Genomic DNA, 57663 nt, shown 5'->3' with positions numbered 1-57663 from the left:
CTTATTTTCATCAGATTTGTTAGAATCATTTTTCTCATTATCAGGTTTATAAAGCAAAAATTTTAATGTGCTTAAGGAAGTGTAGTGGATAAAACTATTAACGGCTGTAATCTGAGAGTATCTTAATGTATCCTTAATTTTCTTAACGCTAGTTGATATTATTTCTAAATATTCATTTTTAATAGTTTCTAGTTCTGACTTTAATTGATCAAAATTAGTCTGTTCAAGCAACTTAGACAGAATATTATAGCATTTCTTATCATCGGTATCCTCCATTGAATTCTTAATATATGATTCAACCAAACTTTTTAATAGACTATAGTTAAAACGACTTATCTTGACTACTTTTACAATATCTCGTTCAATTTCGGTAAATCTTTTACTCTTTAATAAATCCACAAAGTATTTTGGAATAATATCAGAGAAAAGGTAATTCCCAACATTTAAATTCGAATCTAGTTTTTTTAGAGCTTTATTAAATTTAATTATATCTTTACTATTTGTTACCCCATCATTTCTTAAAAGAGCAAACTTAACTCCTTCATTTTCTTTTATTTCTTCTGGTAAATCATTAAGTGTTAAATCATTATGTATTGTAAGAAATTCATCATAATTTTTTGAACATAGTTCATATAAGTTTCGATAAAATTCTAGATTACAAGCCAAAGAATATTTTTGATTCTTATCAAAATCAGCTTTAGTCAATTTAAAAATAGATTTAATTCCGTTAATATCCTTTTGTTCTTCTAGCTCTGCTTCATAAATTCTATAACTACCTATGTAGCTTTCACCACAATCCTTGTCATAGTAATAAACATGAAAAGTAATGTAATAATTATAGTCATTCCAATCATCTTTAAAAAGAACAATACTGTCTGAAAACTTTTTGTTAGCTACTTTCTTATACACATTGTTAAAATATTTATATTCTGTCATCTATTACTCCTTCTACACCTGCTCCGATAATTCCTCCCACTCAAGCATAGCCTCTTCTTGACGATGGCTGATTTTGTCCAGTTCAGCCTGCAATTCCATGAGTTTTTCAGCATCATTGGTTTCCAGCATTTTTTCAGAAATGGCTTGGCTTTGAGTTTCTAACTCTTCGATTTCAACTTCCAAACTCTCGATTTGACGCATGAGCTTGCGGGCTTCTTTTTGACTTTCTTTTTGTGCCTGGTAGTCATTAGCTGGACTTGCTTCTTTTGCTTGATTACTCATTGAAGCTTCCTCTGTCTGGCTCGCTTCTACTTCTGCTTTCTTCTCAACATAGTAGTCATAATCTCCTAGATAGAGGGTCGAACCATTCTCGGACAATTCCAAAACATGAGTGGCTACACGGTTGATGAAATAACGGTCGTGACTGACGAAAAGAAGGGTTCCATCAAAGTCAATCAGGGCATTTTCCAAAACTTCCTTGCTATCAATGTCCAAGTGGTTGGTCGGCTCGTCAAGAATCAGGAAGTTATTGTTTTCCATTGAAAGTTTTGCAAGAAGCAAACGAGCTTTCTCGCCACCAGACAGCATTCCAACTGATTTTTTAACATCATCCCCTGAGAAGAGGAAAGCGCCAAGACGGTTACGTATTTCAACTTCTGGTGTCAGTTTAAAATCATTCCAAAGTTCATCCAGAACAGTATTACTTGGTGTCAACTTGCTTTGAGTCTGGTCATAGTAGCCGACCTCAACATTGGCACCAAAACGCTTCTCTCCTTTGATAAAAGGGATCTGGTCTACTATTGACTTGATAAAGGTTGACTTCCCAATGCCATTTGGTCCTACTATGGCAACAGCATTCATTTTACGAAGGTCAAGATTGATAGGTTCTGACAATATTTCCCCATCATAGCCAATAGCAGCATTTTCAACTGTCAAAACGACATTTCCTGATGTTTTTTCAGACTGGAAAGTCATATTGGCTGATTTCTTGCCAGCTTCAGGCTTGTCCAAACGCTCCATTTTTTCCAGTTGTTTCCGGCGAGATTGGGCACGTTTGGTTGTCGAAGCTCGTACTAGATTACGATTGACAAAGTCTTCCAGAGCAGCGATTTCCTTCTGCTGCTTTTCATAGTTCTTAGCTTCCGTTGCTAGCTTTTGCTCTTTTTGTTCAACGAAACGAGAGTAATTTCCCACATAGCGATCCAAAGAATGTTTGGTCAAATCCAGCGTAATCGTCGCAACCTTGTCTAAGAAGTAACGGTCGTGGCTGACAATAATGAGGGCACCGCTATAGTTTATCAAGTAATTTTCCAACCAGGCTATGGTTTCAATATCCAAGTGGTTGGTTGGCTCGTCCAAGACCAAGAGATTGGGCTTTTCAAGGAGCATTTTAGCCAGTGCCAGACGAGTATTTTGACCGCCAGAAAGCTCAGCAATTTTCATCTGCCACATAGATTCATCAAACTTGAAACCATTCAAGATAGCACGGATATCAGCTTCATAGGTAAAGCCGCCTGCTTGACGGAAATTCTCTGACAAACGGTCATAATCCGCCATCAGTTTATCCAAATCCTCACCAGACTTTTCACCCATCTCCAACTCCATCTGACGAAGTTGCTTCTCAGTCCGACGTAGATCATCAAAAACATGGAGCATTTCATCGTAGATGGTATTTTCAGACTCAAAACGGCTATCTTGGGCTAGGTAAGATAGAGAAATATCTTTTTTCTTATTGATTTCTCCACTGGTTGGCTCCTCTTCTCCAACCAAAATCTTCAAAAGAGTAGACTTACCTGCACCATTTTTCCCAACGAGGGCAATCCGATCTCGTTCATCTACTTGCAGATTGATATTATCAAAAAGAACCTCTCCTGCAAATGAACGTTCAATTTTATTAGCTTGTAAAATAATCATATAGGTAGTATAGCATGTTTCCCTAAGGGGTTCAAGACTATAGGATCCATTTCATTTCAAGCTTTTTCAGAAAGTTATGCTAACGTTTTACTAAAATGATAAATCGTGATATAATGAAAGCGATTAAAAGAATTTACAAAAAAGGAGACACTTTATGACTTACCAAGAAAATTATCAAAAATGGGTCGATTTTGCTGAACTTCCTGACTACCTTCGTCAAGATTTGGAAAATATGGATGAAAAAACAAAGGAAGATGCCTTCTATGCAAATCTTGAATTTGGTACTGCTGGTATGCGTGGCTTAATCGGTGCTGGTACAAATCGTATCAATATCTATGTTGTCCGTCAAGCAACTGAAGGATTGGCTCGTTTGATTGAATCAAAAGGTGGAAATGAAAAAGAACGTGGTGTGGCAATTGCCTATGATAGTCGTCACTTCTCACCTGAGTTTGCCTTTGAATCTGCTGCAGTTCTTGCTAAACATGGTATCAAATCTTATGTATTTGAAAGCCTTCGTCCAACTCCAGAACTTTCATTCGCTGTTCGTCACCTCAACTGTTTCGCAGGTATCATGATTACTGCCAGCCACAACCCTGCTCCATTTAACGGTTACAAGGTTTATGGTGAAGATGGCGGTCAAATGCCTCCACACGATGCGAACGCTTTGACTACTTATATTCGTGCAATCGAAAATCCATTCGCTGTCGAAGTTGCTGATGTCGAAGCTGAAAAAGCTTCTGGCTTGATTGAAGTGATCGGCGAAGCTGTCGATGTTGAATACCTCAAAGAAGTCAAAGATGTTAACATCAACCCAGCCTTGATTGAAGAATTCGGTAAAGACATGAAGATTATCTACACACCACTTCATGGTACTGGAGAAATGTTGGCTCGTCGTGCCCTTGCTCAAGCAGGATTTGACTCTGTCCAAGTCGTTGAAGCGCAAGCAACTCCAGACCCTGATTTCTCTACTGTGAAATCTCCAAACCCAGAAAGCCAAGCAGCTTTCGCCCTTGCTGAAGAGCTTGGTCGTCAAGTTGGTGCGGATGTTCTTGTTGCAACTGACCCTGACGCTGACCGTGTTGGTGTTGAAGTCCTTCAAAAAGATGGTAGCTACCTTAACCTTTCAGGTAACCAAATCGGCGCTATCATGGCTAAATACATCTTGGAAGCCCACAAAAATGCTGGAACTCTTCCTGAAAATGCAGCCCTCTGCAAATCCATCGTATCAACTGACTTGGTAACGAAGATTGCTGAAAGCTACGGCGCAACCATGTTCAACGTTTTGACTGGTTTCAAATTCATCGCTGAAAAAATCCAGGAATTCGAAGAAAAACACAATCACACTTACATGATGGGATTTGAAGAAAGCTTCGGTTACTTGATCAAACCATTCGTACGTGATAAAGACGCGATCCAAGCCGTTCTTGTCGTTGCTGAACTTGCTGCCTACTATCGTTCACGTGGTTTGACACTCGCTGACGGTATTGAAGAAATTTACAAAGAGTATGGCTACTATGCTGAAAAGACCATCTCTGTTACTCTTTCAGGTGTCGATGGAGCTGAGCAAATCAAAGCAATCATGGCTAAGTTCCGTGACAATGGTCCGAAAGAATTTAACGCTACTGCTATCTCAATCACAGAAGACTTCAAGGCACAAACTTCTACTACTGCTGATGGTATTGTAACTGCCTTAACAACTCCTCCAAGTGATGTTTTGAAATACACTCTTGCGGATGGTTCTTGGATCGCTGTTCGCCCTTCAGGTACAGAACCAAAAATCAAGTTCTACATTGCCGTGGTGGGTCAAAGCAACGAAGATTCTCAAGCTAAGATCGCCAACATCGAAGCAGAAATCAATGCCTTTGTAAAATAAGCAAGATGAAAGATGAGATAAAACGATCTCATCTTTTTTTCGTATCAAATCCGAGCAATTTTATAAACTTTGTGGCATACTAGTTTTATCAAAAAAAGAGAGGTATTCTTATGAATCAGTTTTTAGAAGATATTAAAGACCTTGAAGTGACTACTGTTGCCCGTGCCCAAGAAGCACTCAATAATAAAGAAACAGCAACCTTCTTCATCGGTCGCAAAACTTGTCCTTACTGTCGTAAATTTGCTGGCACATTGGCAGGTGTCCTATCTGAAACTAAAGCACACATCTACTTCATCAACAGTGAAGAACCAAGTCAACTCAATGAGTTGCAAGAATTCCGTTCACGTTATGGAATTCCAACTGTTCCAGGCTTTGTCCACGTTGCAGATGGTCAAATCAATGTCCGTTGCGACTCTTCAATGTCAGCACAAGAAATCAAAGAATTTGCAGGATTGTAAAAGATAATAAAAGAAGGCACTCGCCTTCTTTTTTATATATCTGTCAGTGGTGTTGCGGTATCGGGAGAGGTGTCGTAAACCTTAAAGTCTACTCCTACATCCAAATCAGCTTGTGCTAGCTGATTGACCATGGTCATATGAGCCAGTTCTTTGATATTGTTCTCCTTAGACAAATGTCCAAGGTAGATTTTCTTAGTCCGATTTCCCATTGCACGAATCATGGCCTCAGCACCGTCTTCGTTAGAGAGGTGACCAAGATCAGATAGGATTCGCTGTTTGAGTCGCCAAGCGTAAGAACCTGCTCGCAAAATCTCCACATCGTGGTTGGACTCGATGAGGTAACCGTCAGCATTCTCGACAATTCCTGCCATACGGTCACTTACATAACCTGTATCGGTCAACATGACAAAACTCTTGTCATCTTTCATAAAGCGGTAAAACTGTGGCGCTGCGGCATCGTGGCTGACCCCAAAACTCTCGATGTCGATATCGCCAAAGGTTTTGGTTTTTCCCATCTCAAAAATGTGCTTCTGGGATGAATCAACCTTACCGAGGTACTTGCTATTTTCCATAGCTTGCCAAGTTTTCTCATTAGCGTAAAGATCCATACCATACTTACGAGCCAATACACCGACTCCATGGATATGGTCGGAATGCTCATGCGTAATCAAAATCGCATCCAGATCCTCAGGTTTGCGGTTGATTTCACTCAAGAGACTGGTAATTTTCTTACCAGACAAGCCTGCATCCACTAAGATTTTCTTTTTGGGGTTTCCAGATAAAAGGAATTTCCACTGGAACCTGATGCTAAAATACTGTATTTAAAGCCTATTTCACTCATTCTAATCTTCTATTTCGTCCTCCCATATTTCTTCTTTTACGGCATCCTTATCATAAGGGAGCACGATGGTAAAGGTTGATCCCTTACCGTATTCACTTTTGGCCCAAATAAAGCCATTGTGTTGTTTGATGATTTCCTTTGCAATAGCCAGACCTAGACCAGTTCCACCTTGAGCACGACTTCTTGCACGATCCACACGGTAAAAGCGGTCAAAAATCTTCGGCAAATCTTGCTTTGGAATACCTAGACCTTGGTCTTTTATGGATAAAATCATCTGGTCATCAGTAGTTTTCATGCTGACAGTGATTTTCCCACCATCTGGTGAGTACTTGATGGCATTGTTGAGAATATTATCAATCACCTGGGTCATTTTATCGGTATCAATCTCGATCCAAACTGAATTGATTGGGTAATCTCTAACCAGCTCATATTTTTTCTCTTCATCCTGGCTCCTCATCTTATCGAAACGATTGAGGATAAAGGTGATGAAGGCTGTAAAATTAATCAATTCCACATCCAATTGAGTGGTCGCATTATCAATACGAGAGAGATGCAAGAGATCTGTCACCATCCGCATCATACGGTTGGTTTCATCAAGCGAAACCTTGATAAAATCAGGAGCAACAGAATCATATAAGGCTCCCTCGTCTAAGGCTTCAAGATAAGATTTAACACTCGTCAAAGGAGTCCTCAACTCATGGCTAACATTGGACACGAAGAGTCTCCGTTCACGCTCTTCCTTCTCCTGTTCAGTCGTATCGTGCAAAACGGCAACCAAACCAGAGATGAATCCAGACTCACGACGAATGAGTGCAAAACGCACACGAAGGCTAAGATATTCTCCATTAGCATTTTGGGAATCAATCATCAATTCGGGAATCTGTGTAATGAGGTCACGCAGTTCATACTCTTCCTCTATCTTAAGCAATTCTAGAATGCTTTTGTTCAATGCTTCTTCTTTTACGATACCCAGCTGTTTCTTAGCCATATCGTTAATCATAGTAATCTGACCACGACGATTGGTTGCAAGAACTCCATCTGTCATATAAGAAAGAATACTGTTAAGCCTTTTTGTTTCTTGCTCCAGATTTTCCTGCGTTAAACGAATAACCTCAGACAAATCATTGAGGTTATTGGTAATGTTGGTAATTTCAGAACTTCCCTGCATATCCAAAACTCGAGAATAATCCCCTGCAATCAAATCCTTGACCTTTTGATTAATCTGCTTTAGTCGAATATTATCACGGCGATTTTCTAGCAATAGCAAGGTGACCACCAAGATAAAGCCCAGCAAAATCAAAATAAAGATAAAATCACTGGTCAGAATCGTTTGTCTAATATCTTCAATCATTATTTCTCATATAGTACCCCACACCACGACGTGTTAGGATGTATTCTGGACGGCTTGGAGTGTCTTCAATTTTTTCACGCAAACGTCGGATGGTCACGTCTACTGTACGAACATCACCAAAATAGTCATAACCCCAAACAGTCTCAAGTAAGTGTTCACGCGTAATGACTTGTCCAATATGGGAAGCCAAGTGGTACAAGAGCTCAAACTCACGATGAGTCAGCTCTAATTCCTCACCGTATTTCTTAGCCACATAAGCATCTGGGACAATTTCCAAATCGCCAATCTGCAGGGGTTGGGATTTCTTTTCATCAGACTCTTGACTATCAGCTGAAGCGAGATCTGTACGACGGAGCAAGGCCTTCACACGCGCTTGCAACTCACGATTTGAGAAGGGTTTGGTCACATAATCATCTGCCCCAAGTTCTAAACCGATAACCTTGTCAAACTCGCTATCCTTGGCCGATAGCATAATGATTGGAACACTGCTAGTCTTACGAATGGTCTTAGCAACTTCTAAACCATCGATTTCAGGAAGCATCAAATCCAGGATAATAATATCTGGTTGCTCCACCTCAAATAGCTCGATAGCTTCTCTACCGTTAAAGGCTGTTACAACCTCATAGCCTTCCTTGGTCATATTAAACTTAATAATATCTGAGATTGGTTTCTCATCATCTACAACTAATATTTTTTTCATATGTTCACCTTTTCTTTATCTATTATAACAAAAAAATGTAAAGAAGGCACAAATGGCTAATTCCAGCCCTCATCCTCAAGAACTGTTTTATAAGCCTGCCAAATCTTTTGTTGAGGTTTAGCAAATGGATAATCAGAAAATTCATGAGGAGAAACCCAGCGAATTTCTCTGTCATCAAATTGTTTCGGATCTGTCACCTGACCCGCTAGGATTTGAATATGCCATTTCCGATGACTAAATACATGCTTGACTTGATCAAATACTTGATGGGACCAATCAACTTCTAAATCATAATCTTGCTCAAAACTTTCTTGGGGTGTTGGACCGAAAGTAACGCTTTTTTCAGCGACCTGAGCAAACAGATTCAGCTGTTCCTCTTCCTGTGAAAACTTCTCTACTTCTATCAAGGGGAAATGCCAAAAACCGGCTAGCAGTTTCTCACTTTCATTTTTCTCAAGAAGATATTGACCACGGTCATTGCGCACAACCAAAGCCTTGAGATAGATTGGGAGAGGCTTTTTCTTGGGTTCTTTAATCGGATATACATCCATAGTTCCATTCTGATACGCTGCGCTAAATTCCTTAACAGGACTTTCTTCTGGTCGAGGATTAACTGGAGCCTCTATATCAGAACCCAAATCCATCAAAGCTTGGTTAAAGTCACCTGGCCGTTCTGGATCAATCAAGATTTCCATCATAGCTTGGAAAATCTTCCGATTGCTGGGAACTCCGATATCATGATTAACCTCAAACAAACGTGCCAAAACTCGCATGACATTGCCATCGACCGCTGGCTCAGGCAAGTTAAAAGCGATACTGGAAATAGCTCCCGCAGTATAGGGACCAATCCCTTTCAAACTAGAAATTCCTTCATAGGTGTTTGGAAATTCCCCTCCAAAGTCAGCCATAATCTGCTGGGCTGCAGTCTGCATATTACGAACTCTGGAGTAATAGCCCAATCCCTCCCAAGCCTTCAACAAACGTTCTTCAGGCGCATTCGCCAAACTTTCTACAGTTGGAAACCAGTCCAAGAATCGTTCATAGTAGGGAATGACTGTATCCACTCTGGTCTGCTGAAGCATGATTTCAGATACCCAAATGTGATAAGGATTTTTACTTCTCCGCCAAGGTAGATCTCGCTTGTTTTCATCATACCAGTCAAGGAGTTTCTCACGAAAAGAAATGATTTTCTCCTCTGGCCACATCTCAACGCCGTATTCTTTCAAATCTAACATACATCTAGTATAACATAGAAGCTTCTAACTGTCCTTTTCTCAGTACTAAAAAGCCTCTCCCTCTAGTGGAAGAGACTCCATTTCTTATTGATTGATCGCCTGAGCTGCTGTGATGAGAGTTAATTTGTAAACATCATCTGGGTTACATCCACGTGATAGATCGTTGACTGGTTTATTCAATCCTTGTAGAACAGGACCGATAGCTGCGAAACCACCTAGGCGTTCAGCTATTTTGTAGCCGATATTTCCTGCTTCAATTCCTGGGAAGATGAAGACATTTGCTTGACCTGCTACACTGCTTCCTGGAGCTTTTAGGGCTGCTGTTTCTGGAACAAAGGCCGCATCAAATTGCAACTCACCATCGATTTCAAGATCAGGACGCAAGTCGTGAGCAATTTTAGTAGCTTCTACAACCTTATCAACGCTTTCACCAAATCCTGAACCTTTTGTAGAATAACTCAACATAGCGATTTTTGGTTCAATTCCAAACATTTTGGCAGTAATCGCTGAGTTGATAGCAATTTCAGCCAAAGCTTCCGCATCAGGATTGATATTAAGGGCACAGTCACCAAACAAGTAGCGTTCTGTACCACGCACCATAAGAAAAGCACCTGAAGTACGAGTAACATTTGGACGCGTTTTGATGATTTGAAGGGCTGGACGAACTGTTGAGGCAGTTGAGTGAATAGCACCTGATACCATTCCATCTACCAAGCCCAAGTATACCAACATAACACCAAAGTAGTTGACGTCTTCAACCAAAACTTTGCGTGCTTCTTCTTCAGTCATTTTGCCCTTACGACGCTCTACCAAGGCAGCAACCATTTCTTCGAATTGAGGATAATGTTGGGGATCAATCACTTCATATCCATCCATGATCCCTTCGATTTCAAGATAAATTTTAATTTTTTCAGGGTTTCCAAGCAAAACAGGAATCACTTCTGTTTCTTTTACCAAGCGTTTTGTTGCTTGAAGGATACGTGGTTCTTCCCCTTCAGGGAGAACGATACGAGCATTTTTGCCAACCAGGTTGGCTTTGAGACTTTCAAAAACTTCCATGAGTTTTCTCCTTTAAGAAAATAAATTATACTCCAAATAGATTTTAAAGAGTATTAGTTGATAACTGATTAATAAGATTATTAAAATCATCCGGTAAAGGGCTCTCGAGTTGCAAATCTTGCTCTAGAAAAGGATGATAAAAAGATAAATAATGACAATGCAAAGCTTGGCGTTGAATCCCATCGTCTAAGCTTCCTCCATAGAGATCGTCTCCCAACAAAGGAAAGCCGATGTGAGAAAAATGCACTCGGATCTGATGAGTTCGCCCGGTATGCAGGCGAATATCGACCAAGTGAATATTTCCATAAGACGCTACAACTTTATAAGATGTATGGGCATATTTCCCACCTTTGGCAACTCGTCTCGTGATAATAGAGTCTTCATCACGCGCAATCGGGGCAATAATCTCCCCTTCTGGCTCCAAGGCACCAGCTCCTTTAACCAGTGCAAAATACCTTTTTTCGATAGACTTTCGTTGCAGTTGCTTGTCTAAACGTGCATGAGCATAGCCGTGCTTGGCAAAGAGCATCAATCCAGAAGTATCTCTATCAAGCCGAGTCACAATGTGAACCTGCTGATTTTCATAGTTTTGCTTGACATAGTAACCCTTGATAAAATTGGCAATGGTATTGGAGTGGTTTACACTAGGAATAGAAGCCACTCCATAGGGTTTATTCAAGACTAGAAAATGATCATCCTCATAGAGAATGTCTAATGGGCGCTCAATGGCCTCCAAGGTTTCAAAGCCGTCCTCAGCGGGAATATCAATAGTAACTCGGTCCCCAATGTCCAATAGATAAGTCGCATTTTGAGGTTGGCCATTGACCAGAATAGCCCCGCCTCGAAACTTAATCTTCGCCAAAAGTCCCTTAGAAACCTCATGTTTCTTGAGGAATGTTTTGACTTTGACGTGCTCATCTGCGATAAATTCGAACCTCATTCATCCACCTCGCCAATGAAGGCATCTTTGACACGATTCCAGAAACTAGTGTGGCTTGGAGTCGCTACGAAGTGAATCTTGTGATGGTCGATTTGATACTCAATCCGTTCGATGTTACGGAAAGAATAGACGCTGTTATCGACTGATATCGTGTGGTAATCATTGCGCGTCGGCAAAAGTTCAATCTTATCCTTTTTAGGAATAATGATTGATGAGCCCAAAGTGCGATAGACTCTGTTGTTAAGACTAGCTATTTCAGTCAACTGCAAGGCTTCAATGGTAGGATGCAAGACAGCACCACCCAAGGACTTGTTATAGGCAGTGCTTCCAGTTGGCGTTGAAACAGTTACTCCATCTCCTCGAAATCGCTCAAACGGAACGTGGTTAATAATGATATCCGCAACCATGGTGCGATCCGATCGACGGATGCTGGCTTCGTTTAATGCACGGAAGGTCTTAACTTCTCCGTTTTCAAGTGTCACCCTGACATTCAAAACAGGGTAGGAAACTTTGGCACCAGTATCTAGCAGGAGATTGGTCACCAACTTATCCAACTCAAAATCGCGATAATCTGTGTAAAATCCCAAATGCCCTGTATGAACACCTACAAAACGAACCTTGTCTAACTGATTCTCATACTTGTGAAAAGCTGACAAAAGCATGCCATCTCCACCAATCGAAATGACGATGTCGGGATTGGTATCGTTCAGTATAAAATGTTGTTTCTTCAGTTTTTCCCTCAGTTCGTACAAAACCTTCTGACTCTGCGGTTTTCTATTTGCTATGAGGTCAACTCGCTTACCTGTATTCTTCATCTGTATCGTCACTATTTCCTACACCATCGTTTAGTTTTCTACTCAAAGGATCAAAAAGCGCCTGAGCTTCTTGGATATCGTCACGAATTTTACCCATTTCTTCGTCCAGTTGATGGGCTATTTTTGCCGTGATTTCCAGTCTTTTCTTGATTTCCTCTGGAAAATCCCCCTGGTACTTATAATTGAGTGAATGTTCAATCGTAGCCCAAAAATTCATGGCTAAAGTCCGGATTTGAATTTCAGCCAGAATCGTCTTAACACCACTGATGGTGTCAACTGTATACTCTACCACCACATGATAGGAGCGATAGCCCGAAGCCTTCCGATGCGTGATGTAGTCACGTTCCTGTACTACTCTCATATCATGGCGTTTGCGTAAAATCGCAACAACTTCCTGAACATCATCAACGAACTGCACCATGACCCGCAAACCCGCGATATCCTGTAAGTCATGTTCCAAAGTATCGTAGCCAATCCCTCTGCGATTCATTTTTTCCTTAATACTTTCAATCGGCTTCACCCGTCCAGTAACAAACTCAATCGGAGAATGCTTGTTTTGTTTACGATACTGTTTGCGAATCCCACGAAGTTTAATCTTCAATTCACCAACAGCTTGAATGTAAGGATCTAAAAATTCTTCCCATTCTATGGTCATATTTTCTCCCTTTTGGTATGTGATTGTGTTGTTGAAAATTTTTGATTTTTTCACTACAATCATATACAATAAATACATTGTCCATTATACCATAAATCGCTTTCAAAGATAAAAAAAAGGTTAGAAAAATGAAACATTTAGAAATTGAACTGAAAACACTACTGAAAAAAGAGGATTACGATCATTTAAAAGAACAGTTTTCCCATATCCAACCCGTCCTACAGAAAAACTACTACATTGATACACCTGATTTCCAATTGCGTGAAAAAAAGGTTGCCATGCGCATTCGTATCTTTTCAGATTGGGCGGAGTTGACCTTGAAGGTGCCACAAACTGTAGGAAATATGGAATACAATCAGAAACTGAATCTTCCAGAAGCTGAATCATACTTAGAAAAACAAAAACTACCTCAAGGGCTCGTTTTAGAGAAGCTCGCTAAAATTGGTATTGAAAGCCATGACTGGTTTGTTCTGGGTTGTCTTTCAACTCTTCGTTACGAAATGGAAACGCCGATTGGTCTAATGGCACTAGATGAAAGTCACTACTTTGATCAGACAGACTATGAACTCGAGCTTGAAGTCACAGACCATGAAAAAGGGAAAGCCGATTTTCAGAAATTCTTAGAAGAAAATCAGATCACTTATCAGAAAGCTCCTTCAAAATTAATTCGTTTTATTAAAAGCATGAAAAAATGCTGAAATAATCTCCATTTTCTGGTAAAATAATGGAGATAAAATATTTAGAGTTTACAGAGGACGGTCTATAATGTCAGATAGAAACAACATGAAACTTTTTGCACTTAATTCCAATCATGAAATTGCACAAAAAATCGCAGAAACGGTTGGGGTACCTCTCGGGAAATTATCTTCTCGCCAATTTTCTGATGGAGAAATCCAAGTCAACATTGAAGAGAGCGTTCGTGGTTATGATGTCTACATCATCCAATCAACCAGCTACCCCGTTAGCAACCACTTGATGGAGTTGTTAATCATGGTCGATGCTTGCGTACGTGCAAGTGCTCATAGTATCAACGTTGTCCTTCCTTACTTTGGTTATGCTCGTCAGGATCGTATCGCTTCTTCTCGCGAACCCCTCACTGCAAAACTAGTTGCCAATATGCTTGTCAAGGCTGGTGTAAGTCGTGTTCTAACTCTTGATTTGCACGCTGTTCAGGTTCAAGGTTTCTTTGACATTCCGGTAGATAACCTCTATACAATTCCTCTCTTTGCTAAACACTACAGCGATAAAGGGTTGCTGGGATCAGATGTCGTTGTTGTAAGTCCAAAAAACTCTGGCGTCAAACGTGCCCGCAGCTTAGCTGAATATTTAGATGCACCAATCGCAATCATCGACTATGCTCAAGACGATTCAGAGCGTAGCCAAGGTTATATCATCGGTGATGTTGAAGGCAAGAAGGCCATCTTGATTGATGATATCCTAAATACTGGACGTACTTTCTCAGAAGCAGCAAAAATCGTCGAACGCGGAGGTGCTACTGAGATTTATGCCGTATCTAGTCACGGACTCTTTGTAGAAGGCGCTGCTGACCTTCTTGATGCTACTAACATCAAAGAAATCCTTGTGACAGACTCTGTAGCAACCAAAGAAAGAACTCCGAAAAATGTGTGCTACATTACCGCTAGCGAATTGATTGGTGATGCCATCGTCCGTATCCACGAAAGAAAACCAGTTAGCCCACTCTTTGCATATAATAAAAAGGAATAAGGTGATTCTTTGATTTATTTGGACAATGCTGCCACTACTCCAATGTCAGCAGTAGCTATCGCAGAAATGACCAAGGTCATGCAGGAAACCCATGGGAATCCTTCAAGTATTCACAGTCATGGCCGCCATGCTGGTAAACTGCTCCGTGAAGCCCGTCAGGAGTTGGCTCACTTACTTGGAACCAAGCCACAACGAATCTTTTTCACATCTGGCGGTACAGAAAGTAACAATACCGCTATTATCGGCTATTGTCTCCGTCATCAAAATCGTGGAAAACATATCATCACGACAGCTATTGAACACCATTCCGTGCTTGAGACTATCGATTACCTAGTTCAACATTTTGGCTTTGAAGCAACAATCGTCCAACCAGTAAATCAAGAGATTACAGCGGGGCAGATTCAAGAAGCCTTACGTGACGATACCATCCTAGTTTCTACTATGTATGCCAATAATGAAACGGGCAGTCTCTTGCCAATTGCTGAGATTGGACGTGTTTTAAAAGACCATCCTGCTGCTTATCATGTTGATGCTGTTCAAGCTATCGGGAAAATCCCTATCCATCCAAAAGAATTAGGAATTGATTTCCTTAGCGCTTCTGCACACAAGTTCCATGGACCAAAAGGAATCGGCTTTCTTTATACTTCTTCCGCGGACTTTGATTCCTACCTTCACGGTGGAGACCAAGAACAAAAGAAACGGGCTGGAACAGAAAACCTTGCTGCCATCGTCGGTATGGTTGCTGCTCTCAAAGAAGACTTGGAGCATCAGGCTGACCATTACCAAAAACTAGAGGGATTAAAATCTGCTTTTCTTGATGAAATTGCGGAACTCGACTTCTATCTCAATGAAGGTCAAGATCAACTGCCTTATGTTTTCAATATCGGCTTCCCTGGTCAAAAAAATGACTTACTCTTGCTTCGGTTAGACCTGGAAGGAATTTCAATCTCAACTGGTTCAGCTTGTACTGCCGGTGTTGTGCAGACTAGCCATGTCCTCGAAGCTCTTTATGGGCCTGATTCGCATCGTTTAAAAGAGTCTGTCCGTATCAGTCTGTCCCCTCTTAATACTGATGAGGAACTGAAACAACTGGCACAAACCTTAAAAAATATTATTGGAGATTAATCTAATGGCATTCGAAAAAACCATTAAACTACAAAACTGCCGCTACGACTATACACTTAGTCCAACTGTAAAAAAGTTTACACTAAAAGACAATACTTTCTTTGAAACAAAAGTCGGAAACTACGAACTGACTCGTCTACTTGAAAAAGTTCCTAATAGTGGTGAAGGCTTCCTACTAAAAATTATCATCAACAAAGAGCTTACAGGTGTTAAAATTAATATCACTGACAAATCAGGTCTTCGTTTGGTCAATATCTTTAAATCTGAAAAACACCATATCCACCAAGAGAAATTCTACTTCCTCATGGACAGTTTAGTAGAACGCGGTATCTTCACTAAAGAAGAAAGATAGTTTGCTATGTATCGTCTCACATATAAAGATAGCTATCAAGTAGAACGCACACTTGAATTTTCCGATTACGAAGAGCTTATGCTATCACTATCAGGCTGTGTCACCCTGCCCGACACTCTCCTAATCAGCTCCTTAACACTGAATGATAAAGTGATTTATCAAGGATTAGTTGGCGATCTCTACCGTTTTTTATCACAAACTAATTTTTCAGATTAAAACTAAGAATTCTCTTAGTTTTTTCTTGTTTTTGTTGATTTTTTCACAATGTTTCTATAAAATAGAAGAATAGAAAGGTTGTGATTTTGTGAAAGATAAACAGTCTGCTATTCCAAAAGCAACAGCAAAAAGACTCTCTCTTTACTATCGAATTTTCAAGAGATTTCATGCAGAAAAAATTGAACGTGCCAACTCCAAGCAAATTGCAGAGGCTATCGGTATTGATTCTGCGACTGTCCGTCGAGATTTTTCCTATTTTGGTGAACTTGGTCGTCGTGGTTTTGGTTACGATGTCAAAAAATTGATGACGTTTTTTGCTGACCTCCTAAATGATAACTCAATTACCAATGTGATGTTGGTTGGGATTGGAAATATGGGCCATGCCCTTCTCCACTACCGCTTCCATGAGCGTAATAAGATGAAAATTATCATGGCCTTTGACCTAGATGACCATCCAGAAGTTGGCACCCAGACACCTGATGGGATTCCAATCTATGGTATCTCACAGATTAAAGAAAAGATCAAAGAAGCAGATGTCAAAACTGCTATCCTAACTGTTCCAAGTGTTAAATCACAAGAAGTTGCCAATCTTTTGGTCGATGCGGGTATAAAAGGTATTCTCAGTTTTTCGCCCGTCCACCTTCACCTTCCAAAAGATGTGGTCGTTCAGTATGTCGATTTGACAAGTGAACTGCAAACTCTCCTCTATTTTATGCGTAAAGAGGATTAGAAAGCGAAAGCATTTATGAAAAAACCAGTTATTGGGATTACAGGAAATGAAAAAGCTCATCCAGATGACGATGTCATGATGAGCTATGCGGCAAAAGGCTTTGTTGAAGGAGTCAAGGACGCTGGCGGAATTCCCATCATCCTTCCGATTGGTGATCAAGAAATGGCAAGCCATTACGTCGCTATGATTGATAAACTCATCCTTACGGGTGGGCAAAATGTTGATCCAAAATTCTATGGTGAACCTAAAACCATTGACAGCGATGACTACCATCTTCAAAGAGATGAATTTGAATTAGCCCTTATCAGAGAAGCCATCAAGCAGAAGAAACCAATTTTCTCTGTTTGTCGGGGTACCCAGCTTTTCAATGTCGCTATGGGAGGCACGCTACACCAAGATATCGAGGATCATTGGCAGGACTGTTCAGCCGAATACACGACCCAACGCCTCGTAACGGAACCTGATACCATTCTCCGAGAAATCTATGGAGAAATCTCTCACATCAACTCCTTCCATCACCAGAGTATTAAAGATCTAGCTCCTAATCTTAAGGTTGTAGCACATGATCCTAAAGATGGAATCATTGAGGCTGTGACAACTACGGACGGCTTTCCTTATCTTGGTGTTCAATGGCATCCTGAATTTCTCTTTGAAAACCGCCCCAAGGATAAAACACTATTTGACTATGTTGTTAACGAACTCTAAATCAGATCCGTCTTTTCACGGTAACTAAAGTAATCCGAGTGCGAGACAATTAGGTGGTCTAAGAAAACAATTCCCATCAGTTCGCAAGCTTCCTGGACTAGTTTAGTGACATGGTCATCATTTCGACTAGGCGATACAGCGCCTGATGGATGGTTATGAACAAGAATCACAGAGGTAGCCATATGCTTCAAAGCATAGTGAAGGATTTCCCTCGGTTCAGCAATGCTGCGTGTTGCAGATCCGATAAAGATGGTCTGCTGATGAATGATTTGATTTTGAGTATTGAGATAGAGCGCCACTAGATGCTCTTGTTTTTTGTCGCCAAGTTCCTGTTGCATTTTCTTGGCTAGCTTTTGACTGCTGAGAATACTTTCCATCTCAAGGGTTTCATGCTTGTGAATGCGATGACCTAGTTCAATCACTGCTTGTAATTCAATGGCTTTAATCCGTCCAATACCTGACAGACTCTGCAATTCCTGCAGGGTCATTTTTTTTAGATCAGTTAGACTAGTCAGACTGTTCAAGACTTTCTGGGCAATTTCAAAAACATTAGCCTGACGCGTTCCCGTTCTAAGCAGAATGGCTAATAATTCTTGATTGCTCAGGGCTTCTACTCCTTCTCTAACCAATCTTTCCCTAGGCAAGAGTGAATCTTCTTGGAATGAAATACTGTACATAAAAATCCTCCTCACTTTATTATTCGTGAGAAGGATGGAAAATTAGATTTTTTTCTCAATTGGGGCTACACTGGCTAGGAGTTTTTTTAGCCCTACTTCTGGGAAATTGATTTTTAGTTCCTGAGTAGCGCCACTACCTGAGACTTCAAGGACTGTCCCCTCACCCCACTTCTTGTGGAGAGCAATATCCCCAATAGACCAACTTGTATCAGTCGAATCTTTTTTATTTCCGGCCGCAAACTGTCCAAATGGGAGACCACTTGACTGGATAGAGCTTGGTGCGGCATTGCGTTTCCGTTCTTGAAGGGCCTGAGCTAAGCTCATACCTTGACCGAAAGCTACCCCACCACTGCTATAAGAAGCCTTAAAACTTGTATTTGCCGGACGAGCCAAGCCTTGATATTCAAGCAAGTCTGAACTAATTTCGTTAATGAAACGAGTCGGACGGTTGTAGTTGGTACGCCCAAAAAGCAAGCGTGAGTTTGCATTGGTAAGATAGAGGATTTTCTCCGCACGCGTAATACCCACATAGGCCAGACGTCGTTCTTCTTCTAGCTCATCTGGATCCTCAGCTGCACGGCTAAGCGGAAAGACATTTTCCTCCATCCCGATGATAAAGACAACTGGAAACTCGAGTCCCTTAGCTGCATGCAGGGTCATTAAGGTCACCTCAGATGTCTCCTGACTGCCCGAATCTGTGTCTGCAATCAAAGCCAAGTCATTCAAGAAACGACTTAGTTTGTCCAAACCTGTTTCCTCTTCTTGACCATCAGGATTGTCATCAAAGTTCTTGGTAACAGATAGGAACTCTTCAATATTTTCAACCCGAGCCTTGCTTTCCAAGGTTGCCTGAGCATTAAGAATATCGACATAACCTGTTTTTTCTAGAACCGCCTCAACCAACTCAGTAATCGTTAATTGGTCCAGTTGCTCCCGCAAATCCAGAATCATATTGGCAAAATCCCAGATAGATTGGGCTGCCTTCCCCTTGATACCAGACAACATAATATTTGCTGAAGCATCTAGCATGGACATCTCTTGTAGGTTAGCAAAGTCGCGGATTTTCTCAACAGTACCTGGCCCAATTCCACGTTTAGGCTCGTTGATAATACGCTCAAAACTGATATTGTCACTAAAATTAGCAATAAGATTAAGGTAGGCAATAATATCGCGAATTTCCTTACGGCTGTAGAACTTGGTTCCTCCAACCATGGTATAAGGAATATTGGACTTGAGCAGGGCTTCCTCAATAGTACGGGATTGCGCATTAGTCCGATAAAGAACTGCAAAGTCTTTGTGAAGGAAGTTTTGGCTGCGACCGAGTTCATCGATGGTTTTGGCTACAAAAACAGCCTCGTCTTGTTCGTCATTTGCACGATAGTAAATAATCTGTTCCCCATCAGCATTCTGAGTCCAGAGATTCTTAGGACGACGGTTTTTATTGTTTTTGATGACATCGTTGGCTGCTTGCAGAATGGTTTTGGTTGAACGATAATTTTCCTCTAGCAAAACCACCTTGGCTTGAGGATAGTCTTTCTCGAAATCCAAGATATTTTGCATATCAGCACCACGCCAACCGTAGATGGACTGATCTGCATCTCCAACTACACAGATGTTTTTAAAGCGAGAAGCCAAGAGTTTGACTAGTTGGTACTGAGCATGGTTGGTATCCTGGTACTCATCAACATGGATGTACTGGAACTTTTGCTGGTAGTAGGTCAGAACATCAGGATTCTGATCAAAAAGACGCAGGGTCAACATAATCAAATCATCAAAGTCAACGGACTCAGACTGACGAAGTTCTTTCTGATAGGCCGTGTAACACTGGGCCACAATTTGCGTGTACATATCACCCGCCTGGGCAGCATAGGCCACATCATCAATCAAGTCATTCTTAGCATTGGAAATGCTTCCCAAGATTGTCCGTTCATTCCATTTTTTAGGGTCCAAGTTTAACTGTTTGAGAATGCGTTTCATGAGTGTTCGCTGCTCTCCTGGATCCACTATAGTAAAATTACGGTTGTAGCCAATATGGTCCGCATCACGACGCAAAATACGAACGCACATGGAGTGGAAAGTCGCAATAAGACAGTCCTGAGTAGCTGGATTGAGACCATAAGCACGCTCTTTCATCTCACGTGCCGCCTTGTTGGTAAAGGTAATAGCCAAAATATTCCAAGGATTGACCAGCTTTTCATCAATCAAGTAAGCAATACGGTGGGTCAAAACTCGGGTCTTTCCTGAACCTGCCCCCGCCATGATTAACAAGGGGCCTTCTGTCGTTTGCACCGCCTCAGCCTGACGGTCATTCATTCCATTTAATAATGCGTTCATCTTCTCTTCCTTACTCTTGAAGTCAATATTTCTATTATATCAGAAATCAGGTAAAATATCTTTAACTAGACTAGTTGCGTATAGAAGGCGACGAGCTCATCTCGTCGGGAGGAGTCAACGACTTTTGCATCCAAACGATATCATGCCATTTCCCAAACTTATAGCCAATCTTGGGGAAATGAGCCACTTGTTTATATCCCCTCTTTTGGTGAAGAGAAATGCTTCTATCATTTGGCAAAGCGATACAAGCTAAAAATCGTAAGAAACCTCTAGACTTTAGTTCTTCCTCCAGATGGTCATACAAAATACTCCCTAAACCTCTTCCTTTGGCATCTTGGTGCAAATAAATGGAAAGTTCAACCGACCAATCATAGGCTCTCCTATCATAATAGGGGGATGCGTAGGCATATCCCAAAATTTTGCCTTCCTCCTCTAGCACTAGATAAGGATATTTAATCAAGGTCTTTTGGATTCTTCTTTGAAATTCCTCAGCACTTGGTACCTCATATTCAAATGTAATAGCTGTATTAAGTACATAAGGAGCCTAAATAGCAAGCAGTTCTGGAATATCCGACTCTCTTACTGTACGAATTTTTGACATAATATATTCCCCTCTCTAAAATCGAAAATGAGCTTGGATATTATTACCAAACTCATTTAAAGTCAATTACAATATACTAGAACAAACCTAGAACGGTTCCGTCGCTTTCAACGTCCATGTTGAGAGCCGCAGGTCGTTTTGGAAGTCCTGGCATAGTCATGACATCACCAGTCAGAGCAACGATGAAGCCAGCCCCTAATTTTGGTACCAATTCACGAATGGTAATTTCAAAGTTTTCAGGTGCTCCAAGTGCATTTGGATTGTCTGAGAAACTGTACTGAGTTTTAGCCATACAGATTGGCAATTTGTCCCAACCATTCTGAACGATTTGAGCGATTTGCGTTTGGGCTTTTTTCTCAAAGTTCACTTTGCTACCACGATAGATTTCAGTGACAATTTTTTCAATCTTTTCTTGGACAGAAAGGTCATTGTCATAAAGACGAGTGTAGTTGGCTGGATTTTCAGCAATAGTCTTAACAACCGTTTCGGCAAGCGCTACGCCACCTTCTGCACCATCAGCCCAGACACTAGCCAATTCTACTGGAACATCGATTGAGGCACAAAGTTCCTTCAAAGCTGCGATTTCAGCTTCTGTATCAGTGACAAACTCATTAATCGCAACAACTGCTGGAATACCAAACTTACGGATATTCTCAACGTGGCGTTTTAAATTAGCAAAACCTGCGCGAACTGCTTCTACATTTTCCTCTGTCAAAGCATCCTTAGCCACACCACCATTCATCTTAAGGGCACGAAGGGTTGCGACGATGACTACTGCATCTGGAGAAGTTGGCAAGTTTGGTGTCTTGATATCAAGGAATTTCTCGGCACCAAGGTCCGCACCAAAACCAGCTTCAGTAACAGTATAATCAGCCAAGCGAAGAGCTGTGCTTGTTGCCAAAACAGAGTTACATCCATGAGCGATATTGGCAAATGGACCACCGTGTACAAAGGCAGGTGTTCCGTAAATTGTCTGAACCAAGTTCGGCTTAATAGCATCCTTCAAAATCAAAGCCAAAGCACCTTCAACCTGCAAATCACCAACAGAAACTGGTGTACGGTCATAGCGATAACCGATAACAATATTAGCCAAACGACGTTTCAAATCTTCAATATCAGTCGCCAAGCAAAGAATCGCCATAATTTCGGAAGCAACGGTAATGTCAAAACCATCCTCGCGTGGAATACCATTTAGAGGGCCACCAAGTCCAACGGTAACATGACGAAGGGCACGGTCGTTCAAGTCAACGACACGTTTCCAGAGAATGCGACGTTGGTCGATTCCCAGCTCATTCCCTTGGTGCAAGTGATTGTCAATCAAGGCAGAAAGAGCATTGTTGGCAGTTGTAATAGCATGCATATCTCCAGTAAAGTGGAGGTTGATGTCCTCCATTGGCAACACTTGGGCATAACCACCACCGGCTGCACCACCCTTAATCCCCATTACTGGACCAAGAGACGGTTCGCGGATAGCAATCATCGTTTTCTTACCAATTTTATTCAAGGCGTCTGCAAGACCAATGGTAATGGTTGACTTCCCTTCACCTGCAGGCGTTGGGTTGATGGCAGTTACCAAGATCAATTTCCCAACTGGATTGCTCTCAACTGCACGAATTTTATCAAAGCTGAGCTTAGCCTTGTACTTTCCGTACAGCTCCAAATCGTCGTAAGAAATACCAAGCTTCTCCACAACATCAACGATCGGCTTCAACTCAATACTCTGCGCGATTTCAATATCTGTTTTCATAACAAACTCCTCTAATCTCTAATGTGATAATTCATTATAACACAAAACAAGATTTTTAACACTATTAAACCCTTAAAACGTTCGTGAATATCCTAAATTTCAAGATTTTTAGAGCCCTTTGAAAAATTTTATATGGCTTTATAGTTTTAGACTATAAAGAATCTGAAAATGATCTAGGAAAGAAAATAACTATCAATTTCAGTCAAATCATGAAGAATTTTTTTATCTTCGATTTCTAATTTTTCCGCCATCTCAATAGAGTACTCAAATCTAAGTTTAGTATTTATTGACAAATCAAACGAATACTCTTGTATTTCACCCAGTTTTTTATATTTTTCTATGATTTCGTTATAAATTGTAAGATAATGCTTATCTAAAATTTTTATGTAATTATTCAGATTTTCCTTATAGTCTTGAATTATTTTTTGTTCGCTATCATTTAATATTCCCTTCCCTATTTCCCAAATGATTGAACTAGCTATTGAACCTACTATAGAACCTAGAACTGGTATAGGAATCGTTGCTTGACCAATACAAGCACCAATTGTTGCAAAGGAAGCATCTATTACATTTAATGTCAAGAGATTCATAAGTTCATCTTGAGTTATTTCAGAAGATCTAAATCTCAAAACAACATCAATCATTCCATAAGTAGCCATTACTAAAGCACTGGCATTTGGAGCACTAATACCAAAGACGTTTGTTAATCCGTAAATGGAATAACCAGATATTGCCCCCTTTACAACTCCTTCAGCTGTGTCCAATCCACAATCTAACCAATCTGATTCTTCGAATTCAAAAATACTTTTTCCTTCTTTGTATTTTCCATATACACTTGACAACAAAGCTAAACCACCCTGTAAAAACGCTGCGTTTCTTGCAACCTTGCTAGCTTCTTTTAAATTTGGTAATGCATGTTTTTGCGCTACTAATCGTTTTCCATTTAATTCTTGTTGTTTCAGTCTAACTGTTTTACGAATATTCTTCTCTTCAGAACCTAAAAGAGAATGAATTGAATTTTTTTGAGCATCATTATAATTTAAAACAGAAGATTTCATCCAAGATTTGTATGAAGTAAGTCCTTTACTTTTGGTAATATCATTGATTGTTTGCCGTATATCCGTAATTTGTTTAATAGATAATCTTTTACCATTAAATTCAACTTCTTTTGCTCCAGCCATTATTTTTTCAAATACTAGCACGTGATCTTTTGGAAACATCATTTTCATTTTTGCACTGTAAAGAAATGATTGATCCAGTTCATCACGTAAATTATTATAAAACTTCATTTGAATGGTATTTCTACCAATTAATAAATCGGCAGGTCCATTATCATTCAATACTTTTACAATAGGATTTAATCCTTCAATAGCTCTCCTCGCATTTACAATCCCAGCTTCTGCAAATTCAGCGATAAAGCCGTGACCACCGTTCTCTCCTCCACGCTTCTTTAGAATAACATCTTCAATATTATCTCTAGTATGGTTTAAGATTTTTGAGACATTATCCTTGTTTAAGATGACTTTACACGCTTCATCCTCTATGATTTTCATAGCAATTTGTAAGTCTTGAATCCTTAAATTATTTAAACAATTGACATATGCACCAATACCTTGGTTAAAAGCTTGATTAAAAATCTGGTTACTCATTTATTCTAATTTCCTTATTTACCATAGCGGTTAATGATAGAGTTGAATTCACTAAAGCACCTGCCTGATATTTTTCATCTTCAGTAAATAAGCTATAGTCCATCCCAGTTAAAGATAAATTGGCTAAATAAATTCCTTCTGTTTGTTTTTCAGTTAGTTCTATTAATTCCGTAACTTCTATTACTTTTTCTTTAAGTTGTCTAGCCAACAATTCTACCTTTTTCTGTTCCTCCATAGCCTCTTTTGCAACTTCTTCATTTTTCCTATTAGCTACTACACCAGCGCCTATAGAAGCGGTCAACATAGCGCCTGCAATTCCCCAACCGACAGGACCAGCCAATGCTAAAAATGCGTTACCGGCTGCCACTCCACCGCCACCAGCTGCTACACTTCCACCACCTAACCAAGCCAGAGCGGCGCTATTTGCTGCAGCACCTGACAAACTTGAAATTGCAGTACCTGTTGATGCAACACCAAATGTAGTTGCAACACCCATAGCGGCAGTAGGCCCTAAAGTTGCAACTGTTACTCCTAATGCGCTAAGTGAAGCCGTAGCCGCTGTGCTACCACTTGCTAATTCAGCTTCCTTAATTGACTGTGAAATAGCAATTTGCTTATCTTCAAAATTTTGAATTTCAACATCAATTGCTTCTAATTTTGTTTCAAACTCTTTTGGTTTATTTGCTAGTTTGTTAATTCTTTCTTCAACAATTTTTACAACTTTGATAGCTTTATCCCTAACCTGATAAAGCTCTATTGATTTATTAGCCAAGCTATCAGCTTCCTCATTATAACAACTAATAGCTTCATTATATCCATCAACAGCTTCTTGTCTTAGTTTAGAATTAAAAAGGTCTACCGATTCAATTTGTTCTTTTGTATTATTCGCTATTTTCCCAGCTTCGTTAAATGTTTCAGAAGTCACATTTGTTATCTGATGTGCTACATCTCCGGCAACTCCAACAGCTTTCTCTGAGACAACATTACCAACTTGGCTTGATACTTCACCTATAGTTTTTACAGATTCTGTAATAACTTCTCCAGTAAATTTACTCGCTTCATTTAAGGCTTCGCTAGTAGCAGAACCGACATCATTCAATACTTTTCCAGCTTCTTTTACAATATTGTCCGCAAATTTTAAAAAATCCATAGTAATACCCCTTTTAATTTACTTAGATTCATTATCTTATTTATTACTATAAATGTCAATAATAATATATTTTTCTTTTAAATGCTTTCATTTTACTTAACGTTTATTTTTGTGTACAATAGTCCTATGAAAATTTTAGTTACGTCGGGCGGTACGAGTGAAGCTATTGATAGCGTCCGCTCTATTACGAACCATTCCACTGGTCGCTTGGGGAAAATCATCACAGAAACCTTGCTTGCTGCAGGGCATGAAGTTTGTTTGATAACTACTAACAGAGCTCTTAAGCCAGAACCTCGTCCCCATTTAACCATTCGAGAAATCAAAAATACTAATGATCTTCTTTTAGAGATGAAAGAGCATGTTCAAAATTATCAGGTTCTGATTCATTCTATGGCAGTTTCTGACTACACTCCTGTTTATATGACGGGGCTTGAGGAAGTTCAGGCTAGCCCTAATTTAGAAGAATTTTTAAGCAAGCAGAATCATCAGACTAAGATTTCTTCAACTGATGAGGTTCAGGTCTTATTCCTGAAAAAAACACCCAAAATCATCTCTCTGGTCAAAGAATGGAATCCTGCCATTCATCTGATTGGGTTTAAATTGCTGGTTGATGTCTCTGAAGATTATCTCATTGAGATTGCTCGAAAGAGTCTTGTCAAGAACCAGGCAGACCTAATCATTGCAAATGACCTTACTCAAATCTCAGCGAATCAACATCGAGCAATCTTTGTTGAGAGAGAGCATCTTCAAACTGTTCAAACCAAAGAGGAAATTGCGAGCCTCCTCCTTGAAAAAATTCAAGCATACGATTCTTAGAAAGGAAAGCCATGGCAAACATTCTGATCGCAGTGACAGGTTCCATTGCCTCCTATAAATCAGCTGACCTGGTCAGTTCCTTGAAAAAACAAGGCCATCATGTCACTGTCTTAATGACTCAGGCTGCTACAGAGTTTATCCAACCGTTGACACTACAAGTCCTCTCACAGAATCCTGTCCACCTTGATGTCATGAAGGAACCCTATCCTGATCAAGTCAATCATATCGAACTAGGAAAAAAAACTGACCTTTTTATTGTTGTCCCTGCTACTGCTAATACCATCGCCAAACTAGCCCACGGATTTGCGGACAACATGGTGACAAGCACAGCACTTGCCTTGCCAGAACACGTCAAAAAGCTAATCGCACCAGCCATGAACACAAAAATGTATGACCACCCGGCAACTCAGGCTAATCTAAAAACATTAGAGACCTATGGTTATCAGATTATCTCTCCAAAGGAATCTCTACTAGCCTGTGGCGATTACGGAAAAGGCGCCCTAGCTGACCTGAATACTATTTTAGAAAGAATAAAGGAAACCCTCGATGAAAAAACGCTCTAATATTGCGCCCATTGCAATCTTTTTTGCAACTATGCTCGTTATCCACTTTTTAAGTTCAATCCTGTTTAATCTTTTCCCATTTCCAATCAAACCAACCATCGTGCATATTCCTGTTATTATTGCAAGTATTATTTACGGCCCACGAGTTGGAGTTACACTTGGTTTTCTTATGGGGCTATTGAGCTTGACGGTCAACACGATTACCATCCTTCCAACCAGCTATCTATTCTCACCATTCGTACCGAACGGAAATATCTATTCTGCGATTATCGCTATTATCCCTCGCGTTTTGATTGGGCTGACACCTTACTTGGTTTATAAATTATTTAAAAACAGAACGGGTCTCATCTTTGCTGGTGCTCTCGGTTCCCTTACAAACACCGTCTTTGTCCTCGGGGGAATCTTCTTCCTTTTTGGAAATGTCTTCGATGGCAATATCCAAAAACTCCTAGCAACTGTCATCTCTACAAACTCAATTGCTGAACTCCTCATCTCAGCCGTTCTAACTGTAGCAATTGTCCCACGTCTCGAAACCTTGAAGAAATAAAAAAACAACTCCACTTTCGTCCTGAAGGTGGAGTTTTAGTTTTCACCAGTAAAGGCTCATCTTCTACTCATAAAAAGTTATTTACCAAGGAGTCACTAGTTCAAAATTTTGAAAATATATGAAAATCCTTTGAATCCACCACCTATACTTTTGAAAATTTTCAATAAAATCAAAATAAATTCTTGACATGTTTGACTATTTATTGTACTATACTTGTGTATATACAGATAAATGGAGGTTCTTATGGATATACGGAAAAAAACGCAGTTTATGACCATGACTGCACTACTCACAGCAATCGCGATTTTGATTCCAATCATTATGCCTTTTAAAATTGTCATCCCACCAGCTTCTTACACTTTAGGAAGCCATATCGCCATCTTTATCGCCATGTTCCTATCACCTTTGATGGCTGGTTTTGTGATCATCGCTTCTAGTCTCGGCTTCCTGATGGCAGGCTACCCTATGGTTATCGTACTGCGCGCCTTTTCTCACATCGTTTTTGGTATTTTGGGAGCATTTTACTTAAAGAAATTCCCTGAAACCTTGGATAAACCAAAGGCATCTTGGATTTTTAACTTTGTTTTGGGTGTTGTTCATGCTATCGCTGAAGTACTGGCTTGTATCATCTTCTATGCCACTTCAGGGACAAACGTTGAAAATATGTTTTATGTTCTCTTTGTCCTAGTTGGTTTTGGCACAATTATCCATAGTATGGTAGACTATACATTGGCACTAGCTGTCTATAAAGTGCTTCGAAAACGTCGCTAAAAGGAAAAGCTATGACAAAAGATCGCAAACAAGCTCTTCTCAAACTGTTAAAAGAGTCACCAAAAGCTCTCAATGGTCAAACCTTGGCTGAACACTTTCATGTCACACGCCAAATCATCGTCCAAGACATTGCCATCTTGCGAGCCGATGGCGCTCCTATCTTGTCAACCAATCGTGGTTATATCTACAAAGAAAATGATGCCAGTCCCTACGTTCACAAACTCTTTAAAGTGAAACATGAACTGGAAGAAATCGGTCAGGAACTACTAGCCATTGTAGATAATGGCGGACGCGTTCAAAATATCTTAATCGATCATCCCGTTTATGGCGAAATTGAAACCCTGCTCAAACTCACCTGCCGCCGAGATGTCCAGCACTTTCTGGAACAAGTCGAGAATTCAGACTTTAGACCACTTTCTGAATTGACAGACGGCATCCATTACCACCTTGTTGAAGCTGAAACACAACAAGACCTCCACTATATCGAGGAGGCCTTGGATCAATTAGGTTATTTGGTAAAAGACTAGAAAATTTCTTTCTCCCAGCCGTCCTCTGTACGGTGACGATAGAAAAACTCTGACTTGTCAGGTGCTTCCATCATCTCCATCAAAGGTAACATATCATAGGCCAGATCTAAGTTTGGAATCTGGTCTTTTTGCACCCAAGAAACTTCTCCTTCTTCAGATGATTGAAGATTTCCAGTAAACTCTGTCACCTTATAACAAAAGACGATGTAGCGCTCACCTGTATCTAAGGGCCAATTTTTAATGCCGACTAGTTGGGGATTCTGAATCGTTAGACCAGTTTCTTCGTATATTTCACGAATGACAGACTCGGCAAAGGCCTCGCCATTCTCAACATGTCCTCCTGGAAACGCATAGCCAGACCAGCGATTGGTTTCAGGAGAGCGATATTGCATGACTACTCGCTGATTTTTAAGGTCTTCAATCAGACAAATGTTTGTTAAAATCGTTAATTGGGAGCGGGACATAAATTTACTCACTTTCTAATTTGCTATATAACTTTTTCGAACTTAATATCAGATTTCATGATAAAGGGATTGATCAGCTCATGATAATAGTATACATCATGAAGCAAATATCCTTTTGTTATGACAATTTCTTGTTCCCTAACTTCATAATCAATAGTGATTAGAACAGGAGGATTTGGAATAAAAGCGAAGACGACAATTACAAATAACCAAATATAAAAACTACAAATCGCACTGCGCACTCCTTCAAGGAAGCGATATTTCCCCTTTAAAAAGTAAATAAAAATATGCGAAATAGAGAGAATAATTGGAACAAAAATCCCTGTATTCCACGCTATGGGAATAAATTTCAGTCCAAATATCCCAAATAGAAGATCAAGAATTGCAAAGGACCTCAAAAAGCGAATAAATAGAGTAAAAATTAGAAGAAAGAGCCAAATATTCCAAATAATCGGAGTAAATGATAAACCAAATGACCATAATATGAAATGAGCGATAACAAATGCTATCAGTAAGGAATATAGGACAGTATAAATGAGCTTGTTAAAAATACTCGAGTCTTTCACTATTTATTTCTCCTTTAAATTCAAACTACTAACTAATGACTAATATCTATCACTTTTAAATTATCTCGTCTATTATTTTAACACAAATTATTACATATAAAATTTTTAGTTAAAATTACTTCCATAATAGAGCATCTTATGGTTTTGAACCTTTAAAGAAACACTACTACCTGAACGATATCCTTTAGCACCATAGTAGTAAGAAACCTCATAAAAAGCATCTGGCAACTCGGCATTATCTATCCCATTTGAAATAAATCCTGTCAGTCCGCCTTCACTATCAAAATAATCTTTCTCACCCTCTTCTAAAACAGTATCGCGATAGATGATATATCCTTTAATCATTTCTTTTTCCAAGAATTCATCAATAGGGAGATCATACAAACCTTGAAAAGCTTTCCCTTCCTTACGATTCTTTTCAATGAGAGCATAATAGTCTTGAATATTCCCAGATTCAGTATCGACACTCCAGTAACTATTCACATATTCGAGATTTGGATTTTCATATTGCTTAAAAAAACTCTCTACCTTCTCTTTGTGAGAAATACTGACAGGATGCTGGTTAAGTAGTTTATGAGCCATGTCTGAAAATTCTTGTAACATGGTTTTCGTACTCCCATCATAGGCTAGTTCTTCATCAGTCTTTTGGGGATTGTATTTTGAGGACTTTGGACGATAAAACAAGGCATGTCTCACAGTGACTCTACTTCCATCAACCTCTTCACTATAATCGTATTCAATTTTGTATTTTTCAGAAGTCCATTTATCTCTAGAAAACTTCGTAACCTTCATATCTCCTTTAAAACCATACAAATCAAGAGTTCTTCTTACTGCTGTCTCTACTTCCGCTTGATTTACTTCAGGAAAAATGTCATAAGTTGTTGTAAAGATAAGGAAGGCAAAACGTAGAATAAAGAATAAAGGGACAATATTTATAATACAGAAAATTAACAGTAACCATTTTTTCATTACTAGCTTCTCCTTGTTAATAAAAAGATTATAATTTCTTTGAAGCTTTAATTTTTTCTAAACTTAACGATAAGGGATCTTTGAACTTTCTATCTCTATATCAGGATTAGCAAGTTTGAGATAAGGAGCAATATAGTCTGCATCCGTAACCTTTGGCCCCAGAATTACTTTTGAATATTTCAAAGGAGCCAGATTAATGTATACAAATAAATCATATCTGCCATTATCTTTTGGGCTTAATACAATATACTTCCTAAAATCGTTAATTTGGAACAGGACATAGGACTCTCTTTCTATATTAAATGACTTTTTCGTACTTGATTTTAGATTTCATAATGAAGGGATTTATTCGTTCATGGTAATAATATACTTCATGAAGCAAATATCCTTTTTGAATGACGATTTCTTGTTCCTGAACTTCATAATCAATAGTGATTGGAACAGGAGGATTTGGAGTAAAGGCGAAAACGACAATTACAAATAACCAGATATAGAAACTACAAAAAGCGCTACGGATTCCTTCTAAGAGATGATATCGGTTCTTAAAATAATCACAAATATTATGCGCCATAACCAAAATAACTGGTAAAAAGAGCCCTGTATTAAATACTATAGTAATAAATTGTATTCCAACTATCCCAAAAAGAAGATCAAGAATTACCAAAGGTCTCCAAAAGTGAATAAACAGAGTAAAAATTAAAGGGAAAAGCCAACTGTCCCAAAGAATGGGGGTGAATGATAAACCAAATATTGAAAGGCAAAATCGATAAGGACAAATGCTAGTAAAATCAGATAGACCATTCTAAAAAAGTTAAATGTTTCATCATGGTATATTCCTCATTTTTTCCATATGATTCTGCAATAGAACGGTTAAGCCAGCAAGGGAGAAAAAGAACAGGTAAGTTGAAATTGGAAACCAGATGTAGCGGTAATCTAAGGATAAGAGGGAAGGCAGAATACCCTTACTGTTTTTCCCACTAACCCCTATAAAAAGATGTACAATTAAACCGATACTATTAAGATAGATAAATAATTCAATAAATCTTTTTAGGGTCACCTTTGTTCTAGACGAGTCTAGAAAAAAATAGTCAAATACCCTATAAACTAGACAAAAAAGATTCAGATACAAGGGAAAACTATAATTGATTTCCTTGTAGGGCAATGGAATTGGTAAGATATTAAAAATTTGATTAACACCAAATCCTATCACTAATACCAAACTAAATATAAGACAGAACCCTACTAATTTATGAGAATCTAGCCCCGATGACTTCTTATACTTCGTCTCTTTCAATTTCATAATAACTTCTTTCTATTCAAAAATATATTCTAAAACGTAAAGGTGGTATAGGTTCAAAGTTAAATTTTAAGATTTAAAATTTCTTAGTTCTGTTCTTTTCGTAACTTATCAGTTTATGATTCTTAATCTTTAAAGAAACACCACTACCTGAACGATATCCTTTAGCACCATAGTAGTAAGAAACCTCATAAAAGGCATCTGGCAACTCAGCATTATCTATCCCATTTGAAATAAATCCTGTCAGTCCGCCTTCACCATCAAAATAATCTTTCTCACCCTCTTCTAAAACAGTGTCTTTATATCTAACACTTCCTTTAATAATTCCTTTTTCCAAAAATTCATCAATAGGGAGGTCATATAAACCTTGAAAAGATTTCCCTTCCTTATGGTTCTTTTCGATGAGAGAATAATAGTCTTGGATATTGTCAGATTCAGTATCGACACTCCAGTAACTACTTACGAATTCCAAATTGGGATTTTCATATTGCTTGAAAAAACTCTCTACCTTTTCTTTGTTAGAAAGACTGACAGGATTCTGGTTGAGTAGCTGATCTGCTATATGTGAAAATTGATGTAACATCGTTTCAATAGTTCCATCGTAGGCTAGTTCTTCACTCGTCCGTCTAGAGTTTCCTGGAGATTTAGGAAAATATATTAAACTATCACTTACAGTGATCTTCCTTCCACTAACTTCTTCAGTATAATCATATTCAATTTCATAATCTTCAGAAGGCCATCTATATCTAGAAAACTTCGTGACCTTCACATCACCTTTAAAACCATATAATTTCAGTGTTCTGCTTGCTGCCGCCTCAATGTCTTTTTGATTTGGTCCAGAAAAAGTAGTATGAAAGGTAACTACTAAAATGACTACAAAACTCAGAAAACAGGCTGAGAGGATAATTGCGATAAAACTGAAATTCAACACTAACGCTTTTTTCATTACTCCATTCTCCTAGTTAAACATATTTAAATTTATTTCACTAATCCAACGCCTTGACTTCCAACATCATATCACGTATCTGTGCTGCCAGTTCAAAATCAAGTACTTCGACGGCTTCTTGCATTTGCTTCTCCAGTTTCTTGACGAGTTCTTTGCGTTCTTGTTTGTTGAGGCTATTGATATCGACTACCTTGTCCTCTTCCTTAGCAACTGCCTTGGTTACAGCAATCAGGTCACGGATTTCTTTCTTAATTGTCTGAGGTACAATACCATGTTCTTCATTATAGGCCATCTGGATTTTCCGACGGCGGGCTGTTTCATCAATAGCGCGCTGCATGGACTGGGTCATGGTGTCCGCATACATGATAACATGCCCCTCGCTGTTGCGGGCTGCCCGGCCGATGGTCTGAATCAGGCCACGTTCGTTACGAAGGAAACCTTCCTTATCAGCATCTAGAATAGCAACCAAACTTACTTCAGGCACGTCAATCCCTTCACGGAGCAGGTTGATTCCGACCAAGACATCAAAAACACCCAAGCGTAGGTCACGGATAATCTCTGTCCGCTCCAAGGTCTTGATATCTGAGTGCATGTACTTGACTTTGATCCCCATTTCCTTGAAGTAGTCAGTCAGGTCTTCTGCCATTTTCTTGGTCAAGGTGGTAATAAAGGTTCGCTCATTTTTTTCAACACGGGCATTGATTTCACCTAAGAGGTCATCAATCTGTCCCATAGTCGGACGAACTTCCACTTCTGGATCCAAGAGTCCTGTTGGACGAATGATTTGCTCGATCACTGTCTCGGTCTGTTCATTTTCGTAGTCGCCTGGTGTTGCTGAAACGTAAACAATCTGATGCACATGACTCTCAAACTCCTCCCGACGGAGAGGACGATTGTCCAAGGCTGACGGTAAACGGAAACCATAATTGACCAACATTTCCTTACGCGAACGGTCTCCATTGTACATACCTTTGATTTGCCCCATGGTCATGTGACTTTCATCAATCATAATCAAGAAATCATCTGGGAAGAAGTCAAGAAGCGTATAAGGAGGCTCTCCTTCACTACGACCATCCATGTGACGAGAGTAGTTCTCAACCCCATTTGTATAGCCCATCTCACGTAACATCTCAATATCATACTCTGTTCGCTGTTTCAGACGCTGGGCTTCTAGCAGTTTGCCCTCCTTTTCAAATACAGCTAACTGCTCTTCTAATTCTGCTTGAATTTTCGCAATCGCAACTTCCATGTGGTCGTCATTGGTCACAAAGTGAGTAGCAGGGAAAATCGCCAAATGATCCACTTCTCCCAATACCTGACCTGTCAAAGCCTCAACCTCACGGATACGGTCAATCTCATCACCGAAAAACTCTACTCGAAAAGCGTGTTCATCTCGGGAAGCTGGAAAAATCTCCACCACATCCCCACGAACACGAAATCTTCCCCGTTGGAAATCAATATCATTGCGTTCAAACTGAATATCTACCAAGTCATTCAAAAGTTTGTCACGAGAAATTTCAAGACCTGGACGCAGACTAACGACACTATCGGCGTATTCTTTTGGCGAACCTAAACCATAGATGCAAGAAACAGAAGCCACAACGATGACATCATTGCGCTCCAGAAGTGCTGAAGTCGCTGAGTGACGAAGCTTGTCAATCTCGTCATTGACTGAACTGTCCTTCTCAATATAGGTATCACTAGAAGGAACATAGGCCTCGGGTTGGTAATAGTCATAGTATGAAACAAAGTACTCAACAGCATTTTCAGGGAAAAATTCCTTAAACTCCCCATAGAGCTGACCAGCTAGGGTTTTGTTATGGGCAATGACCAAAGTAGGTTTATTGACTTTGGAAATGACCTGACTCATGGTATAGGTCTTCCCAGTACCAGTCGCCCCCATCAAAATTTGGGCCTTTTCTCCACCCTCGATATTGTCAACCAACTGCTCAATCGCTTGGGGTTGATCTCCTGAAGGTTGGTATTTTGATACTAGTTTAAATTGATTGTCTGTAATCCGATTAATCATAATTACCTCGTACACACTTTCTATCCTTCTATTTTACCATAAATTCCATTAGATTCTTTATCTATTGACTTTAACAAACCCACATTTTTATGTCATATCTTCTTACATAATAATCATTAAAATTTGCCTTCTGACTTTTTTTCTGTTATAATTAAAAAATATTCAGAAAGGAGACTAAAAATGAAGAAAAAAATTCTAGCATGTTTGCTTATTTTATTTCCCATTTTCTCACTAGGAATAGCAAAAGCTGACACTGTTAAATCAAAGTATATTATTGCAAGTGATTCATCTTTTGCACCTTTTGTATTTCAAAATTCAAACAACGAGTACACCGGTATTGATATGGACTTGATTAAAGCTATTGCCAAAGATCAAGGTTTCGAAATTGAAATTACCAACCCAGGATTTGACGCAGCAATCAGTGCTGTTCAAGCAGGACAAGCAGATGGTATCATTGCTGGTATGTCTGTAACAGATGCTCGTAAAGCTACATTTGATTTCTCTGATTCCTACTACACTGCTAATACTATTCTTGGTGTAAAAGAATCTAGTACCATCGCTTCTTATGAAGATCTCAAGGATAAGACAGTTGGTGTAAAAAACGGAACTGCTTCTCAAACGTTCCTTACTGAAAACCAAAGCAAATACGGCTACAAGATTAAAACTTTTTCAGATGGCGCATCTATGTATGACAGTCTCAACACTGGAGCTATCGATGCCGTGATGGATGATGAACCTGTTCTCAAATATTCTATCAGTCAAGGGCAAAAATTGAAAACGCCAATCACTGGAACTCCAATCGGTGAAACAGCCTTTGCCGTTAAGAAAGGCAGCAATCCAGAATTGATCCAGATGTTCAATAAGGGGCTTGCCAACCTCAAAGCAAACGGAGAATTCCAAAAAATTCTCGATAAGTATCTAGCCAGCGGAGCAGCAACTACTTCTACAAGTACGGTTGACGAAACAACTATCTGGGGCTTGCTTCAAAACAACTACAAACAACTCCTTAGTGGACTTGGAATCACTCTTGCCTTAGCACTTATTTCATTTGCAATTGCCATTGTCATCGGTATTATCTTCGGTATGTTTAGCGTTAGCCCATACAAATCTCTTCGTCTGATTTCTGAGATTTTCGTTGACGTTATCCGTGGTATTCCTTTGATGATTCTTGCAGCCTTCATCTTCTGGGGTATTCCAAACTTCATCGAGTCGATTACAGGCCAACAAAGTCCAATCAATGACTTTGTAGCTGGTACTATTGCCCTCTCACTTAATGCAGCTGCTTATATCGCTGAAATTGTTCGTGGTGGGATCCAAGCCGTTCCAGTTGGACAAATGGAGGCCAGCAGAAGCCTAGGTATCTCCTACGGAAAAACCATGCGTAAGATTATCTTGCCGCAAGCAACTAAATTGATGTTGCCAAACTTTGTCAACCAATTCGTTATCGCTCTTAAAGATACAACCATCGTGTCTGCTATCGGACTGGTGGAACTTTTCCAAACTGGTAAGATCATCATCGCCCGTAACTACCAAAGTTTCAAGATGTATGCAATCCTTGCTATCTTCTATCTTGTAATTATCACGCTTTTGACTAGACTAGCGAAACGCTTAGAAAAGAGGATTCGTTAATGGCAAAACTAAAAATTGATGTAAATGATTTGCATAAGTATTATGGAAAAAACGAAGTTTTAAAAGGCATTACTACTAAATTCTATGAAGGAGATGTTGTCTGTATCATCGGTCCTTCTGGTTCTGGAAAATCCACATTCCTCCGTAGCCTTAACCTTCTCGAGGAGATAACGAGTGGCCACATCACAGTGAATGGTTATGATTTGACTGAAAAGTCAACCAATGTCGACCATGTTCGTGAGAACGTGGGAATGGTTTTCCAACACTTCAATCTCTTTCCTCATATGTCCGTCCTAGAGAATATCACTTTTGCTCCTATTGAACACAAACGGATGACCAAAGAAGAAGCTGAAAAATTGGGGATGGAGTTGCTTGAAAAGGTTGGACTAGCAGATAAAGCTAATGCCAATCCAGATAGTCTTTCAGGTGGTCAGAAACAGCGTGTAGCTATCGCTCGTGGACTTGCCATGAATCCTGATATCATGCTCTTTGATGAACCAACTTCTGCTCTTGACCCTGAAATGGTTGGAGATGTACTAAACGTTATGAAGGAATTGGCGGAACAAGGCATGACCATGATCATCGTAACCCACGAAATGGGATTTGCTCGTCAGGTGGCCAACCGTGTTATCTTTACGGCTGATGGTGAATTCCTGGAAGATGGAACTCCAGATCAAATCTTCGACAACCCGCAACACCCTCGTCTGAAAGAGTTCTTGGACAAGGTCTTAAACGTATAAAACAAAACTGTAAGATTCTCCTTACAGTTTTTTAATTACGTATTGGATTTTTTGATTTTTTTGAAAATTATGATAAAATAAAAACTATGACAATGAGGAAATCTCATCCCTAGTCCAACTAGGAAAAAATATAGAAATTAGGTAGCTAGATGTCATCAAAGGTTATTGTTACAATTTTCGGTGCGAGTGGAGATTTAGCTAAACGCAAACTCTACCCTTCCCTTTTCAGACTCTATAAATCAGGCAATCTCTCTGAGCATTTCGCAGTTATCGGAACAGCTCGTAGACCTTGGAGTAAGGAATATTTTGAATCTGTAGTTGTCGAGTCCATCCTTGATTTGGCAGATAGTACCGAGCAAGCCCAAGAATTTGCTAGCCACTTCTACTATCAAAGCCATGATGTGAATGATACGGAACATTACATTGCTTTACGTCAATTACAAGCTGAGCTTGATGAGAAATACCAAGCGGACCACAACAAGCTCTTCTTCTTGTCTATGGCACCTCAGTTCTTTGGAACCATTGCCAAGCACCTCAAATCTGAAAACATTGTTGATGGTAAAGGTTTTGAGCGCTTGATCGTTGAGAAACCATTTGGTACAGACTACGAAACAGCTAGCAAACTCAATGAAGATCTCCTTGCTGCCTTTGATGAGGAGCAAATCTACCGTATCGACCATTACCTAGGTAAAGAGATGATTCAGAGTATCTTTGCTGTTCGTTTTGCCAACATGATCTTTGAGAATGTTTGGAACCGTGAGCACATTGATAATGTGCAGATTACCTTTGCGGAACGCTTGGGTGTTGAGGAACGTGGTGGCTACTATGATGAATCTGGTGCCCTCCGTGACATGGTTCAAAACCACACTCTCCAGCTTTTATCTCTTCTAGCCATGGACAAGCCTGCCAGCTTTACAAAAGATGAGATTCGTGCTGAAAAGATAAAGGTATTTAAAAATCTCCACCAACCAAGTGAGGAAGAATTAAAAGAACACTTTATCCGTGGTCAATACCGTTCTGGAAAGATCGATGGTAAGAAGTATATTTCCTATCGTAGCGAACCAAATGTCGACCCTGAATCTACAACAGAAACCTTTGCCTCTGGTGCCTTCTTTGTAGACAGCGATCGTTTCCGTGGCGTTCCTTTCTTCTTCCGTACTGGTAAACGTCTGACAGAAAAAGGCACTCATGTCAATATCGTCTTTAAGCAAATGGACTCTATCTTTGGAGAATCTTTGGCACCAAATATCTTGACTATCTATATCCAACCAACTGAAGGCTTCTCTCTTAGTCTCAATGGTAAACAAGTAGGTGAAGAATTTAACCTGGCACCAAGTTCTTTAGATTATCGTACAGATGCTACCGCTACTGGGGCTTCACCAGATCCATACGAAAAGCTAATCTACGATGTCTTGAACAACAATTCTACCAACTTTAGCCACTGGGACGAGGTGAGTGCTTCTTGGAAATTGATTGACCGTATCGAAGAGCTCTGGGCTGAAAATGGTGTTCCACTCTACGATTATAAAGCTGGAAGCATGGGGCCACAAGCTAGCTTTGACTTACTTGAGAAGTATGGAGCCAAATGGACCTGGCAACCAGATATCGCCTATCGTGAAGATGGCCGTTTAGAATAGCAAAAATATCCTGCAAGATTGACTTGCAGGATATTTATTTTATATTAAATCAAGCCTTCTAAGAGACCTTTCATAAAGTTTTCTGAGTTAAATTCCCCGATATCATCGATTTTTTCACCGAAACCAATCAATTTTACAGGGATATTAAGTTCTTCGCGGATGGCTAGTACAACACCACCTCGGGCAGTACCGTCAATTTTTGTCAAAACAATTCCTGTCAATGGTGTTATCTTAGAAAATTCCTTAGCTTGTACCAGGGCATTCTGTCCAGTTGAAGCATCGAGTGCCAGGAAGGTTTCATGGGGTGCTTCTGGAACGACACGCTTGATAATACGACCAATCTTTTCCAACTCGGCCATAAGGTTGTCTTTGTTTTGCAGACGACCTGCTGTATCAATCATAAGGATATCAATCCCTTCAGCTACAGCACGTTCCATGCCATCAAAGACCACACTTGCTGGATCAGCCTTTTCAGGCCCCGTCACAACAGGAACATCCACACGGCGACCCCATTCAGCTAGCTGGGCCACTGCCCCTGCACGGAAGGTATCTGCCGCAACCAGCATGACTTTCTTGCCAGCTTGTTTGTAGCGGTGAGCTAGTTTCCCGATAGAAGTTGTCTTCCCAACACCGTTAACACCAACAAAGAGCATGACTGTCAAGCCTTCTTGGAAATGGATTTGTTCGTCGTAGTTGTCATCCTTCTCATAGAGTTCAACTAATTTCTCGATAATGACACGGCGAAGTGCGTCCGGTTTCTTAGCGTTTTCGAGTTTAGCTTCATAGCGTAGTTCTTCTGTTAAGTTTGAAGCGACCTGCACACCGACGTCGCTCATGATGAGCAGTTCTTCCAATTCTTCGAAGAAGTTTTCATCGACAGAGCGGAAGTTGGCAAAGAAAGCATTCAAACGAGCACCGAATCCTGTACGGGTTTTCTTGAGACTGCGGTCATATTTTTCCTGAACGGTTTCTTCAGGTTGGGGAAGTTCTTCTTCTACTACTTCAGACGCTAGCTCTTCTTCTGTTTCTAAGTTCTCTTCTTCAAGAACTTCTTCTGCCTCTTGGCTTTGCTCTGTCTCATCAACTTCTAGCTCAACCTCTTCTTGAGCCATTTCCTCGACTGCTTCTGGCTGAATCACTTCTTCTATCAAGACCTGAGCAAGTGTTTCTTCCACTTTGTCTCTTGCTGTCTCTTCCTGACTTGTTTCTTCATCAGCCGTTTGATTTTCTTCAATCTCTTCTGACAAATCAAGATTTTCCAGAGCTTCTTTTACAATATCTTCGATTTTCGGCTCTTCTTTTTTCCCGAATAAACGGTCAAATAATCCCATATTCTAATTCTCCTTTAGCACATATTGTTCGATAGCCCAGGCAACGGCTTCTTCGTCGTTGGTCATCGGGGTAATGACATTGGCAACTGCCTTAACTGCTGGAACTGCATTTTGCATGGCAACTCCCAGACCTGCCCACTCAATCATAGAAAGGTCATTGGCCTCGTCCCCACAAGCCATGACTTGGCTTTGGTCGATACCAAGGTGTTTAATTAATTTCGCTAAACCTGTTGCCTTATGGACGTTTTTCGGTGACCATTCCAATAGCATTTCACGCGATTTGAAAATTTCATATTGGTCAAATAACTCTGGAGAAATCTTTTGAATGGCCGCATCCAAGGGTTCTTGGGCAAAGGCAGTCACACATTTATTATAAGTTATCTGACTAGAAAGATCTTCAAAAGCGACAGGCACGAAAGTCAGGGCTGGATTAAACTTAGCATAGAGACTCTCTTGGCCCGATTGGATTTGATAGACTGTTCCTTCTGAAATGGCATCTAATGGAAGTCCTAGTTTTTCAGTTTCCTCGTACAATCGTGTCACATCGTCGATTGAAAAGACTGTTTTATCTAGGATTTCACCTGTATTTTTCTGAACCAAACCACCATTAAAGGTGATGGTGTACTCGTCCTCCTGACCGTCAGTCCCTAGCTCATGGAGAAAGAAATCCATAGCTTTCAGAGGACGCCCCGTTGTCAATACGACCTTGATGCCACGATCACGCGCAGCTTTTAAGACTGCCTTAGTTCGATCTGTCAGCCTTTTATCCGTTGTCAGTAAGGTACCATCCAAATCAAGTGCAATCAATTTTATATCTGCCATTACAAGCCCTCCATATAAGCCATCACTGACTGGTCCTTGTGGTGGCCAATCACTGCTTCTGCTAATTCTAAAATCTCTGGTCGCGCATTTTCAGGAGCGATTGGATGCCCCACAACCTGCATCATGTGAAGGTCATTGAGATTATCGCCAAACGCCATGACCTGATCCATGGTCAGACCAAGTTTTTTTGCCAGCTCAACAATAGCCACCCCCTTATCAACATAGTCCAAGACAATATCGATAGATTCAAAACCAGTTGTCATGGCATTGACGCCAGGAACGTTTTCGTTGACCCAGACCTCACCAGCTTCTATCGTTTCTTCCGTGAAGTTGGTGGTGAATTTAAAAATCTCATCTGTGATATCTTCTAAACTCGCTACTTTTTGAATGTTTTCATTGTAGTGACGACTAAACATGAGATAAGTCTCATCCACTGTATCCAAAACATAACAAGCTTTTTTCCCAGTCAAGAGCATTTTTCTTTCATCAAAATAGGGTGATTTCTTTAAAGCTTCAAAAGTGCTCAAGTAAAAATCCCGAGACATAGTAGCTTCGTACATATCCTCACCATGAAACTCAACATAGCTCCCATTTTCAGCTATAAAAATCACTTCATCACGCACATCTGCAAACAACTTTTTCAGGGACAGAATACCACGACCTGAAGCCACTGCAAAATAAATTCCCTTTTCCTTGTAGGAAACAAGTACGTTTTTGAGGCGTTCCATATCAAACCGACCCTCTCCATCTAGAAAGGTTCCATCCATATCGGTTGCTACAAGTTTAATCATAAAATCCTTCATACTCCAATTGATAAATCTACCTTCTATTATACCATAGATAAGCTGAAAAAGGACTAGTACAGTCGGATTGACTACTGGATAGTAGGTCTTTTTCGATAAATGAAATAAAAAATAATGTTTTTAATTTAACCCAATAGACCAATAAATATTCACAACACTATCATGAAGTAACAAAAAACTGATCAGCTATCTAACTTAAGCTCTATACTATCTGTGGTTGAAGCACGGAAAAAACTCTCCTACTAAAAGAGTTTTTCTTGATAATTCTTACAAAAGGAAGGAGCTCTCCTACAACTTTTATTCATATTTATATGTTATGTTTTCTAAAAATTTCAACTATTCCTACCAAACAAAAGGCGAACAAATTCTCCTGCTTCCTAGCAGACAAGAATTTGCTCGCTTTTTTGGTGCCTTGGAGACAGACAAAGACACACAGCCAATTCCTTATAGGTAAGGTAGAACAACAGTACAAATTTGGGAGCCTGTGATAAAGACTGGTGTAAGTCTCAATTCCTTATAGGTACGGTAGAACTAACCTAGACTATCCTATAGTGCGCAGATTATCCGAATGGGATAAAGTCTCAATTCCTTATAGGTAAGGTAGAACGAAAGGTGACTCAATTGTAATTGATTACACTCGTCTTTTCGATGGCAAACGGTCTCAATTCCTTATAGGTAAGGTAGAACAGTCCCCATTACTTTGCCGGAAGGTATTCATCCGCCAACCTTATTGTCTCAATTCCTTATAGGTAAGGGATAACGAAAACCTATTGGATGGGTGTAAAAGCTGATGGTGTGTATAGTCTCAATTCCTTATAGGTAAGGTATAACGGAAGACGACGAAACTAAGCCGGTTGTACTGATTTATTCAGGAGAGTCTCAATTCCTTATAGGTAAGGGATAACGAACACTTAGTCCAAAACTTTCAAATTCTGAAGTTCGCGAAAAGTCTCAATTCCTTATAGGTAAGGTAGAACGCAAAAATTTAGTTCATGATAATGATTCATCTGTCTCTAGAACAAGTCTCAATTCCTTATAGGTAAAGTAGAACCAACACATCAACTAACAAGAGAACTGTTATTGGTGTATGGATAAGTCTCAATTCCTTATAGGTAAGGTATAACGCTTCGGAAATTTAAAAGGCATTACCATCGGCGAAAAAGTCTCAATTCCTTATAGGTAAGGTATAACAAAAAATCAAGAATAGAAAAATGACCGCAATTGCAGCTATCTTTGTCTCAATTCCTTATAGGTAAGGTATAACTAGTTTGATTTTTTCTGGAAATTCTCTGATATTGGCAGAGAGTTTGAGATGTCTCAATTCCTTATAGGTAAGGTATAACGAGAAAGGCTAATGAGTTGAAGCAGAAATATGGTCTAGCAGGTGCGTCTCAATTCCTTATAGGTAAGGTATAACATGAAATTAACAAATGGGCTGAAGCTCAACCTACAATTGATGGCACGTCTCAATTCCTTATAGGTAAGGTATAACAACAGCATTTTCGCTGTTTCTAGATTGATTGTATCAAAAAATAGGGCTTTTTTCAAGATTTCAATGAAAAAAGTCGGTCGATCTTTTTTGTCCTAACGCTTATAAACAGCTTGGTTGACAGCTTTTGAAAAAGATACAAAATATCGAAAAGATCGACCGACTTTTTGAAAGATAAAATCAGAAAAATCGCATGGAGAGGACACTTCATGCGATTGATTGACTGACTATGACATCACTTTAATCCCTAAAGAATAAAGTCATTGGATTCTACCATACCGATTTGGATCTTCTTGGTGTATTTGGGGGATTCCAACTGATAAATCTGTACAGAATCTGTCTGAGGTTCTATAATATTGGCTAATTCTTTTTGTAAAGCGCTCAGCTTGGCTGGAGTAATATGCCCTTCAAAGACCGACTTTTGCACATGAACCAAGTATTTTCGGCAAGTTTTCAAAACCTTAGTCACGCGCTTGCGATGTACATCGTATGTCAAGATAATATACATTTATTTTCTCTTTTTGAAATAGAAGTAAGCAATTGTCAGAAGGGAAATGAGCAAAGTAAGCCAAGATGAATAGGCCAGACTCAGATTACATATTGTCAAACAATTATCCTGCAGTTCTTTGATATTCGGAACAATTGCTAACGCAATACTTAAAACGGTTAGCACTAATACTCTGTCATTCAATTTATTACTTGCTTCCGTCTGGCTGATATCATGCAGTTCTCTGATTTGACTGTCCAGGAGATTGATATGCTTCTCGATATAGAGTGAGGTTTGCAGCAATTCGTAGATTTCCACTGCTTGCTCCTGCGGGCACAGCTCTGGAAGCAAAAATTGATTTTTAAAGGTCGTGTAAGCCTTCTGCAGCTTCAGTTTATCAGAAACTCTAGCATTGACCTTATCTCCCGCATCCTTGGAATACTTCAAAATACCAATCCTCTGACTGAGCGTAATCAAAGCCAAGTCCAGATATTCCGACAAAAAGTAGCCTTTGAGGAAATACTCTGGAAAATCAGAACTACTCATAAAAATCATCGAGTGCTGACTGGCCATATAAAGACTTCCCTCAGCTGACCACCTCGTATAGAGAAGCTTTTCCAGCTCTGTCTTCAGCATATCTCGACTCAGACACGTTGAATCTCCCTTATCAACATATAAAATGCTATAAAGAAGCTTCATCTCCTCTAAACTCTGCTCCGAACCATCAAAATTCGCCCAATTCGCCGTTTTATAAATCAAGTCCTCTACTTCAGGAACCATCATATAACTCATCACATACATCCGGTCATCAATGATGATTTCCAGATGAGGCTTAGACTCAAACTGCGAAATATCCTCTGGAAATATCGCTTCCTCATGCAAACCAAAGAAATCCTGTAAAATTTCTTTCGGAGCCGACATGATTCCATAGGAAGAAATCAAGTCGCACGGCTGTGGAGGCTCGTTAAGTTTTTCACTCTTAATCAGTTCAATATTATTTGGTGAGACTAAACCACACAACAATGGAGTCAAAAAAGGAGCATAGAGATGGCGACCATACTGGTTGATGTTTTTAATATCTTCCAATTCATCATAGTAACGATTTTCCATTGAAAAAATCAGGAAACCTGCTTTTAAATTTGGAAAATAACGAAGCATGATATAGTCAAGCGTCAGATCATAACATTCAAGTTTGTTGATTTGATTATAATAAGAAATCCGATACACATCACCTTTTTCTAAGCCAGTATAAGCATAGTTTGTGACCAGCTCAGGATTGCGGAAAATCAGCTCCTCTGCTTCTTTATTGAAATATCGCCGATAAGCGTACTTTAACCGCTCGCTTTTTTCAGCATCTTCTAAGTTTAGATAGGGAAGCTCATTAGCATCTTGGCTGAGTTTCTTCCACTTGGAAGACTTCGGAAAAGACTCCAGTTCCTTGGCCGCAAAGGGTAAGACAAAGATATGGTGACTATATACAGATTGACTCTCAGACATAAACAACCTCCGATTCAAATATCTCCTCATGAAAACACTTCCAATATACCACAAAAAACTTGCTCCCGCAAGTTTTTTCAGTTGAAGCAACCAATTCCTTATAGGTAAGGTATAACAAATTCAAACTAGAAACACAATATTTAATATTTAATCCCTCTATAGTTAAACATTCGTCTCAATTCCTTATAGGTAAGGTATAACATGTGCTGGCCGACCATGGATTTATATGTCCATCTGGTTTGTCTCAATTCCTTATAGGTAAGGTATAACAAAAAGCTCATCGCATTGCAAATAAAATGAACCAAGGCAAAGAGGTCTCAATTCCTTATAGGCAAGGTAGAACAAGAAGCAGGATTGTCACCGAAAGGTGAGTTCTATATGTGGGTTCTGAAGTCTCAATTCCTTATAGGTAAGGTAGAACAGTTTATTGATTAATCTTGCTGATCTTGCTGAATTACAGTAAGTCTCAATTCCTTATAGGTAAGGTAGAACTTTTCTCATTCGACGCAGAGACTAACGGACTCTGGGGACAAGCGTCTCAATTCCTTATAGGTAAGGTATAACGTCCAACTTATAGTGTTCAAGTCACTCACTGGGACACTTCAGATCGTCGCCCAAAGATAATGTCTCAATTCCTTATAGGTAAGGTAGAACGATTCACGTCAGGTTGAGAAGCCACATTACCTAGACCCACATTGTCTCAATTCCTTATAGGTAAGGTATAACCAAAGAGCTGCTGGGAGAAATTAAAAAGTCTCATAGGAGACAGTCAAATCTCAATTCCTTATAGGTAAGGTATAACAGAATCACGAATTGAGGTTCTGGCTTTTGTTGTAGGAAGCAACGTCTCAATTCCTTATAGGTAAGGTATAACAACAGTATTTTCGCTGTTTCTAGATTGATTGTATCAAAAAATAGGGCTTTTTTCAAGATTTCGATGAAAAAAGTCGGTCGATCTTTTTGTACCCATCGCTCATAAAACGCTTGGTTGACAGCTTTTTAAAAATATACAAAATATCGAAAAGATCGACCGACTTTTTAATAGTATTTGTAGGGTTTAAAGCGTTTCAAGTCCCCATCTTGCTGCAATATTCTCTTAAACTGCCGTATGTCGTGCTGGATGAGCTGGGCATAGGTATAGGTCGAGCCTCCCATGACTAGCCTCGTCTGTAGCTTTTCCTCAAAACTTCGCAAGACGATATACTTCCCTTCACGATTCAGATAAACCGATCCGTCTTCCCTTTCTTCAAAATGATCTGTAGTATTAATTTGATGTTTATTGATCAAGCTCAAAATCACTCGATCCACGATAACTGGCTTCATATAATCCGCAAAATCCAGATGCAAACTATAAGGACGATTATTTGAAGCATGCAGCACTCCGATTTTAGGATCTAGTCTAGCCTGCCAGATCAAGCGCAGAACACGACTATACAAAATCGTATTGCAAAAGCTAATCAAAGCATTTAGTGGATCTCAAGGTGGCCGCTTGGTTCGCTTAACAAAAGAAAAACCACTTTGATTCAAAATCTCATTAAACATAGGATAGTATATCTGCTTGACCCGTGCCTCTAAAAGCATCAAATCATCGACCGACTTTTTGCGATGAACTTCCTTAATCGCCATCGTCAAGTCTTTCTCAATCGCTAAAAGAAGCTTATTGGACTTATATCTTTTAAGATAATAGCGACAGTTTGCCCGCAAATTATGAAAATGCGATAATTCAAACTGCTTGGACAACAGCAAACGCTTCTCCTCGTCCAGATACACTTGGCACTGCTTCAATAAAAGCGGAGCTGGACTCTTCATGGTCTCAGGAATAACGAAAACATCTCACTCACCAAGCAGTCTTTGGATGATACGACTTGATAGTCTGACATCATCTAGCGCATTATGTAGTCTTCCTTCGAAATGCGAAACTAAATCCAGTCGGTTTCCAATGGGTTCAAATCCTCTTGCGTACAAAAGACTGGCAACATCAATAATAGGGAAAGGAGCCAAAAATGCTCTATTTTTCCTATCCTTTTCTATTATCTTATGGAAAAGCCGACTCTCTACAGGAAAGGGTACATCTGCAAAGCAACGCGCGGAAATCCTATAAGTACACCAGAGCTGCCAGACCTCTTCCAAAAGTTCCTCTTCTGTAGCAAAGGCTTGGTAAGCTCCGATGTAGGGAATGACATGTTCCAACACCCAGGCTTCTTTTGTCTCCGCGATCTGCTTAGGTATACCACCGTAGAAAGAAGCTACTTCCGTTCCATCTAACTTTGTGACCAAAACAGCCATGGTCAGCAGAGGTCCATAAAGTCCATCCACCTCAGCATCTACAATAAAACGATACTCCATTTAATATCTCCATTTCTGAGAAAAAGACCAAAGCTTATCAGAAATAGTCTCCGATTTTTGATCAAGATTATCAAAAAAGTTTTCCCATTCCCTCAGCAATTCTTCCGTTTCCGAAAAATCAACATCGTTTTTGCCAGTATAGCCCTTCATCATTTTTTCCAATTGATGAAGGGTAGTTTTTAATTTTTCGTAAGTATTAGATTTTTCCCTTGCAACTTCTCGCAGCTAATTTTAGCTGCATAGATTGGGATGGAGCGTAGTTCCAGCGTGAAACTATCTTGGTTTCTCATACATACTTTAATAGCCTTGTCATAGCAATTCAGGCTGTCTTCCATTTTTCCCTCAAAACGATAATAATTAGCAAAATTCCAATATACTATCTCCATAGGATGATGAAAAATTTTCTCCGTAGTGACTAACTTTGTTAACTTATTTCGCTTGTGAAATGAAAAGAACTCTTGATAGATTGGATGTTTGACAAAGGCAGTATAAAGTAGTTTAGCAAATTCTATATCCTGCTGATAAGCCTCAGTCATGATTAAAGAGTAATACATGGCATAGAACTGTTGACTAATGGTTGGCTCTTGTCGCTCAACCCTATCCCAAAAATCTTGAATCACAACCTCATCTATCTCACTATCCATCCTATGATCATAGTCAATCGCTAAAATCAACCAATGAAGCGCAGCTTTAGCATCCTTTCTCAGAAGTTCAATTCTACTACGATATTGCCGATGGCGTTCCAATTCTCCTGGGAAACTCGGATACTGTTGCAAGCCCTCATCAGATAAACGGATAATAGTCTCTAATTTAAAATCTTCCTGCTGGGTTTGAAACAAGAGACTATAGATTTCCATACAGAGAACATCCCCATAGTATTCGGACTTCAAGGATTGAAAATAATTTGAAATTGAATCATAAGCTAACAATAAATCTAGCAGCTCTTTAAAAATAACTCGGAGATCTGCCATTAAGTGAGAAGCTTTTTTTATACTGACCACTGTCAATATAAAATACAGCGAGTTTTTCCTTGATTCGATAGAGACTAAAAAGATTTTCTAAGCTATTTTCAGAAATCTTTACCAATTCCAAACTTTGAGAAATGACTTGACCTGCTTGACAAGAACGGCCAGAACGCAGGTAGACATCGCTTAGTTGCAGGAATACTTCAAAGGTAAACAACTCATATGGATACCTTTTATCTCTTAAAAGTGGCAGTAGTTGATCACAAATCTCTGTAAATATCTCAATAGATTTCTCATAATCATCCTGTCTCGCTGTATAAGCTAAAATCTCCGAAGCAAACTGTTTTAATTGCGACTTCAGTACTCTATAACTCAAATACTTCATTCGGTCGACAATCAGATGTAAATATGTTCCCTTGGTCTTTATAGTTTGGGAGGTATAGTATTCCATCAGAGCTTCTGATACATCGTTTTGAGCAAGCAAAAATCGGATGCGACTGTCTGAAGACAGTGTTGACAGAGAAAATACATAAGAATCCTCAAATAAATTGCGCAAGACTGCTCTCTGATCTCGAAAAACTGGAAGGTCTCGCAAATACATCCGCCGAATATTCGAAGCAAAATCCGCCAAAATTAACTTTTGTGATTCCGTCGCTTTTTTCAACTGAAATTGAACATCTGTCCCAGAACGATAGCTGACTTCACTTGTTTTTAAACTCGTTGTAAAGGAACGCTTATATTCAGACTCCTGAATATGGACACGCTCCTCTATACCTTTTCGAGCTACACGACTGGCAATGATAATATTCAATCTAATATCACCATATTTTGCCTCTAATAGCTGCGTGAGTTGCACGAGACCCTCGGATAAGATTTGTAAATACAGTTGTCTATTGTCTCCATTTCCCTGCCACTCAATATTTTCAAAAAAGATATAACGCGCATCCGTCTGATTTTTAAATTCAATCAATTTAGGAATAACATATTGCTTTTTCTGATTTGGGGTCATATTCATCGCATGATTTAATGAGTCATCATTAAGAATGCTAGAAAAGTTAAAGTTTTTAATAGCAGCCTTTTCAACTAGCACACCACCGAGAAAAGAGTAAATTTCCTCTCTTTGAGACTCAGAATCTGCAAATTTTCCACTTTCATCCAGCCACAACTCAAATTGTTTCATAAAAGCTTCCTCTGCTACTCTAACTGTCCGAAACCAACATTCGTTTTGGCGCCAATGCCTACATCAGTCAAGATGCTTTTAAATAACTCTATTTTTTCTTTAACCGTAACCTTAACTCCGTCTGAAAGCTGACAATCTTTCAGATAAAAGCCAAACTCAAAAGAGATCCCAGGCTTAACTTTCAGACAGTTGATTGGAATAGGATTCTTGATAATGTCACTATGAGGCGTAATGAATTCCAACGCTAGGCACTGTTGCTTCGTTTTATTTTTAGAAGTTGGATAAGCATCTAAAAAGACATCATTATCTTCAAAAATATCATCTTTCAAGCCATAGATTTCTTCATCAGAAAGTTCTGGTTTAAGAAGTGACTGAATATACTTCATCTTTTGTTGATTAATATCATCTTTGGTATCTTCTTTCCTAGGAAAGACGCTTTTCAGTATCCCTTTGACAGAGGAGCCAGGTATATAGGGCAGTCCCGTTACATAATCAAAAGAAAAGCCAGAATAAATAGAACCCTTTGATTTCAAATCATGGGGATTGCCCGTTCCTATCATGAGACCAGGATAAATAGTTTCCAAAGAAAAGGTTTTGACACTTGCTACACCTTTTGAAGCATTCTTCAAATGCTCCAGAGGTGATAGAGAAAGGTCAAATTTAAAATCCTGCAAAGCCATATTTCTATCACGAAATTGCTCCTCACTAGATTTTTTTTGCCTACCCAGTTCATAAACTAAACCTGATGCTCCTTTCCTCTCCTCTAATCCTTTAAAATATTCATGATAGTAGATATAAGACATGTTTTTTGAACTAAACATCATCCTTACCCTCCATTTTTCTCGTCTTCCTTGACTTTTTGATCTTTTGACTCAATTTCAAACAAGTTTAACCCTAGTTTGATTGCGATTGCTGCATGCAATACATCCTCTTTAATAGCGAAACTCTCATTATCATTTTTGAACGATGTAACATACTCAAACAAGGTGGTTTCTTTAATGGCTGTGTTTTCTTTCTTCAATACCTCCAAAATCATAACAGGTAGCTTGGTACGATCTTCTTTGGCATTTTTTGATGCAGCCGAATAGTAGGCAACTGCTGCAGGGAGACTTCCCATAGTAACCGCCGCTCCAAAAGAAGCGATATATCCTCGAAACTCATTTGGAATTGGCTCCGAAAGCTCTTTTTTAATCACCTCAACAGCAATAGGAAGCAACCGATTAATTCTGTTCTTGTCCATTGTTTGCTCCTTCTTCATTTCTTGAAATCACTTTAATAACCTTGCAAAGTCCATAACCTACAGAAGCATTTGCACCAAACTGGATGATTTTCTCTCTCACCGAATCTGTAAAAATCTCTAAAAGGTTTTCTGACTCACTGGTTGAAGCCACCACTGCAAAATAGAAAATCGATTTGTGGGGCACAACTTCCTCATACCACAAATTAGTTTGTTCTCCGACACTATTCCGAGCAATTACTGGTAAACCATATTTTTCGTAGCAAGAATTATCTAAGTCCAGAGTTATCTCCTCATCTCCGCCCTTTATATCTTCTATTGAAACATCTTCTAATTGAAAATTTGCAATCATTTGGTTAAAATCTTCACAGGCTGTTTTCGGAGCGTGTATTGAATACGGCTTGTCCTCACCACTTATCGAGCGAATTGGCAGGGCTAGTAGATTCGCGCTAAGAAATTTTAATGCTCCTGAAGTAGTAACCTTACTACTTTCCGAACCGAATATTTCATCAATGTTCGACAAGTCGTTTTCTTCAAAGAAGGCTCTCAGAGCACCTTTAACGCCTGAGGAGTTAATCGTCGGAAATCCCGTCACAACATCTCGCTCCACTTCGTTATCAATGATGTTAAAATTAACATCTCCATTTCCTACATGCAAATTTGTTAAACATTCAATGACAAAAATTTTTGCTTTCATTTTTTACTCCTTACTCCCCTGTAATTTTATAAATAGTATTATAACCTGCTGGCTCTAAACCAGTTTTTACCGAAATAGCACCATCACCATAAAAGACGCTCCCTGCCTTATAAAGAAGACTAGATCCTTGTAAATCAAGTCCTTTTAGACGATTTTCCTTAAGGTCTGTATGAAGCTGACGAACTAGTTTTTCCTCTAAGATCGCAAAGCCTGTCACATCATTTAAGAGGCACACATCTGAGAGGCAGTAATGCCAGGTTTGCCCTTTTGGAGTATGTTTCTGGAAATGCTTTGTGATTTCACTTTCTAAATTATTTTCATTATTTTCAGATTTTTGAACAGAAACCTTGAAGAGTGTACCTTTCTGCCCCATAGGAACAATACTGTCTTTCAATGTAATATCACCATTAACCTTTACATAGACTCCAAACTCGTAGTCCTTATGTAGCTGATGTACCTCTCGCTTAAATAGGCGGTCAGCATCAAAATTTTTGGATAGTTTTTCTAATTCTTCTTGAAAGTGATTTTTTTCCCCTTTGTTGTACTTTTCTAACAAATCCATAAAATCATTGATAAACTCGGTTAAACTAAGATTGCTATTCCTATCTAAATTAGAAACTTCCTGTTTCATATCTTCATTCACAAACAACTTACACAAATCTCGAAGATTTTGCTTCAGTTTCACCAGATCATTCTGCGTAACACGCCTTACACCAGTCGCTACCTTAGTCATAAAAATATCTTCGATTACTTCTAGACAGCCCGTATTAATATTATAATAGCCATTTCCATACCCTTCTTTAGGATTATATTCCTTAGATTTAGGAAGAGCGATTTCACCAAAACTAGTTGGCAGTGTAATTTCTTCCTCTAGTATCATTGGTTCAAACTGAGCAATCCCCTCTCTCCCCTGCTTGTTGTTAAAAGGATTTGGTATGACGATTTCCTCACTATTTTTACATATTTTACGAAGAAAGATAGGAGAGATTTTTTCTAATTTTCCGAAATCTTGAACACCTCCATTTAGAGAAAAACTCTTCACTCCGATTAGAGCTTCGATATCATTTCGCGTATTCCCATCATACTGAAAATCCTGCTTCAGCTTAATCCCATTACTGACTAAGATAAGATAGCGTATCATCCCAAAGACTGTGGACTGTTCAGGAACGCGATTAGTGCGGATAAAATAAGGAGCGTATTCATCCTCCGAATAGTTATTTTTACCGACAAAGCTAAAGCGTCTATCTGAACCAAAAGAATAGTCTCCTAGCGGTCTAAACGTCACAAGATAGTCTGTCATCACTTACCTCCCTGCCAAAACTTTACCAAAAATAAAATAGCCTGCAACTCCTTGGTATAGTATTCCCCTATACTTATGTTTCGTTTTGTACAAACCCCATCAACCTTTACTTTCGTAACTGGCTTATGATACTCTTTCAAATAGTTGTCATAGAAACATTTAGCTATTTTTCCCAGATAGTCATGATAGGCCAACTGGTTAGGATTGTTAAAGTTATTTAAAAATCTGGTTTTATATTCTTGAAGGTCAAATGCATTCTGTGAGGTCTTCTCAAATAACAACTTAAAAATAATTTCTGTATCTTGTAGATTATAGAGGACAGATTCCAGTGCTTGATCGTTCGTAGTTGCTCGATATTTTATCAGATTATCTATGGCCTCCAACTTCTCATTTTCTACCATCAATTGAACGGTTTTTCCGCTGTGTTTTACTAACTCTATCCCCAGACGATTACCGCAGCTTTCTTTACCCTTATAAAGTTGAACTCTAGCTCTTTCCAGTGCTTCATATAGAGGATATTTTACATACTGAACAGCAACACCAAAGGACAAGCTGACATTGATGCTATCATCTGGCAGATTTACTTCTTTCAGACCTTGTTTCAATGTTTTTTTGAACATTTCATCCAATTCACTACATAAGGAGAAAAGAGAATGAACAGGAGCAATAAACAGTAAATCATCCCCACCAGCATAAATAGTCATCCCGCCATAATCTCCGACAAGCTTAGCCGCTTCACCAGCATAGTCTAAACAAGCCCTCGAAAAACTGTTTATCCTATCAGATTGTTCAGAAATATCTACATCTCTACATAAAGCTTTCAAAAGAGTTCCGACCTTATCTCCATCTGAATTAACGACTGCATAGTATTCGCTTCTGGTCGGTGCTACCTCACCATCAGGAATCTCTTCAGAGGAGTTTTCCTCTTTCTTTCGAGATAGAGCAATGTCTTCAATTGATTTTAAATCTGAACTATCATCTGGATGTTTTATAACCAACTGACTATTTGGTTTGGTATCTGTAAATAGCTTACTTTCTTTAATATAGATATTCCGATTGCCTTTCTTGCCTGCAAAGAACGAAGCAAATAAGTTCATATCTGTTCTTCCCTTACCCGCTGCCATCAGCTCCAGCGCATCCAAAGCATCATTCAGTATTATAGCTATGTTATTTCCAGCTTTTTCTCTTTTTCCTATAATTTCGTTTATAGTTCCTTCATTAAGAAGAACAAAATCAATTCTCAGATAATTGTTAATAAAATTCTCAATCTGCCCTGAATTAAACTTTCCAAATTTCCCAGCCATTTCTTTCTTCACTGCTGAAATTATATTCTTTAATTCTTCCTCAGTTACTGTATTATCATCAACTGAAAGTAAAATCCGATCATGGTAACGACCAATACCATCTTCTTGTGGATTTTGATTACTATTAAAATCATAAAACGGTGAAAAAATCTTAACATTTGGAATCCCAACAAGTTTTTCACAGAGCGTCTTTGTCACCGTTGAGAAAAAATAACTGCCAAACCACAAACCTGCCGGAGAGATCGCCTCTCCAATGGTTTTAAAAATCGGACCGATTGTTATACCTACATATTGCATTTATTCATCTCCTTTGGGGTGGTATTTAACTATTTGTGGACCTTTGATTTTATTCACTTCTTTATTATAATAACTAACGGCCTCTTCTAAAAAATCTTCTAAACAAAATTCATTTGAATCTGGAGTGTATAATTCTAGTTCCTCTGGTTTAACTTTCGGATCGATACCGTTACTATTCTTCACATCCTTACCAAGTTCATAAGTGAAAATAAATTTTTGGTTCCATATCTGCTCGTCAATTTGTTTAGGAATAATATAAATAATCTTATTAATAACCTTAAACGTTAAAGGAGAAGGGAAACGTTCGATAGTTTCATCAGCATGTGAAATTTTAATATTCACATCAACTGCACCACCTTTTTGCCTTCTTTGATCCTTAAAAGCAAAGGAAGAAGATAGACCAAGCAATGCTCTAACGTAACACTCTTTATGGCTATTAATTTTGGGTTCCTGTTTTACTTTGTTTTGATTTGAAGCGTATGGATGATCTATTATTTCTGTTTTTAAAACAACTTTTTCATTTTTTATTCCCTTCTCATTCATATGTATAAACAAAAAACCTTTTATATATTCCTTATGATTAATCCCTCCTTTAATAATCTTATAGAAGTTTTCAATAATCCTAAAAATCTTTTTTATTGCTTCAAACTTAGCTAACTTTCCAACTAGCTTATTACAATCTATCTTATATAATGTTTTTAAGCCAAACTCTTCCATTAAGATTTTTTCAATATTTTCTTGCTCAACCTGATCATTTTTCTCAGAATCAATTGTGAAACTGCCATATCCTTTTCCTTGGGCAGCTCCAAAATTTGTCACTATGAAAAAGTTTTTGATATGCTTAACTATCAATTTCTGAAGAATAGGATCAAAACAAGTAATGACTATTCTTGGATTAGTTATAACCATTCTTTTTTGGTCCTTAGCATAATAGAGAGGGATATCAACATATTCATCTGCAACTTTTTCATCTATCACCTCTTTCTTTTTTTCTATAAACTTCATCTTATAAGGTAACAGTTCATAGGTTGCAAGTTCCTCAGGTTCCTTCGTCCAAATATATTTATCAAATTTCGGCTTCACTTCACTAGCCCTAAGAGTAGCCCCTTTAGCATTCGTACTAGGTTGGAAATGAATGATTGGCGCATGACATTTTAAGTCAAGCTCTAACTTACAATTCCTAAATTCCATATCCATTTTATCCTCCTATTCTTCAATTACAAACATTCCGAATCCCATCGAATTCTTCTCACCAAGCCCAACTTGATAGAGGAAATCCAACACCTCCGCATCTCCTCTTATCTCAAATTCTCCTTTCCAACCCGTTATGAGATAATCTTTGTATTTGGTAACAAATTTATTTTTTAAAGAAAAATTTATCGGCTCTATATCAAATCTACCTGTCGGTACTTTATGACAATAAGCTTGATATTTCCTCGCAAAATTCTCCATGATTCTGCTCTTAAATTCCGTATCAAACGGATTGTAATACAATGTTTTTTTGGTGTCAGCATCTGTAGAACGAACCACCAAGGGAGAAATCATCCGAATCTTATAAGAAGTCCCCGTTAATTTCTTCTGTTCAATTTTTACATTTAAAATTTTTACAAGGTTTCGACCAATTCGCAATTCATCTAGATTTGACAAAGCCTCTGCAATAGTGAATAAAATGGATTGATCAATCGTTCTAATTTCAAAACGCACCTTATCAAGAAACTCTATTCGTTTTCCTTGTATTTTATATTGACCTTGCAATAGTGAAAATGTAAAAAGCTTAAAATGTTTGTCCTCAAACTGATGACCTATCTCATGAAGTTGCGCAGACAAGTCTTCCTTATTTTTCAATAAATTATAAATCATCGATTGAAGAAGGTAATTATAGTTTACTGGCAAGATAAACTGATCAATTTTTTGCAGTTCAATTAATAATTGCATCCTACATTCCTCCCTGAGTTAAAATACGTCTTCTTATATTATAGATATTACAATTTTTTGTAACCGCTGTCAAATCATATTGTTACAGTTTATCATCTTAAATCAACTGTGAAATCACTGCTTGCTCTTCAAATCAAATAAATAGTGCTACAACTTGTTGATGCCAATAATTCAGCATTCAAAAATTTTGCGGTAGATTTAGCTAATACAAAATTAAAATAGACGAGAATAACTTAGCAGTTAGTTTGTTTGTTCATAAGAATCAATCTATTAATTTGTTAAACTTCTCAAATATTTTAATTCATCAGCATTGAGTTTCTACTGATAAAGGAACTGAACCATTATATGAATTCTACATGCAGCCAATATCATATGCTTAATTCAAATAGTAATTTTTAATATACGAACGATGAATACAACAATTTGCTAGTGAGTCATCGTATTCAACATTCAAATGGTGATAAAGACTTTCCACACGATAATAACAATTTTGAATCATTTTATACAACAATCACAGTATTGGGTATAAAGACTTTAAAGCTGAATTGTTTAGTTACCTAAACTTCTTCATCAAAAGATGACTAACCTTCAAATTTTTCCAAAAATGTGTTTAGAATATTGACAAAATGCATGTTTTTCTTTGGTTACAAAAGGGAAAATGAATGAACTAGTTTGCAAAGCTTT

50 protein-coding genes, 5 pseudogenes and 2 CRISPR repeat arrays are annotated in these 57663 nt (G+C 38.9%); of the genes and pseudogenes, 17 read left to right on the top strand and 38 right to left on the bottom strand.

Features of this window, described 5'->3' with window-relative positions; all coding sequences use genetic code 11:
- Together SORDD05_RS10095 and SORDD05_RS01770 are read right to left on the bottom strand one after the other, a co-directional pair.
- Positions 1-936, bottom strand: a pseudogene (locus tag SORDD05_RS10095) (DUF2971 domain-containing protein); the annotation flags it as partial.
- A gap of 12 nt (positions 937-948) precedes the next feature.
- Positions 949-2850: an ABC-F family ATP-binding cassette domain-containing protein gene (locus SORDD05_RS01770; RefSeq protein WP_061416824.1), complete on the bottom strand. Its 1902-nt coding sequence runs from the start codon at positions 2848-2850 to the stop codon at positions 949-951.
- A gap of 154 nt (positions 2851-3004) precedes the next feature.
- Between SORDD05_RS01770 and SORDD05_RS01765 the strand changes: the two genes are divergently transcribed.
- Together SORDD05_RS01765 and SORDD05_RS01760 are read left to right on the top strand one after the other, a co-directional pair.
- Positions 3005-4723, top strand: coding sequence for a phospho-sugar mutase (locus SORDD05_RS01765; RefSeq protein ID WP_061416823.1), 1719 nt, complete (start codon positions 3005-3007; stop codon positions 4721-4723).
- Between the two features lie 110 nt (positions 4724-4833).
- Entirely contained in the window at positions 4834-5181 is a 348-nt protein-coding gene (locus SORDD05_RS01760) for a DUF6568 family protein (RefSeq protein WP_061416822.1), read from the top strand.
- A 32-nt stretch (positions 5182-5213) separates the two neighbouring features.
- Here the strand turns inward: SORDD05_RS01760 and SORDD05_RS01755 are convergent.
- From SORDD05_RS01755 to SORDD05_RS01720, 8 genes and pseudogenes are all read right to left on the bottom strand, one after another.
- A pseudogene (locus SORDD05_RS01755) lies at positions 5214-6022 on the bottom strand (MBL fold metallo-hydrolase).
- Between the two features lies 1 nt (position 6023).
- A complete protein-coding gene (gene vicK, locus SORDD05_RS01750; RefSeq protein ID WP_061416821.1) occupies positions 6024-7373 on the bottom strand; it encodes a cell wall metabolism sensor histidine kinase VicK in 1350 nt (449 codons plus the stop codon).
- Positions 7366-8073 (bottom strand): response regulator YycF, encoded by a 708-nt coding sequence (gene yycF, locus SORDD05_RS01745; protein WP_061416820.1) that lies wholly within the window; start codon positions 8071-8073, stop codon positions 7366-7368. Before yycF ends, vicK begins: the two co-directional genes overlap by 8 nt.
- A gap of 56 nt (positions 8074-8129) precedes the next feature.
- Positions 8130-9308, bottom strand: a complete 1179-nt coding sequence (gene mutY, locus SORDD05_RS01740) for an A/G-specific adenine glycosylase (protein ID WP_061416819.1) — start codon at positions 9306-9308, stop codon at positions 8130-8132.
- A gap of 84 nt (positions 9309-9392) precedes the next feature.
- Positions 9393-10367, bottom strand: coding sequence for a phosphate acetyltransferase (gene pta, locus SORDD05_RS01735; protein WP_061416818.1), 975 nt, complete (start codon positions 10365-10367; stop codon positions 9393-9395).
- A gap of 43 nt (positions 10368-10410) precedes the next feature.
- Positions 10411-11307 (bottom strand): RluA family pseudouridine synthase, encoded by an 897-nt coding sequence (locus tag SORDD05_RS01730; protein WP_061416817.1) that lies wholly within the window; start codon positions 11305-11307, stop codon positions 10411-10413.
- Positions 11304-12122, bottom strand: coding sequence for an NAD kinase (locus SORDD05_RS01725; protein WP_061416816.1), 819 nt, complete (start codon positions 12120-12122; stop codon positions 11304-11306). Before SORDD05_RS01725 ends, SORDD05_RS01730 begins: the two co-directional genes overlap by 4 nt.
- Positions 12106-12777 (bottom strand): GTP diphosphokinase, encoded by a 672-nt coding sequence (locus SORDD05_RS01720; protein ID WP_061416815.1) that lies wholly within the window; start codon positions 12775-12777, stop codon positions 12106-12108. The genes SORDD05_RS01725 and SORDD05_RS01720 overlap by 17 nt, the downstream gene beginning before the upstream one ends.
- A gap of 128 nt (positions 12778-12905) precedes the next feature.
- Between SORDD05_RS01720 and SORDD05_RS01715 the strand changes: the two genes are divergently transcribed.
- From SORDD05_RS01715 to SORDD05_RS01685, 7 genes are all read left to right on the top strand, one after another.
- A complete protein-coding gene (locus SORDD05_RS01715) occupies positions 12906-13475 on the top strand; it encodes a CYTH domain-containing protein (RefSeq protein ID WP_061416814.1) in 570 nt (189 codons plus the stop codon).
- A gap of 67 nt (positions 13476-13542) precedes the next feature.
- Entirely contained in the window at positions 13543-14502 is a 960-nt protein-coding gene (locus SORDD05_RS01710; protein WP_061416813.1) for a ribose-phosphate diphosphokinase, read from the top strand.
- Positions 14503-14511: 9 nt separating this feature from the next.
- Positions 14512-15627: a cysteine desulfurase family protein gene (locus tag SORDD05_RS01705; protein ID WP_061416812.1), complete on the top strand. Its 1116-nt coding sequence runs from the start codon at positions 14512-14514 to the stop codon at positions 15625-15627.
- Between the two features lie 4 nt (positions 15628-15631).
- A complete protein-coding gene (locus SORDD05_RS01700; RefSeq protein WP_061416811.1) occupies positions 15632-15979 on the top strand; it encodes a DUF1831 domain-containing protein in 348 nt (115 codons plus the stop codon).
- A gap of 6 nt (positions 15980-15985) precedes the next feature.
- The gene (locus SORDD05_RS01695; RefSeq protein ID WP_009013988.1) at positions 15986-16195 is read left to right on the top strand and encodes a DUF4649 family protein; all 210 of its coding nucleotides are present in this window, start codon (positions 15986-15988) and stop codon (positions 16193-16195) included.
- Positions 16196-16283: 88 nt separating this feature from the next.
- A complete protein-coding gene (locus SORDD05_RS01690; protein WP_000653419.1) occupies positions 16284-16925 on the top strand; it encodes a redox-sensing transcriptional repressor Rex in 642 nt (213 codons plus the stop codon).
- A 15-nt stretch (positions 16926-16940) separates the two neighbouring features.
- Positions 16941-17630 carry a gamma-glutamyl-gamma-aminobutyrate hydrolase family protein gene (locus SORDD05_RS01685; protein ID WP_061416810.1) on the top strand — a complete coding sequence of 230 codons (690 nt, stop codon included), beginning with the start codon at positions 16941-16943 and terminating at the stop codon, positions 17628-17630.
- Here SORDD05_RS01685 and radC read toward each other — a convergent pair.
- The 6 genes and pseudogenes from radC to SORDD05_RS01655 all read right to left on the bottom strand — a co-directional run bounded on the left by radC (position 17627) and on the right by SORDD05_RS01655 (position 25788).
- On the bottom strand, positions 17627-18307 hold the full coding sequence (gene radC, locus SORDD05_RS01680; protein ID WP_061416809.1) for a RadC family protein: 681 nt from the start codon (positions 18305-18307) through the stop codon (positions 17627-17629). The two genes, SORDD05_RS01685 and radC, sit on opposite strands and share 4 nt — an antisense overlap.
- 42 nt (positions 18308-18349) lie before the next feature.
- Positions 18350-20641, bottom strand: coding sequence for a DNA helicase PcrA (gene pcrA / locus SORDD05_RS01675; RefSeq protein WP_061416808.1), 2292 nt, complete (start codon positions 20639-20641; stop codon positions 18350-18352).
- Between the two features lie 70 nt (positions 20642-20711).
- A pseudogene (locus SORDD05_RS01670) lies at positions 20712-21242 on the bottom strand (N-acetyltransferase family protein).
- Between the two features lie 76 nt (positions 21243-21318).
- Complete coding sequence (locus tag SORDD05_RS01665; protein ID WP_061416807.1) at positions 21319-22989, bottom strand: formate--tetrahydrofolate ligase; 1671 nt, start codon at positions 22987-22989, stop codon at positions 21319-21321.
- 173 nt (positions 22990-23162) lie between these two features.
- A complete protein-coding gene (locus tag SORDD05_RS01660; RefSeq protein ID WP_000070716.1) occupies positions 23163-24638 on the bottom strand; it encodes a hypothetical protein in 1476 nt (491 codons plus the stop codon).
- Positions 24631-25788, bottom strand: coding sequence for a hypothetical protein (locus SORDD05_RS01655; RefSeq protein WP_000346786.1), 1158 nt, complete (start codon positions 25786-25788; stop codon positions 24631-24633). Before SORDD05_RS01655 ends, SORDD05_RS01660 begins: the two co-directional genes overlap by 8 nt.
- 126 nt (positions 25789-25914) lie before the next feature.
- Between SORDD05_RS01655 and coaB the strand changes: the two genes are divergently transcribed.
- The 5 genes from coaB to SORDD05_RS01630 all read left to right on the top strand — a co-directional run bounded on the left by coaB (position 25915) and on the right by SORDD05_RS01630 (position 29012).
- Positions 25915-26604 carry a phosphopantothenate--cysteine ligase gene (gene coaB / locus SORDD05_RS01650; protein ID WP_061416806.1) on the top strand — a complete coding sequence of 230 codons (690 nt, stop codon included), beginning with the start codon at positions 25915-25917 and terminating at the stop codon, positions 26602-26604.
- An 11-nt stretch (positions 26605-26615) separates the two neighbouring features.
- Complete coding sequence (gene coaC, locus SORDD05_RS01645; RefSeq protein WP_061416805.1) at positions 26616-27167, top strand: phosphopantothenoylcysteine decarboxylase; 552 nt, start codon at positions 26616-26618, stop codon at positions 27165-27167.
- Positions 27151-27714, top strand: a complete 564-nt coding sequence (locus SORDD05_RS01640) for an ECF transporter S component (RefSeq protein WP_061416804.1) — start codon at positions 27151-27153, stop codon at positions 27712-27714. The genes coaC and SORDD05_RS01640 overlap by 17 nt, the downstream gene beginning before the upstream one ends.
- 243 nt (positions 27715-27957) lie before the next feature.
- On the top strand, positions 27958-28485 hold the full coding sequence (locus SORDD05_RS01635; protein ID WP_000354638.1) for an ECF transporter S component: 528 nt from the start codon (positions 27958-27960) through the stop codon (positions 28483-28485).
- A gap of 11 nt (positions 28486-28496) precedes the next feature.
- Positions 28497-29012 carry a transcription repressor NadR gene (locus tag SORDD05_RS01630; protein WP_061416803.1) on the top strand — a complete coding sequence of 172 codons (516 nt, stop codon included), beginning with the start codon at positions 28497-28499 and terminating at the stop codon, positions 29010-29012.
- On the opposite strand, the gene SORDD05_RS01625 is transcribed toward SORDD05_RS01630, so the two are convergent.
- The 6 genes and pseudogenes from SORDD05_RS01625 to uvrB form a co-directional block, all read right to left on the bottom strand.
- Positions 29009-29476, bottom strand: coding sequence for an 8-oxo-dGTP diphosphatase (locus tag SORDD05_RS01625; RefSeq protein WP_061416802.1), 468 nt, complete (start codon positions 29474-29476; stop codon positions 29009-29011). The genes SORDD05_RS01630 and SORDD05_RS01625 overlap by 4 nt on opposite strands.
- 671 nt (positions 29477-30147) lie before the next feature.
- On the bottom strand, positions 30148-31011 hold the full coding sequence (locus SORDD05_RS01615; protein WP_061416800.1) for a hypothetical protein: 864 nt from the start codon (positions 31009-31011) through the stop codon (positions 30148-30150).
- A gap of 63 nt (positions 31012-31074) precedes the next feature.
- Positions 31075-31278 (bottom strand): annotated as a pseudogene (locus SORDD05_RS10215) (hypothetical protein); the annotation flags it as partial.
- Positions 31279-31309: 31 nt separating this feature from the next.
- Positions 31310-31675 (bottom strand): hypothetical protein, encoded by a 366-nt coding sequence (locus tag SORDD05_RS01610; protein WP_081102442.1) that lies wholly within the window; start codon positions 31673-31675, stop codon positions 31310-31312.
- Between the two features lie 709 nt (positions 31676-32384).
- Positions 32385-33254, bottom strand: coding sequence for a hypothetical protein (locus SORDD05_RS01600; RefSeq protein ID WP_061416799.1), 870 nt, complete (start codon positions 33252-33254; stop codon positions 32385-32387).
- A gap of 40 nt (positions 33255-33294) precedes the next feature.
- Positions 33295-35283 (bottom strand): excinuclease ABC subunit UvrB, encoded by a 1989-nt coding sequence (gene uvrB, locus SORDD05_RS01595; protein ID WP_061416798.1) that lies wholly within the window; start codon positions 35281-35283, stop codon positions 33295-33297.
- Between the two features lie 180 nt (positions 35284-35463).
- On the opposite strand from uvrB, the gene SORDD05_RS01590 reads away from it, so the two are divergent.
- The 3 genes from SORDD05_RS01590 (at position 35464) to zwf (ending at position 39289) form a co-directional block, all read left to right on the top strand.
- A complete protein-coding gene (locus SORDD05_RS01590) occupies positions 35464-36912 on the top strand; it encodes an amino acid ABC transporter substrate-binding protein/permease (protein ID WP_081102441.1) in 1449 nt (482 codons plus the stop codon).
- The gene (locus SORDD05_RS01585) at positions 36912-37652 is read left to right on the top strand and encodes an amino acid ABC transporter ATP-binding protein (RefSeq protein WP_061416797.1); all 741 of its coding nucleotides are present in this window, start codon (positions 36912-36914) and stop codon (positions 37650-37652) included. The genes SORDD05_RS01590 and SORDD05_RS01585 overlap by 1 nt, the downstream gene beginning before the upstream one ends.
- Positions 37653-37801: 149 nt before the next feature.
- Positions 37802-39289, top strand: coding sequence for a glucose-6-phosphate dehydrogenase (gene zwf / locus SORDD05_RS01580; RefSeq protein ID WP_061416796.1), 1488 nt, complete (start codon positions 37802-37804; stop codon positions 39287-39289).
- Between the two features lie 44 nt (positions 39290-39333).
- Here zwf and ftsY read toward each other — a convergent pair whose 3' ends face one another.
- The 16 genes and pseudogenes from ftsY to cas6 all read right to left on the bottom strand — a co-directional run bounded on the left by ftsY (position 39334) and on the right by cas6 (position 56979).
- The gene (ftsY, locus tag SORDD05_RS01575) at positions 39334-40620 is read right to left on the bottom strand and encodes a signal recognition particle-docking protein FtsY (RefSeq protein ID WP_061416795.1); all 1287 of its coding nucleotides are present in this window, start codon (positions 40618-40620) and stop codon (positions 39334-39336) included.
- A gap of 3 nt (positions 40621-40623) precedes the next feature.
- The gene (locus SORDD05_RS01570) at positions 40624-41442 is read right to left on the bottom strand and encodes a Cof-type HAD-IIB family hydrolase (protein ID WP_061416794.1); all 819 of its coding nucleotides are present in this window, start codon (positions 41440-41442) and stop codon (positions 40624-40626) included.
- On the bottom strand, positions 41442-42233 hold the full coding sequence (locus SORDD05_RS01565; protein ID WP_061417785.1) for a Cof-type HAD-IIB family hydrolase: 792 nt from the start codon (positions 42231-42233) through the stop codon (positions 41442-41444). The genes SORDD05_RS01570 and SORDD05_RS01565 overlap by 1 nt, the downstream gene beginning before the upstream one ends.
- A gap of 445 nt (positions 42234-42678) precedes the next feature.
- Positions 42679-43731: a CRISPR direct-repeat array (repeat unit 23 nt; unit sequence GTCTCAATTCCTTATAGGTAAGG).
- A gap of 250 nt (positions 43732-43981) precedes the next feature.
- Positions 43982-44242 carry a CRISPR-associated endonuclease Cas2 gene (gene cas2 / locus SORDD05_RS01560; protein ID WP_061416793.1) on the bottom strand — a complete coding sequence of 87 codons (261 nt, stop codon included), beginning with the start codon at positions 44240-44242 and terminating at the stop codon, positions 43982-43984.
- The gene (locus SORDD05_RS01555; protein ID WP_061416792.1) at positions 44243-45718 is read right to left on the bottom strand and encodes a hypothetical protein; all 1476 of its coding nucleotides are present in this window, start codon (positions 45716-45718) and stop codon (positions 44243-44245) included.
- 87 nt (positions 45719-45805) lie between these two features.
- A CRISPR array of direct repeats spans positions 45806-46278; the repeat unit is 25 nt; unit sequence GTCTCAATTCCTTATAGGTAAGGTA.
- A 478-nt stretch (positions 46279-46756) separates the two neighbouring features.
- Positions 46757-47527, bottom strand: a pseudogene (gene cas1 / locus SORDD05_RS10210) (CRISPR-associated endonuclease Cas1).
- A 24-nt stretch (positions 47528-47551) separates the two neighbouring features.
- The gene (locus SORDD05_RS01540; RefSeq protein ID WP_061416789.1) at positions 47552-48064 is read right to left on the bottom strand and encodes a 3'-5' exonuclease family protein; all 513 of its coding nucleotides are present in this window, start codon (positions 48062-48064) and stop codon (positions 47552-47554) included.
- Positions 48065-48243: 179 nt separating this feature from the next.
- Complete coding sequence (locus tag SORDD05_RS01535) at positions 48244-48921, bottom strand: hypothetical protein (protein ID WP_155718804.1); 678 nt, start codon at positions 48919-48921, stop codon at positions 48244-48246.
- Between the two features lie 88 nt (positions 48922-49009).
- Positions 49010-50209: a hypothetical protein gene (locus tag SORDD05_RS01530; RefSeq protein ID WP_061416787.1), complete on the bottom strand. Its 1200-nt coding sequence runs from the start codon at positions 50207-50209 to the stop codon at positions 49010-49012.
- 14 nt (positions 50210-50223) lie between these two features.
- Positions 50224-51033: a type III-B CRISPR module RAMP protein Cmr6 gene (gene cmr6, locus SORDD05_RS01525; protein ID WP_061416786.1), complete on the bottom strand. Its 810-nt coding sequence runs from the start codon at positions 51031-51033 to the stop codon at positions 50224-50226.
- Positions 51034-51035: 2 nt separating this feature from the next.
- Entirely contained in the window at positions 51036-51449 is a 414-nt protein-coding gene (locus tag SORDD05_RS01520; RefSeq protein ID WP_223327673.1) for a hypothetical protein, read from the bottom strand.
- Positions 51430-52143 (bottom strand): RAMP superfamily CRISPR-associated protein, encoded by a 714-nt coding sequence (locus SORDD05_RS01515; RefSeq protein ID WP_061416784.1) that lies wholly within the window; start codon positions 52141-52143, stop codon positions 51430-51432. Before SORDD05_RS01515 ends, SORDD05_RS01520 begins: the two co-directional genes overlap by 20 nt.
- 10 nt (positions 52144-52153) lie before the next feature.
- Positions 52154-53443 carry a hypothetical protein gene (locus tag SORDD05_RS01510; RefSeq protein WP_061416783.1) on the bottom strand — a complete coding sequence of 430 codons (1290 nt, stop codon included), beginning with the start codon at positions 53441-53443 and terminating at the stop codon, positions 52154-52156.
- On the bottom strand, positions 53443-55044 hold the full coding sequence (gene cas10, locus SORDD05_RS01505) for a type III-B CRISPR-associated protein Cas10/Cmr2 (protein WP_061416782.1): 1602 nt from the start codon (positions 55042-55044) through the stop codon (positions 53443-53445). The genes SORDD05_RS01510 and cas10 overlap by 1 nt, the downstream gene beginning before the upstream one ends.
- Entirely contained in the window at positions 55045-56241 is a 1197-nt protein-coding gene (locus tag SORDD05_RS01500) for a hypothetical protein (RefSeq protein WP_061416781.1), read from the bottom strand.
- A gap of 9 nt (positions 56242-56250) precedes the next feature.
- The gene (cas6, locus tag SORDD05_RS01495) at positions 56251-56979 is read right to left on the bottom strand and encodes a CRISPR-associated endoribonuclease Cas6 (protein WP_061416780.1); all 729 of its coding nucleotides are present in this window, start codon (positions 56977-56979) and stop codon (positions 56251-56253) included.
- Positions 56980-57663: the final 684 nt, after the last annotated feature.

Source organism: Streptococcus oralis, assembly GCF_001578705.1.
Taxonomy (GTDB): Bacteria; Bacillota; Bacilli; order Lactobacillales; family Streptococcaceae; genus Streptococcus; species Streptococcus oralis_J.
This window is presented reverse-complemented; position numbering and strand designations above follow the sequence as displayed.

Excerpts from the sequence above, each read along its gene's own strand:
- cas6 (WP_061416780.1), bottom strand. The coding sequence starts at position 56,979 with ATGCAATTATTAATTGAACTGCAAAAAATTGATCAGTTTATCTTGCCA.
- SORDD05_RS01625 (WP_061416802.1), bottom strand. The coding sequence starts at position 29,476 with ATGTCCCGCTCCCAATTAACGATTTTAACAAACATTTGTCTGATTGAA.
- SORDD05_RS01585 (WP_061416797.1), top strand. The coding sequence starts at position 36,912 with ATGGCAAAACTAAAAATTGATGTAAATGATTTGCATAAGTATTATGGA.
- SORDD05_RS01720 (WP_061416815.1), bottom strand. The coding sequence starts at position 12,777 with ATGACCATAGAATGGGAAGAATTTTTAGATCCTTACATTCAAGCTGTT.
- SORDD05_RS01600 (WP_061416799.1), bottom strand. The coding sequence starts at position 33,254 with ATGAAAAAAGCGTTAGTGTTGAATTTCAGTTTTATCGCAATTATCCTC.
- SORDD05_RS01630 (WP_061416803.1), top strand. The coding sequence starts at position 28,497 with ATGACAAAAGATCGCAAACAAGCTCTTCTCAAACTGTTAAAAGAGTCA.
- SORDD05_RS01635 (WP_000354638.1), top strand. The coding sequence starts at position 27,958 with ATGGATATACGGAAAAAAACGCAGTTTATGACCATGACTGCACTACTC.
- SORDD05_RS01700 (WP_061416811.1), top strand. The coding sequence starts at position 15,632 with ATGGCATTCGAAAAAACCATTAAACTACAAAACTGCCGCTACGACTAT.
- SORDD05_RS01770 (WP_061416824.1), bottom strand. The coding sequence starts at position 2,850 with ATGATTATTTTACAAGCTAATAAAATTGAACGTTCATTTGCAGGAGAG.
- SORDD05_RS01500 (WP_061416781.1), bottom strand. The coding sequence starts at position 56,241 with ATGGATATGGAATTTAGGAATTGTAAGTTAGAGCTTGACTTAAAATGT.
- SORDD05_RS01570 (WP_061416794.1), bottom strand. The coding sequence starts at position 41,442 with ATGGCAGATATAAAATTGATTGCACTTGATTTGGATGGTACCTTACTG.
- SORDD05_RS01520 (WP_223327673.1), bottom strand. The coding sequence starts at position 51,449 with ATGGACAAGAACAGAATTAATCGGTTGCTTCCTATTGCTGTTGAGGTG.
- coaB (WP_061416806.1), top strand. The coding sequence starts at position 25,915 with ATGAAAATTTTAGTTACGTCGGGCGGTACGAGTGAAGCTATTGATAGC.
- vicK (WP_061416821.1), bottom strand. The coding sequence starts at position 7,373 with ATGATTGAAGATATTAGACAAACGATTCTGACCAGTGATTTTATCTTT.
- uvrB (WP_061416798.1), bottom strand. The coding sequence starts at position 35,283 with ATGATTAATCGGATTACAGACAATCAATTTAAACTAGTATCAAAATAC.
- SORDD05_RS01655 (WP_000346786.1), bottom strand. The coding sequence starts at position 25,788 with ATGGATTTTTTAAAATTTGCGGACAATATTGTAAAAGAAGCTGGAAAA.
- mutY (WP_061416819.1), bottom strand. The coding sequence starts at position 9,308 with ATGTTAGATTTGAAAGAATACGGCGTTGAGATGTGGCCAGAGGAGAAA.
- zwf (WP_061416796.1), top strand. The coding sequence starts at position 37,802 with ATGTCATCAAAGGTTATTGTTACAATTTTCGGTGCGAGTGGAGATTTA.
- SORDD05_RS01540 (WP_061416789.1), bottom strand. The coding sequence starts at position 48,064 with ATGGAGTATCGTTTTATTGTAGATGCTGAGGTGGATGGACTTTATGGA.
- pcrA (WP_061416808.1), bottom strand. The coding sequence starts at position 20,641 with ATGAACGCATTATTAAATGGAATGAATGACCGTCAGGCTGAGGCGGTG.
- SORDD05_RS01715 (WP_061416814.1), top strand. The coding sequence starts at position 12,906 with ATGAAACATTTAGAAATTGAACTGAAAACACTACTGAAAAAAGAGGAT.
- SORDD05_RS01685 (WP_061416810.1), top strand. The coding sequence starts at position 16,941 with ATGAAAAAACCAGTTATTGGGATTACAGGAAATGAAAAAGCTCATCCA.
- SORDD05_RS01730 (WP_061416817.1), bottom strand. The coding sequence starts at position 11,307 with ATGAGGTTCGAATTTATCGCAGATGAGCACGTCAAAGTCAAAACATTC.
- SORDD05_RS01710 (WP_061416813.1), top strand. The coding sequence starts at position 13,543 with ATGTCAGATAGAAACAACATGAAACTTTTTGCACTTAATTCCAATCAT.
- SORDD05_RS01510 (WP_061416783.1), bottom strand. The coding sequence starts at position 53,443 with ATGACAGACTATCTTGTGACGTTTAGACCGCTAGGAGACTATTCTTTT.
- radC (WP_061416809.1), bottom strand. The coding sequence starts at position 18,307 with ATGTACAGTATTTCATTCCAAGAAGATTCACTCTTGCCTAGGGAAAGA.
- ftsY (WP_061416795.1), bottom strand. The coding sequence starts at position 40,620 with ATGGGATTATTTGACCGTTTATTCGGGAAAAAAGAAGAGCCGAAAATC.
- cas2 (WP_061416793.1), bottom strand. The coding sequence starts at position 44,242 with ATGTATATTATCTTGACATACGATGTACATCGCAAGCGCGTGACTAAG.
- coaC (WP_061416805.1), top strand. The coding sequence starts at position 26,616 with ATGGCAAACATTCTGATCGCAGTGACAGGTTCCATTGCCTCCTATAAA.
- SORDD05_RS01765 (WP_061416823.1), top strand. The coding sequence starts at position 3,005 with ATGACTTACCAAGAAAATTATCAAAAATGGGTCGATTTTGCTGAACTT.
- SORDD05_RS01615 (WP_061416800.1), bottom strand. The coding sequence starts at position 31,011 with ATGAAAAAATGGTTACTGTTAATTTTCTGTATTATAAATATTGTCCCT.
- yycF (WP_061416820.1), bottom strand. The coding sequence starts at position 8,073 with ATGAAAAAAATATTAGTTGTAGATGATGAGAAACCAATCTCAGATATT.
- SORDD05_RS01565 (WP_061417785.1), bottom strand. The coding sequence starts at position 42,233 with ATGATTAAACTTGTAGCAACCGATATGGATGGAACCTTTCTAGATGGA.
- pta (WP_061416818.1), bottom strand. The coding sequence starts at position 10,367 with ATGGAAGTTTTTGAAAGTCTCAAAGCCAACCTGGTTGGCAAAAATGCT.
- SORDD05_RS01530 (WP_061416787.1), bottom strand. The coding sequence starts at position 50,209 with ATGAAACAATTTGAGTTGTGGCTGGATGAAAGTGGAAAATTTGCAGAT.
- SORDD05_RS01660 (WP_000070716.1), bottom strand. The coding sequence starts at position 24,638 with ATGAGTAACCAGATTTTTAATCAAGCTTTTAACCAAGGTATTGGTGCA.
- cmr6 (WP_061416786.1), bottom strand. The coding sequence starts at position 51,033 with ATGATGTTTAGTTCAAAAAACATGTCTTATATCTACTATCATGAATAT.
- SORDD05_RS01640 (WP_061416804.1), top strand. The coding sequence starts at position 27,151 with ATGAAAAAACGCTCTAATATTGCGCCCATTGCAATCTTTTTTGCAACT.
- SORDD05_RS01695 (WP_009013988.1), top strand. The coding sequence starts at position 15,986 with ATGTATCGTCTCACATATAAAGATAGCTATCAAGTAGAACGCACACTT.
- SORDD05_RS01515 (WP_061416784.1), bottom strand. The coding sequence starts at position 52,143 with ATGAAAGCAAAAATTTTTGTCATTGAATGTTTAACAAATTTGCATGTA.
- SORDD05_RS01555 (WP_061416792.1), bottom strand. The coding sequence starts at position 45,718 with ATGTCTGAGAGTCAATCTGTATATAGTCACCATATCTTTGTCTTACCC.
- SORDD05_RS01590 (WP_081102441.1), top strand. The coding sequence starts at position 35,464 with ATGAAGAAAAAAATTCTAGCATGTTTGCTTATTTTATTTCCCATTTTC.
- SORDD05_RS01760 (WP_061416822.1), top strand. The coding sequence starts at position 4,834 with ATGAATCAGTTTTTAGAAGATATTAAAGACCTTGAAGTGACTACTGTT.
- cas10 (WP_061416782.1), bottom strand. The coding sequence starts at position 55,044 with ATGCAATATGTAGGTATAACAATCGGTCCGATTTTTAAAACCATTGGA.
- SORDD05_RS01665 (WP_061416807.1), bottom strand. The coding sequence starts at position 22,989 with ATGAAAACAGATATTGAAATCGCGCAGAGTATTGAGTTGAAGCCGATC.
- SORDD05_RS01725 (WP_061416816.1), bottom strand. The coding sequence starts at position 12,122 with ATGAAGAATACAGGTAAGCGAGTTGACCTCATAGCAAATAGAAAACCG.
- SORDD05_RS01535 (WP_155718804.1), bottom strand. The coding sequence starts at position 48,921 with ATGGAAATCTATAGTCTCTTGTTTCAAACCCAGCAGGAAGATTTTAAA.